At 36.5% G+C, this 49,210-nt stretch carries 52 protein-coding genes and 5 tRNA genes; 32 read left to right on the top strand and 25 right to left on the bottom strand.

Annotation, left to right across the window (positions count from 1 at the left end; translation table 11 throughout):
- Positions 1–188: 188 nt before the first annotated feature.
- Genes ABMA79_RS13065 through lspA form a run of 4 tightly spaced genes read left to right on the top strand, consistent with a single transcriptional unit; the run spans position 189 to position 4,832 of the window.
- On the top strand, positions 189–947 hold the full coding sequence (locus tag ABMA79_RS13065) for a hypothetical protein (RefSeq protein WP_392861482.1): 759 nt from the start codon (positions 189–191) through the stop codon (positions 945–947).
- A complete protein-coding gene (locus tag ABMA79_RS13060; protein ID WP_392861484.1) occupies positions 944–2,821 on the top strand; it encodes an ATP-binding protein in 1,878 nt (625 codons plus the stop codon). The genes ABMA79_RS13065 and ABMA79_RS13060 overlap by 4 nt, the downstream gene beginning before the upstream one ends.
- Positions 2,822–2,832: 11 nt before the next feature.
- Entirely contained in the window at positions 2,833–4,335 is a 1,503-nt protein-coding gene (locus tag ABMA79_RS13055; protein WP_392861486.1) for a sigma-54-dependent transcriptional regulator, read from the top strand.
- Complete coding sequence (gene lspA, locus ABMA79_RS13050) at positions 4,332–4,832, top strand: signal peptidase II (RefSeq protein ID WP_392861487.1); 501 nt, start codon at positions 4,332–4,334, stop codon at positions 4,830–4,832. Before ABMA79_RS13055 ends, lspA begins: the two co-directional genes overlap by 4 nt.
- A gap of 2 nt (positions 4,833–4,834) precedes the next feature.
- On the opposite strand, the gene ABMA79_RS13045 is transcribed toward lspA, so the two are convergent.
- A complete protein-coding gene (locus ABMA79_RS13045; protein WP_021267740.1) occupies positions 4,835–5,275 on the bottom strand; it encodes a 4Fe-4S dicluster domain-containing protein in 441 nt (146 codons plus the stop codon).
- A 171-nt stretch (positions 5,276–5,446) separates the two neighbouring features.
- Here ABMA79_RS13045 and icmF point away from each other — a divergent pair, with 171 nt between their 5' ends.
- Both icmF and ABMA79_RS13035 read left to right on the top strand, forming a co-directional pair.
- A complete protein-coding gene (icmF, locus tag ABMA79_RS13040; RefSeq protein ID WP_393093142.1) occupies positions 5,447–8,596 on the top strand; it encodes a fused isobutyryl-CoA mutase/GTPase IcmF in 3,150 nt (1,049 codons plus the stop codon).
- Positions 8,596–9,150: a cob(I)yrinic acid a,c-diamide adenosyltransferase gene (locus tag ABMA79_RS13035; RefSeq protein WP_393093139.1), complete on the top strand. Its 555-nt coding sequence runs from the start codon at positions 8,596–8,598 to the stop codon at positions 9,148–9,150. The genes icmF and ABMA79_RS13035 overlap by 1 nt, the downstream gene beginning before the upstream one ends.
- Positions 9,151–9,157: 7 nt before the next feature.
- Here ABMA79_RS13035 and ABMA79_RS13030 read toward each other — a convergent pair whose 3' ends face one another.
- Positions 9,158–9,712, bottom strand: a complete 555-nt coding sequence (locus tag ABMA79_RS13030; RefSeq protein WP_393093137.1) for an FHA domain-containing protein — start codon at positions 9,710–9,712, stop codon at positions 9,158–9,160.
- 87 nt (positions 9,713–9,799) lie between these two features.
- Between ABMA79_RS13030 and ABMA79_RS13025 the strand changes: the two genes are divergently transcribed.
- A complete protein-coding gene (locus ABMA79_RS13025) occupies positions 9,800–10,135 on the top strand; it encodes an iron-sulfur cluster assembly accessory protein (protein ID WP_021267694.1) in 336 nt (111 codons plus the stop codon).
- Here the strand turns inward: ABMA79_RS13025 and ABMA79_RS13020 are convergent.
- Positions 10,132–10,581 carry an FHA domain-containing protein gene (locus ABMA79_RS13020; protein WP_393093134.1) on the bottom strand — a complete coding sequence of 150 codons (450 nt, stop codon included), beginning with the start codon at positions 10,579–10,581 and terminating at the stop codon, positions 10,132–10,134. The genes ABMA79_RS13025 and ABMA79_RS13020 overlap by 4 nt on opposite strands.
- Positions 10,582–10,733: 152 nt before the next feature.
- On the opposite strand from ABMA79_RS13020, the gene ABMA79_RS13015 reads away from it, so the two are divergent.
- Entirely contained in the window at positions 10,734–12,257 is a 1,524-nt protein-coding gene (locus ABMA79_RS13015; protein ID WP_393093131.1) for a CDC27 family protein, read from the top strand.
- On the opposite strand, the gene ABMA79_RS13010 is transcribed toward ABMA79_RS13015, so the two are convergent.
- Both ABMA79_RS13010 and ABMA79_RS13005 read right to left on the bottom strand, forming a co-directional pair.
- A complete protein-coding gene (locus ABMA79_RS13010; RefSeq protein ID WP_393093128.1) occupies positions 12,258–13,562 on the bottom strand; it encodes an aKG-HExxH-type peptide beta-hydroxylase in 1,305 nt (434 codons plus the stop codon). It abuts the gene before it with no gap.
- Positions 13,563–13,682: 120 nt separating this feature from the next.
- Positions 13,683–13,757 (bottom strand) — tRNA-Asn (locus tag ABMA79_RS13005).
- 179 nt (positions 13,758–13,936) lie between these two features.
- On the opposite strand from ABMA79_RS13005, the gene ABMA79_RS13000 reads away from it, so the two are divergent.
- The gene (locus ABMA79_RS13000; protein ID WP_393093125.1) at positions 13,937–14,455 is read left to right on the top strand and encodes a hypothetical protein; all 519 of its coding nucleotides are present in this window, start codon (positions 13,937–13,939) and stop codon (positions 14,453–14,455) included.
- Here the strand turns inward: ABMA79_RS13000 and ABMA79_RS12995 are convergent.
- The 3 genes from ABMA79_RS12995 to ABMA79_RS12985 are packed head-to-tail and all read right to left on the bottom strand — an operon-like array spanning position 14,452 to position 18,361.
- Entirely contained in the window at positions 14,452–15,963 is a 1,512-nt protein-coding gene (locus tag ABMA79_RS12995) for an aldehyde dehydrogenase family protein (protein ID WP_392909620.1), read from the bottom strand. The genes ABMA79_RS13000 and ABMA79_RS12995 overlap by 4 nt on opposite strands.
- Before the next feature lie 9 nt (positions 15,964–15,972).
- Positions 15,973–16,974, bottom strand: coding sequence for an arginine N-succinyltransferase (locus ABMA79_RS12990; protein ID WP_392861501.1), 1,002 nt, complete (start codon positions 16,972–16,974; stop codon positions 15,973–15,975).
- A 19-nt stretch (positions 16,975–16,993) separates the two neighbouring features.
- On the bottom strand, positions 16,994–18,361 hold the full coding sequence (locus tag ABMA79_RS12985) for an aminotransferase class III-fold pyridoxal phosphate-dependent enzyme (RefSeq protein WP_392861503.1): 1,368 nt from the start codon (positions 18,359–18,361) through the stop codon (positions 16,994–16,996).
- A gap of 72 nt (positions 18,362–18,433) precedes the next feature.
- Between ABMA79_RS12985 and ABMA79_RS12980 the strand changes: the two genes are divergently transcribed.
- The 5 genes from ABMA79_RS12980 to ABMA79_RS12960 are packed head-to-tail and all read left to right on the top strand — an operon-like array spanning position 18,434 to position 22,247.
- Positions 18,434–19,081 carry a tetratricopeptide repeat protein gene (locus ABMA79_RS12980; RefSeq protein WP_392861504.1) on the top strand — a complete coding sequence of 216 codons (648 nt, stop codon included), beginning with the start codon at positions 18,434–18,436 and terminating at the stop codon, positions 19,079–19,081.
- A 9-nt stretch (positions 19,082–19,090) separates the two neighbouring features.
- Entirely contained in the window at positions 19,091–19,690 is a 600-nt protein-coding gene (locus ABMA79_RS12975) for a cyclic nucleotide-binding domain-containing protein (protein ID WP_392861505.1), read from the top strand.
- Positions 19,683–20,714, top strand: a complete 1,032-nt coding sequence (locus ABMA79_RS12970; RefSeq protein WP_392861507.1) for an AI-2E family transporter — start codon at positions 19,683–19,685, stop codon at positions 20,712–20,714. The genes ABMA79_RS12975 and ABMA79_RS12970 overlap by 8 nt, the downstream gene beginning before the upstream one ends.
- A 51-nt stretch (positions 20,715–20,765) precedes the next feature.
- Positions 20,766–21,503, top strand: a complete 738-nt coding sequence (locus tag ABMA79_RS12965) for an outer membrane protein assembly factor BamD (RefSeq protein ID WP_393093123.1) — start codon at positions 20,766–20,768, stop codon at positions 21,501–21,503.
- 12 nt (positions 21,504–21,515) lie between these two features.
- On the top strand, positions 21,516–22,247 hold the full coding sequence (locus ABMA79_RS12960; RefSeq protein ID WP_103218681.1) for a lipopolysaccharide assembly protein LapB: 732 nt from the start codon (positions 21,516–21,518) through the stop codon (positions 22,245–22,247).
- 77 nt (positions 22,248–22,324) lie between these two features.
- Here ABMA79_RS12960 and fliW read toward each other — a convergent pair whose 3' ends face one another.
- The 12 genes from fliW to flgF form a co-directional block, all read right to left on the bottom strand.
- Entirely contained in the window at positions 22,325–22,879 is a 555-nt protein-coding gene (gene fliW, locus ABMA79_RS12955; RefSeq protein ID WP_392861510.1) for a flagellar assembly protein FliW, read from the bottom strand.
- 77 nt (positions 22,880–22,956) lie between these two features.
- Complete coding sequence (gene csrA, locus ABMA79_RS12950; RefSeq protein ID WP_021267493.1) at positions 22,957–23,190, bottom strand: carbon storage regulator CsrA; 234 nt, start codon at positions 23,188–23,190, stop codon at positions 22,957–22,959.
- 116 nt (positions 23,191–23,306) lie between these two features.
- Positions 23,307–24,344 carry a flagellar hook-associated protein FlgL gene (gene flgL / locus ABMA79_RS12945; protein ID WP_392861512.1) on the bottom strand — a complete coding sequence of 346 codons (1,038 nt, stop codon included), beginning with the start codon at positions 24,342–24,344 and terminating at the stop codon, positions 23,307–23,309.
- A gap of 16 nt (positions 24,345–24,360) precedes the next feature.
- Positions 24,361–25,827 (bottom strand): flagellar hook-associated protein FlgK, encoded by a 1,467-nt coding sequence (gene flgK, locus ABMA79_RS12940; RefSeq protein ID WP_393093120.1) that lies wholly within the window; start codon positions 25,825–25,827, stop codon positions 24,361–24,363.
- Positions 25,828–25,838: 11 nt separating this feature from the next.
- Complete coding sequence (locus tag ABMA79_RS12935) at positions 25,839–26,342, bottom strand: flagellar protein FlgN (protein ID WP_392861515.1); 504 nt, start codon at positions 26,340–26,342, stop codon at positions 25,839–25,841.
- A complete protein-coding gene (gene flgM / locus ABMA79_RS12930) occupies positions 26,342–26,674 on the bottom strand; it encodes a flagellar biosynthesis anti-sigma factor FlgM (protein WP_392861516.1) in 333 nt (110 codons plus the stop codon). Before flgM ends, ABMA79_RS12935 begins: the two co-directional genes overlap by 1 nt.
- Positions 26,667–27,110 carry a hypothetical protein gene (locus tag ABMA79_RS12925; RefSeq protein WP_392861517.1) on the bottom strand — a complete coding sequence of 148 codons (444 nt, stop codon included), beginning with the start codon at positions 27,108–27,110 and terminating at the stop codon, positions 26,667–26,669. Before ABMA79_RS12925 ends, flgM begins: the two co-directional genes overlap by 8 nt.
- Before the next feature lie 129 nt (positions 27,111–27,239).
- The gene (locus ABMA79_RS12920) at positions 27,240–28,244 is read right to left on the bottom strand and encodes a flagellar basal body P-ring protein FlgI (protein WP_392861519.1); all 1,005 of its coding nucleotides are present in this window, start codon (positions 28,242–28,244) and stop codon (positions 27,240–27,242) included.
- Positions 28,245–28,247: 3 nt separating this feature from the next.
- Complete coding sequence (locus tag ABMA79_RS12915) at positions 28,248–29,021, bottom strand: flagellar basal body L-ring protein FlgH (RefSeq protein ID WP_393093117.1); 774 nt, start codon at positions 29,019–29,021, stop codon at positions 28,248–28,250.
- A complete protein-coding gene (flgA, locus tag ABMA79_RS12910) occupies positions 29,018–29,860 on the bottom strand; it encodes a flagellar basal body P-ring formation chaperone FlgA (RefSeq protein ID WP_393093114.1) in 843 nt (280 codons plus the stop codon). Before flgA ends, ABMA79_RS12915 begins: the two co-directional genes overlap by 4 nt.
- A gap of 17 nt (positions 29,861–29,877) precedes the next feature.
- Positions 29,878–30,723: a flagellar basal-body rod protein FlgG gene (gene flgG / locus ABMA79_RS12905; RefSeq protein ID WP_393093112.1), complete on the bottom strand. Its 846-nt coding sequence runs from the start codon at positions 30,721–30,723 to the stop codon at positions 29,878–29,880.
- 6 nt (positions 30,724–30,729) lie between these two features.
- The gene (flgF, locus tag ABMA79_RS12900; protein ID WP_392861526.1) at positions 30,730–31,515 is read right to left on the bottom strand and encodes a flagellar basal-body rod protein FlgF; all 786 of its coding nucleotides are present in this window, start codon (positions 31,513–31,515) and stop codon (positions 30,730–30,732) included.
- Positions 31,516–31,697: 182 nt separating this feature from the next.
- On the opposite strand from flgF, the gene xseB reads away from it, so the two are divergent.
- The 4 genes from xseB to ABMA79_RS12880 all read left to right on the top strand — a co-directional run bounded on the left by xseB (position 31,698) and on the right by ABMA79_RS12880 (position 36,380).
- Positions 31,698–31,907: an exodeoxyribonuclease VII small subunit gene (gene xseB, locus ABMA79_RS12895; protein ID WP_199177562.1), complete on the top strand. Its 210-nt coding sequence runs from the start codon at positions 31,698–31,700 to the stop codon at positions 31,905–31,907.
- Positions 31,908–31,944: 37 nt separating this feature from the next.
- Positions 31,945–32,679, top strand: a complete 735-nt coding sequence (locus ABMA79_RS12890) for a hypothetical protein (RefSeq protein WP_393093109.1) — start codon at positions 31,945–31,947, stop codon at positions 32,677–32,679.
- Positions 32,676–35,417 carry a penicillin-binding protein 1A gene (locus ABMA79_RS12885; RefSeq protein ID WP_392861529.1) on the top strand — a complete coding sequence of 914 codons (2,742 nt, stop codon included), beginning with the start codon at positions 32,676–32,678 and terminating at the stop codon, positions 35,415–35,417. The genes ABMA79_RS12890 and ABMA79_RS12885 overlap by 4 nt, the downstream gene beginning before the upstream one ends.
- 72 nt (positions 35,418–35,489) lie before the next feature.
- Positions 35,490–36,380: an energy transducer TonB gene (locus tag ABMA79_RS12880; protein WP_392861531.1), complete on the top strand. Its 891-nt coding sequence runs from the start codon at positions 35,490–35,492 to the stop codon at positions 36,378–36,380.
- 3 nt (positions 36,381–36,383) lie between these two features.
- Here ABMA79_RS12880 and ABMA79_RS12875 read toward each other — a convergent pair whose 3' ends face one another.
- The 4 genes from ABMA79_RS12875 to ABMA79_RS12860 form a co-directional block, all read right to left on the bottom strand.
- On the bottom strand, positions 36,384–36,677 hold the full coding sequence (locus ABMA79_RS12875; protein WP_021267699.1) for a hypothetical protein: 294 nt from the start codon (positions 36,675–36,677) through the stop codon (positions 36,384–36,386).
- 187 nt (positions 36,678–36,864) lie between these two features.
- Positions 36,865–37,245, bottom strand: a complete 381-nt coding sequence (gene gcvH / locus ABMA79_RS12870) for a glycine cleavage system protein GcvH (RefSeq protein ID WP_392861533.1) — start codon at positions 37,243–37,245, stop codon at positions 36,865–36,867.
- Complete coding sequence (gene gcvT, locus ABMA79_RS12865) at positions 37,245–38,315, bottom strand: glycine cleavage system aminomethyltransferase GcvT (RefSeq protein WP_392861535.1); 1,071 nt, start codon at positions 38,313–38,315, stop codon at positions 37,245–37,247. The genes gcvH and gcvT overlap by 1 nt, the downstream gene beginning before the upstream one ends.
- Before the next feature lie 15 nt (positions 38,316–38,330).
- Entirely contained in the window at positions 38,331–39,194 is an 864-nt protein-coding gene (locus ABMA79_RS12860; RefSeq protein WP_392861537.1) for a bifunctional 5,10-methylenetetrahydrofolate dehydrogenase/5,10-methenyltetrahydrofolate cyclohydrolase, read from the bottom strand.
- Between the two features lie 63 nt (positions 39,195–39,257).
- On the opposite strand from ABMA79_RS12860, the gene ABMA79_RS12855 reads away from it, so the two are divergent.
- The 6 genes from ABMA79_RS12855 to ABMA79_RS12830 are packed head-to-tail and all read left to right on the top strand — an operon-like array spanning position 39,258 to position 43,619.
- Positions 39,258–39,431 (top strand): hypothetical protein, encoded by a 174-nt coding sequence (locus ABMA79_RS12855; RefSeq protein ID WP_021267658.1) that lies wholly within the window; start codon positions 39,258–39,260, stop codon positions 39,429–39,431.
- Positions 39,432–39,459: 28 nt separating this feature from the next.
- The gene (gene ruvC / locus ABMA79_RS12850; protein WP_392861539.1) at positions 39,460–40,005 is read left to right on the top strand and encodes a crossover junction endodeoxyribonuclease RuvC; all 546 of its coding nucleotides are present in this window, start codon (positions 39,460–39,462) and stop codon (positions 40,003–40,005) included.
- A gap of 5 nt (positions 40,006–40,010) precedes the next feature.
- On the top strand, positions 40,011–40,664 hold the full coding sequence (ruvA, locus tag ABMA79_RS12845) for a Holliday junction branch migration protein RuvA (protein WP_392861541.1): 654 nt from the start codon (positions 40,011–40,013) through the stop codon (positions 40,662–40,664).
- Positions 40,665–41,657, top strand: a complete 993-nt coding sequence (gene ruvB, locus ABMA79_RS12840) for a Holliday junction branch migration DNA helicase RuvB (protein WP_392861542.1) — start codon at positions 40,665–40,667, stop codon at positions 41,655–41,657. It abuts the gene before it with no gap.
- The gene (locus tag ABMA79_RS12835; RefSeq protein WP_393093108.1) at positions 41,647–42,396 is read left to right on the top strand and encodes a hypothetical protein; all 750 of its coding nucleotides are present in this window, start codon (positions 41,647–41,649) and stop codon (positions 42,394–42,396) included. Before ruvB ends, ABMA79_RS12835 begins: the two co-directional genes overlap by 11 nt.
- Complete coding sequence (locus tag ABMA79_RS12830) at positions 42,396–43,619, top strand: amidohydrolase family protein (RefSeq protein ID WP_392861546.1); 1,224 nt, start codon at positions 42,396–42,398, stop codon at positions 43,617–43,619. Before ABMA79_RS12835 ends, ABMA79_RS12830 begins: the two co-directional genes overlap by 1 nt.
- Before the next feature lie 3 nt (positions 43,620–43,622).
- Here ABMA79_RS12830 and ABMA79_RS12825 read toward each other — a convergent pair whose 3' ends face one another.
- Entirely contained in the window at positions 43,623–44,045 is a 423-nt protein-coding gene (locus ABMA79_RS12825) for a hotdog fold thioesterase (RefSeq protein WP_392861548.1), read from the bottom strand.
- Between the two features lie 225 nt (positions 44,046–44,270).
- On the opposite strand from ABMA79_RS12825, the gene lpxC reads away from it, so the two are divergent.
- From lpxC to ABMA79_RS12785, 8 genes are all read left to right on the top strand, one after another.
- Complete coding sequence (gene lpxC, locus ABMA79_RS12820) at positions 44,271–45,188, top strand: UDP-3-O-acyl-N-acetylglucosamine deacetylase (RefSeq protein WP_392861549.1); 918 nt, start codon at positions 44,271–44,273, stop codon at positions 45,186–45,188.
- Positions 45,189–45,281: 93 nt separating this feature from the next.
- On the top strand, positions 45,282–47,000 hold the full coding sequence (locus ABMA79_RS12815) for a proline--tRNA ligase (protein WP_393093105.1): 1,719 nt from the start codon (positions 45,282–45,284) through the stop codon (positions 46,998–47,000).
- On the top strand, positions 47,000–47,761 hold the full coding sequence (locus tag ABMA79_RS12810) for a TrmH family RNA methyltransferase (protein WP_392861551.1): 762 nt from the start codon (positions 47,000–47,002) through the stop codon (positions 47,759–47,761). The genes ABMA79_RS12815 and ABMA79_RS12810 overlap by 1 nt, the downstream gene beginning before the upstream one ends.
- A 65-nt stretch (positions 47,762–47,826) precedes the next feature.
- Positions 47,827–47,903: transfer RNA gene (locus ABMA79_RS12805), tRNA-Thr, on the top strand.
- 17 nt (positions 47,904–47,920) lie between these two features.
- A tRNA-Tyr gene (locus ABMA79_RS12800) sits at positions 47,921–48,006 on the top strand.
- A gap of 57 nt (positions 48,007–48,063) precedes the next feature.
- A tRNA-Gly gene (locus ABMA79_RS12795) sits at positions 48,064–48,139 on the top strand.
- An 80-nt stretch (positions 48,140–48,219) separates the two neighbouring features.
- Positions 48,220–48,294, top strand: a tRNA-Thr gene (locus ABMA79_RS12790).
- A 248-nt stretch (positions 48,295–48,542) separates the two neighbouring features.
- A partial coding sequence (locus ABMA79_RS12785) for a GTP-binding protein (protein ID WP_393093102.1) occupies positions 48,543–49,210 on the top strand: 668 nt, incomplete at its 3' end.

The following is a 49,210-nucleotide window of genomic DNA, read 5'->3' as shown; positions in this document are numbered from 1 at the left end:
ATATTTAAAACGTTAATGCCTTGTGTATCACAATTACGGAATCCACAATAGTCGCGCTGCGAAATCTCGCGTCGAGCGCTTCATATATATGCGCTTTTGTCTATCTGTGATTCAGATGACTTATAGCCGGATTTTGGATTTGGGTCTATAATTAGAGAATATCTTGTAAAAAAAATAGGGACAAAAATTTGTTTAGTGTATTAATTTCATATTTATTAAGTCTTTTCATCGTCTTTATTCAGGTATTTTTCCTGGCCGGAGGCTTCATTGTATTTAGCACGAACCTGCATATTTCGAGTTCGGTGACGCTTGCTACATTAATTTATGTAATTTCATTTACTTACATTATTCCTTCTATTGTTTTATCTAGGCTAAACCCAATTCGATTAGACAAGAAAGAACACGTGGCCATTTTTAATAAAATAAATGGACTTCACTTTAGAGGAAATAAGGGAAGGCTGAAATTCTTTGAGAGTAAGAATGCTCCATTTTTCGTTATGGGAAGCCTCCTGGGTTCGGGTTATGTCATCATCAACTCTGCTGTTATAGAGAGCCTGAGCCCCTCTGAGATGGACAAATACCTAGAGGCAGAACTTAGCTTTAACGAAACGATAAATGCAAAAGTGTTAACTCATATTCTAATCGTCCTGCTATTTTGGCGTGGCATTTTTAATTGGGTCTTTAAGCTTGCTAGAGCGGAAGCCGTTTTTCGCTATATGTTTGCAGTTCCTAGGCGATTATTTAACCGACTCTCAAATAGCTTCAAAAGTTACCATTTCAAGAAACATGAGAGTGTGGATATGAGAGGTGTTGCTCAAAAAGTTATCTACTTAGAAAATGCAAAGATTAATGATGTTCATTTTAATGTGGCCTCGACAACAATGTGGTCAATTCTTCGTTCTCCAGATGCAATGGATGAAAGATTTCATCAAAGTGAGTTGCTATGAAGAACTTTTTTAAGTACTTCAGAGATTTAGATTTTACCAAATACTACCCAGCGCTTTTTACAGTCGTCTTCTTATCTGTGCTTTTTCAGTACAAGTTTCAGTCCATTGAAGCGATCTTCTATGACTTAAGACTTAAGTTAGACATGACTCTTGTTCATGATGACAATATCGTTCTCATTAAAATTGATGAAGAAAGTGATGAGTTCTTAGGTGAGAGTTATCCATATACTTATACAACTTATTTAAAGCTATTTAGAAAAGTCTTAAAAGATAAGCCGGCCATTATTAACTTCTTTGGCGATTTGTCTGCTCCTTTAAATGAGAGAGAGGCGGCTTCCTTACAATTACTCCACGATGAAATTAAGGCCTATATGAAACAAGGTGGGCTCTATCGCTATGGAACAGAACTAGACTCTTGGGGCGAGCGTCTTCCGCCACAAGAATTGAGAGATCTCGGTTATTCACCGGCCGTGGTGAATATTGATAGTAAGTTATTTGCCAAAGATGATGTTGTCAGAAGAATGGTTTTAAATATTTCGGGAGAAGAGACTCTCGACTTTTGGACGGCCAACGAATGGCGAATTATTAATAATGAAGAACCATTAGTTCTTAATAAGCTAAAGAGTGCTTATTATATGCCCGAAGCCGATGCGAGCTTTAGCTTATTTCGCTATCCTCTTAGGTCACTTGAACATCTTGAAAAATTACCCGTCCACCGTGTTGTCGTAGGTAATATTCCTAGTGGGTATTTTAATGGCAAGGTTGTTCTTATTGGACCTGCCTATATTTCGAACCTAAGACATTACGCAAAAACACCATTTGATAAAGATCAAAAAAGAACATCAAAATTAGAAATTCATGCCAATATGACAAAGGCATTAATGGAGAATCAGTTAATCTACTCAATACCTCTTTGGGTAACGAAATTGCTTTCAATGCTAATTGGTGTGGTCTTATCAATCGTTATTTCTAGGATTCAACCTGCAAAGGGTCTACTCATTACTTTTGGGATCATTGTAGGAACAGTTCTATTTTCATATTTAATCTTTCTGCTCTTTGGTCTCTGGCTTTATATCACCCACATCTTGTTAACAGTCTTTGTGGTTTATTATATTTGGGTTCCTTTTAGGGCCATCGGTGAGTATCAAAGACGCTATAAAATTCAAGAAGAGACAAAACTTTTAAAAAGAGTTGAAAACCTAAAGCAAAACTTTATCTCTTTAATGAGTCACGACTTAAAAACACCCGTCGCAAAAATAGCTGGAGTTGCAGACAATATGTTGCAACGTAATCGTGGAGGGGAAACCTATATGCACGATGGCTTAAAGACTATTATTGATTCGACAAAGGAACTTAATAATTTCATTACTTCGATCTTAGATTTAACTAAGGTAGAGTCGCGAAATATTTCTCTTAATTTACAAAGTAAAGACGTCAATAAGATCATCGAAGACTGCGTGAATAGTTTAACTTATCTCGCTCGTTCTAAAGAGATGACTATTGAGACTGAGCTAGGTCCGTTATTTCCCATCGAAATCGATGTTAGCTTGGTTAATCGAATTGTTTCCAATATTGTGGAAAACTCGATTAAATATGCTGGTGAAGGAAAGGCAATTAATATTAAGACTTGGGATGATGATACTTGGGTCTATATTGAGATATCTGATAATGGTGTTGGTATGGGCCAAGACGATGTCGATAATATATTTGAGAAGTTTTATCGGGTTAAAAATGATGCGTCCCATATTATTAAGGGAAGCGGTCTAGGTCTTTATCTGGTAAAATACTTCGTAGAACTTCATGGGGGTGAGATTTCTGTAACATCATCACCTGGAGAGGGAACTAGTTTTCTAATTAAATTTTTGAATAAATAAATGGAGTGCATATGCATAAGGTTTTAGTTGTCGATGATGATAAAGTTTTACAAACCTCAGTAAGAGAGGCCCTTGAATTTCATCACTTTGCAGTAGATGTTGCTGACAACGGAAAAGAGGCGTTAAGTGCTGTTTATAAGACTAAGTATGACTTAGTTGTTATGGACGTGAACATGCCTGAAATGGATGGTATTGAAGCATTAACAGAAATCAAAAAACATGACCCTTCTGTTATCGTTATTATTTTAACAGCTTATTCAAATGTTACGGATGCTGTTAAGGTCGTAAAGGAGGGTGCTTATAACTATTTAGAAAAGCCTATTAGTTCTGATAACTTAGTCTCTTTAATCAAGCGTGCCCTTAAGGCCCGCTCATTAGTTGAAACGGTTGGTTTCTCTGCACCAGTTCTTTCACTTGGTGATACAAAGAATAAATTTGTTGGTGAATCAGATGTTATGCAAAAGGTTTTCAATGTTATTGGAAAGCTAGCGCAAGTTAATACACCTGTCTTAATTCGTGGTGAGTCTGGTACTGGTAAAGAGCTAGTTGCTCGTGCAATTCACTATAATGGGCCAAGAAAAGATGAGAAATTTGTAACGATTAACTTAGCGGCCATTCCTGAAAACTTAATTGAGTCTGAATTATTTGGTCACGAAAAAGGTGCTTTTACTGGCGCTAATGAAAGAAAGATCGGTAAGTTTCAATTTGCAGATGGTGGAACACTATTCTTAGATGAAATTGGTGATGTCTCTCCAACAATGCAGGTAAAGCTACTTAGAGTTCTTCAAGAAGGAACATTTACTCCAGTAGGATCGAATAGAGAAATCAAAGCAGATGTTCGTGTTATTGCAGCTTCTCACAAACCATTTGAAAAAATGATTGAAGAAGGAACATTTAGAGAAGATTTATTCTACCGCTTAAATGTACTTCCTGTTTATCTTCCTCCTTTAAGAGAAAGAAATTCTGATATCCCACACCTTGTTGATTACTATGTTAAGTATTTTAACAATGTTCATAACCTAGAAATTAGTGGGCTTGACGATGAGGCGATGAAAATTATGCAAGGTCATGATTGGCCAGGAAATATTCGAGAGCTTAGAAATGTTATCGAACACGCTTTCATTATTGAAAGTGGTGATATTATCAAAGCAACATCTCTTCCGGATAAAATAAGAAAGTCAGTTACGGTCGAAAATGTTGTCGAAGAATCTCAGGCAATTATTGATTATGATGAAATCAAAGACTCTGTACTAACTGATGCCGGTCAAGATGAACAACTTATTGCAAGTGCTCAGGGCTATCAATTTGTTTTTGCAACTAGTGAAGTTGACGGTGAGCTGAGATTAAATTTTTCTCAAGCTAAGGATATCTTTGAAAAAGAATTTATCATTCAGGCCTTAAAGATTAATCATGGTAAAATTAATCAAACAGCATTAAAGGCAAATATTCCAAAGAAGACTCTTCTTAGAAAAATTGAAAAGTACGAAATTAACCCTAAGGAATTTTATAAATGAATCGAATTTGGCAAATGACATTACTGATTGTTGGAATTCTTTTCTTGGATCAATTCTCTAAGGGGGCCATTCAATCTAGTTTTAAATTAGGGGAGACACTTACTGTTATCCCTGGTTTTTTTAACCTAACATATGTGAAAAATCCTGGTGTCGCATTTGGAATGGGAAGTGAATTTCCAGATGTCATCAGAATGATTCTTTTTAAAATCCTGCCTGTAATCGCATGTTTCTGGTTTGTTTATCTAATTTGGGATTCAAGAAGAAAGAGTTATATGCTCTGTCTTGCTTACTCTATGATCTTTGCAGGAGCAGTGGGAAATCTTATTGATCGCATCTCTTTAGATTACGTGGTTGATATGTTCGATTTCTACTATAAAGGATGGCACTTTGCTGCATTCAATGTAGCGGATGCATCAATATCTGTTGCGGCAGGTATTTATATTATTGATTATTTTCTAACTGAAGTTCGTGGAAATAAGAAGAGTGCTCAAGCCTAGGCTTAAGCGCTCTCTTCTTCTGTATTTGATTCTTCGCTTGGTTTTTCTTTTGTGATTCCGAATTCGTTGTGTAACTCATTAAGTGACTCTTCTGAGACATAAAGTTCTGACTTAAGAGTTTCACGTCCCCAAATAGCAAAAGCATCATTGTGCTCATACATTGTAATCGTTTCCCAAGGACAGTCTTGAGAACAGTTTTGACAACCGATACATCTAGCAAGATCGATTTCAACTGTTTGATTAAATTGTGGGTTCGTTGGATTAGGGCCTGGAACTAGTTCAATTGAGTCAACCGGACAACCTTGAATACAGATCTCACAACCTGTACAACCTGACTGGTGAACAACAGCTAGTAGCTTTGGACCTTTCTTACCCTTACGTGCTGGCTTAAAACGTGCCGAGTGGTAAGGATTCTCCACTAAAAATTTAACATCTTCGCTCATTAGCAATTCCTAATACTAAGTTAATTAGCAGTATTTTAGCGTATATCAACGCATCATAAAAGGGATTTTTGCCTGATTAAAATACATTAGGTATAGTCCTTTAGCAATATTGAAAGATAAAAAGCTTGGGTAAATAATTGTTTTTACTTAACGTGATATCAGAGGTTTACAGTGAGAAAATTAAGATTTGTCACAGCGGCCAGTTTATTTGACGGCCATGATGTATCAATAAATATTATGAGAAGACTTCTTCAGTCTAAGGGTGTTGAAGTTATTCACCTAGGACACAATCGTTCTGCCCAAGAGGTAGTCGATGCTGTTTTACATGAAGATGCAAATGCAGTTGCCATGAGTTCTTATCAGGGTGGACACAATGAATACTTTGCTTATGTTCGTGAGCTACTTGATCAGGCCGGAGCGACAAATGTTCGTATCTTCGGTGGTGGAGGTGGTGTAATCACTCCTAAGGAGATTAAGGCACTTCACGATAAAGGCATTACTAGAATTTATTCTCCAGAAGATGGAATGAAATTAGGTCTTGAGGGAATCATTGATGACATGATTGAGAGAGCAACTCATTCAACTCTTGATGGATTCAAATTAGATGCTAAGGCAAAAGATCTTCCAAAGACTCAACTTGCAAAAGTTATTACGGCCATTGAAGATGGTGCTGAAATTGAGATCCCTTCTTCGGAAAAGAATATTCCAGTACTTGGTATCACAGGAACTGGTGGTGCAGGTAAGTCATCTTTAATTGATGAAACTCTTTTAAGATTTCACCGTTTCTATCCTGAAAAGAAAGTTGCACTAATTTCAGTTGATCCAACAAAGAAGAAAACACAAGGTGCGCTTTTAGGTGACCGTATTAGATTAGGTTCTGCAAACTTTGAAAACTTTTATATCAGATCACTTGCAACTCGTGATTCTGGAACAGAGCTTTCTCCACAAATAAAAAAGACAGTTAACTTCTTAAAGGAGCAAGACTTCGATTTAATTATTGTTGAGACTTCTGGTATTGGTCAGGCTTCAGATGAAATTACAAAAATTTCTGATAAGTGTGTTTATGTTATGACTCCTGAATATGGAGCTGCAACACAACTTGAAAAAATTGAAATGCTTGAGCAGGCGGACTTTGTTGTTCTTAATAAATTTGAAAAGCCTCGCTCTGAAGATTCAATGAGAGATATTAGAAAGCAATATAGAAGAAATCATAATCTATTTGCTGGACACCCAGGTTCTCCAACAGATGAAGAACTTCCAATTTTTGGAACAATGGCATCGAAGTTTAATGATGTCGGTGTAAACGCTTTATTCCAAGCTATTGCACAAACTTTTGATTTTGATCAGGCTCCGCTTGAGGGAATTATTGCAAATCGTGCAAGTAACGATAAAACAAGAATTATTCCTGCTGAACGATCACTTTACTTAAGAGAGATTGCAAAAGCTTCGCGTGACTATAATCATGAAACTGAAATGAGAATGGAAAAGCTTCGCGATATCGAGGCACTTGAGATCACAAGTAAGATTGTTCCAAGTAATGAAGTTGATGCAAAACTTGCTCAACTAAAATCAGAACTTGGTGAAGATGTTGAAAAAGAAATCGAACAATTCCAATCAGTCGTTAAACAATACCAAGACGGAACTTTCACATACCACGTACGTGATCGTGAGTTTAAAGTTGCGACAAAATACACTTCTCTTTCTGGCCTAGATGTTCAAAAGGTAGGAACACCAAGATTTTCTTCTAAGGTGGATCAGTACCGTTTTATTAGAACTGTTAATATGCCAGGGTTCTTTCCATTTGGTGCAGGGATTTTCCCATTCAAGCGTACAGATGAAGATCCAAAGAGAATGTTTGCTGGGGAAGGTGGCCCAGCAAGAACTAATAAGCGTTTCCACTACTTATCAAAAGATGACAAAGCAAAACGTTTATCAACTGCCTTTGACTCAGTAACTCTTTATGGAGAGGATCCAGATCTTCGTCCAGATATTTTTGGAAAAATTGGAGAAGCTGGAGTTTCGATCGCAACAGTTGAAGATATGGAGTTACTATTTGATGGTTTCGATCTTTCTGATCCATACACATCAGTTTCGATGACGATCAATGGACCGGCTCCGATTATGTTAGCTTTTTACCTAAATACTGCTTTAAGACAAAAGCTTAAAGGTGATGACTACTACGATACTGAAAAGCGCCTAGCTATTCTTCAACAAATTCGTGGAACAGTTCAGGCCGATATCTTAAAAGAAGATCAAGCTCAAAATACTTGTATCTTCTCTCTTGAGTTTGCACTTAAGATGATGGGAGATGTACAAGAATACTTCTGTCAGCAAAAGATCAAGAACTACTATACAGTATCAATCTCTGGTTATCATATTGCTGAAGCTGGGGCGAACCCGATTACTCAAGTTGCTTTCACACTTGCAAACGGTTTCACATTTGTTGAGTACTATCTTGCCCGTGGATTAAATATTGATGAATTCTCACAGAACTTATCTTTCTTCTTCTCAAACGGACTTGATCCTGAGTACTCAGTAATTGGACGTGTTGCTAGAAAGATTTGGGCAATCACAATGCGCAATAAGTATGGTGCAAATGAGAAGTCTCAAAAGTTTAAGTATCATATTCAAACATCTGGACGTTCTCTACACGCTCAAGAGATTGACTTCAACGATATCAGAACAACACTACAGGCTTACTTAGCACTTTCTGATAATTGTAACTCTCTTCATACAAATGCTTATGATGAAGCGATTACAACACCAACTGAAGAGTCAGTAAGACGTGCTATGGCAATTCAGATGATTATTAATCGTGAGTTCGGTTTAAATAAATCTGATAATCCAATGCAAGGTGCATATGTAATTGAAGAATTAGCTGACCTTGTTGAAGAAGCAATCCTAGCAGAGTTTGAAAGAATTTCTGATAAGGGTGGAGTTCTTGGTGCAATGGAAAGTATGTACCAGAGATCAAAAATCCAAGAAGAGTCTCTCTACTATGAGACACTAAAAGATTCTGGAGAGCTTCCTATCATTGGTGTTAATACTTATATTGCAGATAATATTGATGAACAGCTAAATCAAGAAATTGAACTTTCTCGTTGTAGTGACGAAGAAAAGAAAGGACAAATTTCTCGCTTAAATGATTTCAAAGAAAGAAATGCTAATAAATCAGACGAGGCCTTAGATAAGCTAAGAGCTGTGGCCCTTTCTGGTGGAAATATTTTTGCAGAGCTTATTGAAACAGTTAACTATTGTTCTCTTGGACAGATTACTAATCTTCTTTATGAGATTGGTGGGAAGTACAGAAGGAATATGTAATGAAGAAGTCAAAGATCTACACTCGTACAGGTGATAAAGGTGAAACAAGCCTTGTTGGTGGACAACGTGTCTCAAAGGCCAGCGCTCGTATTAATCTTTATGGAAACTTAGATGAACTTAATAGTTTTGTAGGTCTTTCACTTTGTCATATTGATGTTTCAAGAGTTAAAAATACTTTTAAATCAATTCAAGAAAATCTTTTTGTTCTCGGTTCTAACTTCGCAACTCTTAGAGAGGACCGAGACAATTTCAAATTACCTAAATTAAGCATTGAAGACATCCTTCATCTCGAAGGTGAGATTGATTACTTTGACTCAGTTGTTGATCCCCTCAAATACTTTATCCTTCCTGGTGGAAGTGTTGCGGCCGCTAATGTTCATATTTGTCGAACTAAAACAAGACAAGTTGAAAGGGAAGCTGTGGAGCTAGGGGATGTTGATCCAATTGATTTAGAGTATTTAAATCGACTTTCAGATTATTTCTTTATCGTAGCGCGATTCTTGAATAAGCATGAGAATATTCAGGATATTCCATGGGTTCCGAAGAAGGATTAGATTAAGTTTACTTAAAGAATTTTAAGATTTTCGTCATGACAGTTTTATCTTCTGGTTCAACTTTCTTCTTTTTGGCGACTTTCTTTTTTGTTCTTTGTATTGGTCTTTTTTTACTTACTTCGGCTTTTACTTTTTGTCTTTCTAGTGAAAGATTATTTAAGGCCAAAAAGCCTGTTTGGTCAGCAAGGGCCGTTGAAGTTTGTGTGTTTTCTTGAGCATCTTCATTTGGATCGATTGGTCGAGTTAAAAATTTATACTCAATATCCGTAAGATCATTTAAATCGATACAAATAATACAATTACCAATACGAATAGTTTCATAAATATAAAGACGTTGATCACTTGTGACTTTCTTATTGTTAATATAAGTACCGTTAGTCGAACCTAGGTCCTTAACAACAATTTCCTTATCTTTATAAGTAATTTCGAGATGTTTAGATGAAATTTTTGAGTCATCGATTGAAATATCAACTGACGACTTAGAGCGTCCAAAGCTTAATTTAGGTTTAATAAGAACCTTAGCTTTATTTTCACCGCTCTTAATAATCAATGAGATAGACATTGTTTCTTGCTCCTATATAAAGTATATCATCAATATGATATAATTTAGGTATTGGTCATTATTACCTACGTAATATTAGAGGTTTATATGAACGAGTTATTAAATGTGACGCCAAAAGCAGTTGCGCAAATAAAAAATATTTTCACGAGTGAAGATCGCTCAACTGAGGACTTCGGTCTACGCCTAGGTGTAATTGGTGGTGGTTGTTCAGGTCTTTCTTACAATATCGATTTTGATGCTCCAAAAGATTCAGATAATATTATCGAATTAGAGGGGATTAAGATTCTTGTGGATCCAAAATCATCAATTTACTTAAGTGGTATTACTTTAGACTTTAAAGACGGCCTTAATGGAAAAGGTTTTGTTTTTGAAAACCCAAATGCAAAGAATACTTGTGGTTGTGGTGAAAGCTTTAGTGTTTAGGCCTTACTTTTAACTTTGGTTCTTTTCTTTAATTGTACTTTTCTTTTTTCCTCTTCAAGGGTGAAGCGAAGGGTCTTATGAATATTGGAAATATTCTCTCCCCAAGCATTAGGTTTGTCCTGTCGAGAAAATTTAGAAAGCTCTAAGTTATTTAAAGATTTTTGATCTAGTCTGATACTAAAATTCCCAGCTGTAATTACATCGTATGTATATAAAGTGATTTCTTCCTCGATGCGTCTTCCATTAATATGGGTGCCATTCTTTGAGCCTAGGTCTTTGACTAGAATTTCATCACCATCGAATAATATTTGAAAATGGACTGAAGATACTTTTGAGTCATTTAAGAAAATATCAGCATCTTCTTTGCTTCGGCCAAATGTTAAATTTGGTTTTAAAATTACAATATATGATTCTTGCTTTGATTGTATTTTCAGTTTAACGGCCATCTTATATCCCTTTTTTGAAATTGTATCACTTAATGTAATTAAATTATATTTAACATTATTTACCCCCTATGATTAATGACTTGTGTTGTGGAGCGGTAAAAAATGTTGGCAAGGGTCTAGTAATTAGAAAAGCTGTGAAGTAAATTATTGATATGATGATTGATGATACATATGTAAAAGAACAGGTTTATGAATTCTTCTTTAGTGAAAATACTTTCTCATTAAATGGACATAGTGTTTATAAATTCATCGGTGATGAAACAAGAGACTATTTACAAAGGCAGATTACTGCAGATGTCGCCAAGTTAGAGAATGGTGGGACTCTTGCCTGTCGTTTGGATCGAAATGGTCGGGTGTTTTCTTTTTTCTATCTTGTGAATATTGATCAGGCTTTCTATATTATCGTCGATTCAAAAATTGCAGATGAAACAGTTAATGAGTTAGAGAAGTTCATCATTATGGAAGATATCACGATTAAAGATACTCAATTAATTGCTGCACTATCGTCACGTTCTAGTGAAGGTTTTGTTCCAATTAGTATTTTTGATAATGAAGGTTATATTGGATTTATAAGTGAACAGTTGCCAATAACAGATTTTCATAATCAGCTATTCGTCTTAACTGGATGGCCGCAGCTAGATGTTACAGTTGAGCGCACTAACTTAATTAATGAAACAAGATTAAATGAATTTGCTATCAGTTATAATAAAGGGTGTTTTCTAGGGCAAGAAACAGCTTCTAAAATTGAAAGTCGCAGAGGAGCTGCTCGTTATCCAGTCCTATTAATCTCCAAGAATCAAATAGAAGAGGAAACTATTTTAAAGGATAAGAAGGTAAAGGTCCTTAATTCTGTTAAGACTGATGATTTTTACTTATCTGTGGTAAGAGTCCCTCGAGATTTATTGATTAATGGTTTAGAAATAGAATATGACGGAGGCACAGTTCGTGTACTTACATATCCAATTATTAAAGAAGATAAATTGGAAATAAGTGAGCACTATTTTAATAAAGCCGTTAAGCGATTTCATCAGGGTGAAGTAAATGAGGCCATCATGCTCTTAGATCAAGTGATTTCTTTTAACCCTCATTATGCAGATGCTTATGAGTCAAAAGGTGTCATCCTAGGAAATAATGGTGATCATCAAAAGGCCATTGATGTTATGGATGAGCTCTTAAAAGTAGATGAAAACTCTGTGATGGCGCATACGAATAAGTCTCTCTACCTTATGAAATTGGGTAAAATCGAAGAAGCTGAAGAGGAGAAGTCGCTAGCGACTGTTGCTTCATTTAAGCGCTTTGGAGATGAAGCTAAGTTCAAAAAAGAACAAGAAGAACGAGAGCGTGCCGAAAAAGAAGACCGTGCTCGTCGTTTTGATATGTTTAATAAAGTATTGGCCATTGATGAAAATGATGTTGTTGCCAATTATGGCCTAGCTGATATTCACTTTAGTAATGATAAATTTGATAAGGCCATGGGCCATATTGAAATCGTTCTTAAAGAAAACCCTAAGTACTCAGTTGCTTACCTTCTTAAGTCGAAGATCTTATTTAAGCAAAAAAAGTATGACGATTGCCTAAGCATTATTGAAGAGGGAATGCCGATTGCCACTTCCCAAGGTGAGTTAATGCCCGCAAATGAAATGCAGGCATTAAAATCTAAAATCTCAAAATTATAATTAATAATATTCGTTACGTGCCGCTAGAAGTTCATTTTTCAGTTCTTCTACGGCATTAGAATTTAAATGCTTTTCAAGTGCAAAAATATGCTCTCGATGTGAGTCCACCATGGCCTTGAATTGTAGATATACTTCATATCCTTCAGCAGAAACGATTTCTTCTTTATATGCCTTTTCTAAATCTAGTTCACAGAATTGCAACATATAATACTCTTCGATAGCACGTTCTTGAATCTTTCTAAATTCAGCATCCGTGAAATCGTGTTCCTCTAGTCGAGAAAGTGAAGAGAATAGTTCAAGAGCCCAGTAAAACGTCATATAAGCGTGGTAAATACCTCTTATTGGCCTTAGAGCTCGCCTCCATGGACTGTAGTATATTTTTTCTTCAAGCTCCTCTAAGAGCTCTTCTTGATTCAAGTAGCTATTTAGAACATGGTGACCATTTTCATGAAGCAGATCATCCATTAAGTCCATATCATCTCTATCGTATGTATTAATAGATGAGTACCCTGGAAGAGTTTGCATTGAGTAGCTAACGATCCCTTTTTCATTAATTGGAATGATATTTTGTGTAAATTCCTTAAAAATCATGAAAAGTTCAGGAGTATATTTTTCAAGTCGGCGATAAGCCTTTTCAATCTTTGCTGTCATCTCTTTTGACGTGTTTTCGAGTTCAGAGTAGAAGATAATTTTAAGCTCATCAATATTTGAAACAACGGCCGCTCTCTTTTGTGATTTTTCACTAAGCTTAGCTAAAACTTTGTCTTCTAGATTATTAAAGATAATTCGTTGGCCATTTTGATAAGCAGATAAATTATCATCTCCAAGTTCTGGAACATTCAAATACGTAAGATCGCTAGTGACTTCTTCTTTAATGTGAATATTGAAAAACGCGATAATATTGTCTTCTAAAACAGTAACAAGTTTTTTTGATTCAGCTAAAAGATCTTTTGATTCATTAAGCGAGTTTAAGAACACCTTTGCTAAATTACTGTCATGCCAGAAGTTAAAGATGGCATCTTCTGATTCACTCATCTCAAAGTCTTCACCAACTTCAAATTCACTATGATACGAAATGATCTCGATAAGGGCCTCAATAAGATTGAACCAATAGAAGTTAAGGTTGGAATAAGTATCAAGTTTTTTATAGAAGATAGCTTCTTTATAAAAGCCCTGAAACTTTTGAGAGAGAAGTTCGTTCTCATCTTCATTTGCCTGCGCATCTTCACGATAAAGGGCCAAGCCTTCAAGGTATGATTCTTTAAATGCGTGATTGTTTTGAATGAAGTGATTAAAGTTATTCATAAGATATCCATAAGTAAAAATTCATTACAGATATAACACTATAACAAGATAAGATAAATTCTTATGATGCTTATTAGTTAATATGAATGTTTGGGGGATTTAAAAGCGGATACAAAAGAATGGCTGGGATGGCGAGATTCGAACTCGCGACCAATAGATTAACAGTCTACTGCGCTACCGCTGCGCCACATCCCAGCAATCTTAAGTAGTTAATTTTATAAACTCGTTTTTTCAAATTGTAAATATTTTCTTTTATGGGAAAAATATTTAGTTTTATCTAACTTGTTGAATTTATTGAAGCTCAATTAAAATTACTAAATTTTTTTTTTCAAAAACCGATAAATATACTCAGATACTGAGGTAAAATAACGACTATGATGACTCAAAGTAACCTAATTCGTAATTTATTAAGGGTGTTAACACCAGAGGAAGTCTCTGATTTAACAACTCTTGGTGATGCTTCTGCAAAAGATGCACTTACGGATTTATTACTTGCTCAAAATCGCGGTGATAAGATTTCTTATTCACCACATGGCCTTGCTAAGGTCATACCATTTCCAGATCGTTTTGAAGCTTCACAGACGCCTGTGTTAGACCCTGATGAGGAGATTGTGACTGGGCCTAGGGTCGATCAGTTCATTAATCAATTTGTCACAAAAGTTAAATTTGAATCAGGTAAAGTTCATCCAGGTGCAAAGCCTGTTGAAACAAGTACTTTCATTTTAAATGAAAAAGAGAAATTTAAAGCGGTTTACACTCGTTTAAAGAGTCGTGAAGTTTTAGATTTGTATGCAAAGAATTCGGTTGTTGATCTTGAACAAGAAAGAAAGAACCGAAGAGACCTGTCAAAGAATTCTTCGACAGGCGTCCTCGTTAATAAGAAACATTATTAATCTGCTAATCCTTTAATATTTCCACTTGCACTTGGAGAATCAATCTCAAGTGTTGCAAGTTGATAAACACAGTGATCAACAGTAGCAACAGCTGCTGGACGATAGTTTCCAGAATTCTTAACACCACCAAATGGTAATTTAGAATGTGCTCCAACAGTTGCGCGGTTTAAGTTTACTAAACCAGCATCAATATTATTCACAGCGTGCTTAAAGCGTGCGTGATCTTTTGTGAAGACAGAAGCAGCTAGGCCGTATTCAGTTGAGTTTGCAATATTAATTGCTTCGTCAAAGTCGCTATAGCCAACAAATGTAACGTTAGGGCCAAAGATTTCATTTGCAAGGAAGTGACTCTTTGGAATTAACTTATCGGCATAATGAATCGAAGGAGAAACATAGTAACCTGGAGTTTCTCTTTCTAATTGCTTTCCACGCATAACTTCTTGTAGTCCTTCTCTTTTGGCCATGCCCATGAATAGAAGGTACTGGTCAAGGGAAGCTTGATCAATTAATGGACCCATAAAAGGCTCTACTTTGTGATCAATTGGATGATCCACAATAATTCTCTTCGCTAGATCGTGAAAACGTGAAATGAATTCATCTTTAATAGAGTCATGAATAGCAACTAGACCAGTTGAAGTACAACGCTGACCAGCTGTTAGGTATGAACCTGTTAAAAGTTCTTCAATTGCATAATCAAGATCAGCTGTCTCATCGATGATTGATGTGTTCTTTCCTCCTAGCTCTAACGAAACTAGTTTTGAAAGATCTGTATGCGTTGTTTCTAGAATCTTTTGTCCTACTTCTTTTGATCCAGTAAAGAAGATACCTTTGATTCTCTTATCTTTAATAATTCTTCTTGCTACTTCTCCATCTCCTTGAACAAGGTTAACAACACCCATTGGAAATTTTGCTTCAGCAAGACATTCAAACATTAACTGTGCCGAGTAACATGTCTTTTCACTTGGTTTGAAAATGATTGAGTTACCAGAGATTAAGTTTGCTGTAATTTGTCCATTTGCTAAGTGGCAAGGAAAGTTAAATGGCCCAATGATAAAACTTGGCCCAACTGGTTTATAGTAAATATGAGCATTGGTACCTGGAGCGATACCTTCCATATTCTTCGTTTCAATTCTTGGTAGAGATGCCGCAATCGTTACATCTACTTTTGCAATTAATGCTGCCGCTTCTGTGCGAGCTTCCCAGAGAGGCTTACCTACTTCAAGAGCAATCGCTGTTGCAATTTGATCTTGCTTTGTCTTAAGTACTTCTTGATATCTTCTTAAGGCCTCAATCCTTTCTTCGATTGAAGTATTTCGCCATGTTTGAAAACCCTTGTGGGCAGAATCGATTAGTTCTTCTATATGCGCGTAATTTACATTTAGATTCCAAAGTGTCTTTGTCGTATCACTTGGACACTCGCGAGTAATAGTTCTGTCATTTCTTAGATTTGCTGAATCATCAAATGCGATAAATTCATTATTATAAAATGATCCTTTTAGTTGAAACATATCTTCTCCTTAGATCGCCATTATTATTTTAACTGCACCATCATCTAATCCAAATGATGATGGCTCATCTACAGTTAGTATATCATTGTTTAAATTACCTTTTAGACAAACAATTTCAAATTCTTCATTGTCAGTAACGACTAGATAGAATTTAGGTGAACTTGTTTTACCTTTCTTTATCTGTGCTTGTTGAATTGTTTTAACAGGCTTTATGTCATCGAGTTGACAACGATAATGAGGGCCACCATCAAAAGGGTCAACTTCGTGAGTATATTTGAATCCAATAGACTCAAGCATTCTCTTAACAGGTTCAGTATCGGCACCAACTTTTCCAACGGCATCTCTTGCTTCTATTGGAAGTAGAGTTTCGTAAATTGTTCCTGAAGGAAAGAGGCTAAGAATGAATTCCTTATTCTTACGACTCAGGACATCGGCATCATGATATTCCATATTCAAGAATCGACGGCCGATAGCTTCCCAAAGTGGGGATTTCCCGTCGGCATCAAACGGAGGCATAAGCTCTGAGTGAATTGTTTCTTTAAATCGATCTCTATTAAGTCCCATATAGAGAAAACGTGAAAATGATAAGACTTTCCCAAGCTTAAATGGATTACCTCGATATGTAGGGTCGAGGATAAGGCCACCGATTTCGGTTGGGCCGTCTGTATCATAACCAAGCTTTAGCGTGCCGTGGATGAAGCCAGTATTAATTGATTCTGAAAATTTATTTTCTTGTCCTACCTTTAAATAAAAGTGAGGTTCTTCTTCATCGCCATGTCTAGCGTGAATCATTGAGCAGCCAATGACTCGAGAAGATTCAAGATCTTCCAGAACAAAAATGTAATGATCATTTGAAAGATTATCACTTTTTTGTTTGAAAGATCTTAGAGAGCTTTCTATTTTTGAGCTAATTAGCTCTTTGTCTGGGGGAAGGTTAATAAATGTATAGAGACCTGAAAGGTCATACAAGTCTTCTAAGTCATCTGCTCTTACGGGTCTTATCTTAAACATCTAGTCTTCCTATTTAATTCTATTTAATTTGTTCAAGTACGGTTTTTTCGATAATTGAGATAATGTCATCAATATGTTCATCAGTCATTGCTAGAGGCAATAGGAGACGAACTCTCGTCGGCTCTTTCCCCGCCATAAAGGCAATAATTCCATTATCGAATAGGCTCTTCACAAAACTCGATACAGTTTCAGTTGTAGAATCTCCAACTTCAAATGCAATCATTGTTCCGATTCCTCCAACATAAGTAATCTTATCTTGGCAAGAATTCTTCATAAGATGTGTAAGCCTTGAAATAAACTTATCTTCTAGCTCTTTAATTCTTCCATTTTCACCATAGAAGTTTCCTTCCGTAAGGTATTTAACAAGCTTGCTACCTGTTGATAGTGCAGAAACTGAACCATTGAATGTTCCAGCAATAAGTCCTGGTTTAGGGTTTAGTTCTTCGCTAAATAGAACACCACATACTTGTAGCGCCTTTCCAACTGAAACGATATCGACGTACTTATCGAGACCCATTGTTTGGAATGCAAATAGTTCTCTTGTGCGTCCAAAAGTTTGAACTTCATCAACCCAAATATAGATACCTTTCTTCTTTGCCCACTTAAAGATTTCTTCATAGTACTCTTTTGGACCAAAAATAAAGCCACCTTCTCCTTGAATAATTTCAAGCATAAGTGCGCAATGTTGATTCGGGTACTTTGAAGTTACTTCTTCTAGTGCTGCTAGTGTATTCTTTAACGATTCTTCTGGGTTGTTTTGATCAAAGTGCGGAACGTGATCAACATCAAGAGACTTTGGCATACCTTGGCGGTAGTTTGCATTATGTGTAATGTCTTGAGTTGCTACTGAGCGACCTGCGAAAGCCTTTTGAAAAGCGATTACACGGTAAGCAGGATCTTTCTTTTGCCAAACAAGCTTAAGTGCCAGGTCATTTGCGAAACTTCCTGATCCCGTAAACCAAAAGTGCTTCAGGTTACTTGTTTCAACGGCCTTAAGTAGGTTACTTGTTAATTCAATGGCCTGTGGGTACGGTTGTAGGTTTCCACACATTACCGTATCACCTAGAGCTGCTTCAAGGTGTGACTTAATATATATAGGGTGAGAGTGGCCAAGTAGGTTAGGTCCAATACCACCAATTAGATCGTATTTCACTGATCCATCAATAAGTTCAGTAAAAGGCCCATGACCACGTCCTGAAGAAACGTAATTAAAGTAAATTCCCTTTCCTCTTTCTTGGTTATATTTCTTTAAAGTGTCTTCAACTAAGTGCTTCTTTTCTTCCAGAGGACCACGAACTTCCATGAAATTCTTTTGCTCCTTAAGAATCGAAGAGAATAGTTTATCAAACTGATCATTTATTTCGTTATTTCTTACACCGTATTCCATATCCAACCTCTTTTTATGTGGTAGAATTATCACTCACTTGCAAACGCTACAAGCCAAATAGATAATAAATTTATGTCAGATACTAACACAGGAAATCCACTAAAAGAATTAGAAGACCTTTATAAAAATAAAGATTATGAGGGCTATAAGAATCTCTTGATTAAGAATAAAGATTTGTTCGTCGACGCGCAGTATTTCTACAATTTGGGCACTGCGTATCTCAAGTTAGAGGACATTGGTGCGGCCCGATTAAACTTAGAGAAGTCTTATCAGTTAGGGCAACAAGACAAGCTTGTTACTAATAATATCAATTATATTAAATCGCACTATGACCTTGTGAGTCAGGATGTAAACTTCGTTGCTAAAGCAATGGATATTCCAGCTGTTTACTTTACTAGCTTTTCACTGATTCTTTTAATCATTACATTAATTTTGAATTTGAAGACAAAGCTGCACAAGGCCATTATTTTCACTTTCTTTCTGATCTCTTTGACGCCGCTCATTTTTAGCAATGTCTATTTGAAAGGTAGTTACAAAAATGCCATTGTTATGAAGAATGCTGATATCTTTGAAGGACCTTCATCAATTTTTGAACACAATCAAATTGCTAAAGAAGGCCTAAGAGTTATCACTTCTAAGAAGAACGATAATTGGTTCTTTATCTATTGGCCTAGCGAAGCTAAGGGATGGGTAAAAGCTGAAAATATTGAATTCTATTAAAGGCCAAGTATGACTGAAAAGTATTCAAAAGAAGATCGCATTGACATTAATTTGATAAAATTTTTGTGGTCTATCAATCCTCTCGTTAAAAGTAATAAGGTAACAATTCCGTACTTACTGAGGGATACCGTAATTCTAAGAAGCTTAGGGGAGTTTGAGCTCTTTCAGTTATCAAAATACTTTCATAAAAGAACCTATGAAAAAGGTGAAGTCATTTTCAAAGAAGGTGATTTTGGTATTGGTTTCTATATTATTGTTTCTGGTCGAGTTGAGCTTTCAACGGAGAGAAACGGAAAGAAATTTCATGTAACAAATCTTGATCGCAAGGACTACATGGGAGAAATTGGTCTTTTAGAAGACGGTCACAAGAGATCAGTGACAGCAACTGCTGCTGAACCACTGGAACTTCTTGGGATCTTCAAACCAGATGTACAATTAATGATCTCAGAAAGGCCGGCCCTTTCTTCAAAATTTTTACAGGCCATGAGTGAACTTGTTGTAAAGAAACTTCATATTCTAGCTCGTGAAATTAGAAAGCTTAAGGTTGAAAACTCTCACTTGAAAGATGAAGTTGTTAACTTAAAAGAAGAGATTGCTAAGAATGACTAGTAATGATCGCCTCAGGGCCATTATCTTCGGATTATTTATCGTCTCTTCGATGTTGTTATTTTTCGTTTTTCCACGAGTCGCAACACCGTTACTAATTTGTTATGTACTAACACTTATTCTAAATCCACTTCTCTTATTTTTTGAGAGGTTTGGAATTAACCGTACCGCTTCATCAGCACTAGTTGTAACACTTCTACTCTTTTTAACGATCTATCCTATCGTAAAGGTAACACCTTTAATGGTTAGTGAAGTTAATAACCTCGAAGTCTATATTCCAAAAGTTGAAAGCTTTCTTAAGTCTGTATATGCACAATTGCAGGCTTTCGTAGCAGAACGTACTGGTTACCACTTAAGTAGTGGCTACCTCCTACAATCAATGAATTTTATTAAAGATGAATTTAGTGCATTTGTTCTTTTAGTTCCAAAGTATCTAGGTTCTGCACTTGAGCTATTCTTTATTGTGCCTCTTTTCTTATTCTTTACTTTAAAAGATATGCGAAATTTCAGAGAGCGTGTCACAAGACTTCTTCCAAATAAGTATTTTGAAAAACTTTACCATCTCTCATTTCAATTCAATCGCCAGATTGGTGACTATATTCTAGCGAAGGTAATTGAGGCCAGTATTTTAGGAATCATTATTTTTACGGGACTATTTTTTCTCGATATTAGATTCTCTCTTCTTTTTGGCCTCCTAGCAGCAGTGACAAATATTATTCCTTACCTGGGTCCAGTATTTGGTGCAATTCCTGCATTTATTTTTATTGCGGCAGAATATGGTATGGGAACTCACTTTGGTGGGGCCCTAATTCTCTACTTAGTTGCAAACGTAATTGATATAGCAATCGTCTTTCCACTGCTTGTTTCTAAGATTGTTGACCTTCACCCTGTGCTTGTTGTGGTGAGTGTTATCCTTGGATCACAGCTTCTAGGAATCACTGGAATGATCATTTCAATTCCACTTGCAGCGGCCGCTAAACTTCTTATAAATCAGATGCTTAAGGACGTATACGAAGAGCGTTATTAGCTTTGACGGGCCTTGCTAGAAAGTGCTAGAATTGCCTCTATAGGGGGCAATGTGCACAAACTTTTATCCATCATTTTCATTCTACTAATGACGTCATGCGCAGTTAATCGTCCGCAAGGAAGTACTGAAGCTGAGGTACTATTTAAAGAAGCTGAAAGACTAGTTAAATCTGAACGCTATATTATGGCGCTTGAAAAACTTAATAAAATTAAATCTCAATATCCATATAGTTACTACGCAACATCTGCTGAACTTATGCAGGCCGATATTCTTTATAAGCAAGAAAACTTTGAAGAGGCCGCTGCTGCATACTTACTATTTAAGGACTTTCACCCAAAGCATCCTAAAATGGATTATGTTACTTTCAAAATCGCTGAAGCTTACTACAAGCAAAAGCCTTCGACATTTGATCGTGATCTAACACCTGCCAAGCAGGCCATCAAGTACTTCAATGAACTTAGAAGTCTATATCCTCAGTCTGAATATCTAAAAGATGCCAGAGAGAAAATTGATGAGTGCTATAAGATGATTAAAGATAAGGAGTTATATATTGCTAACTTCTACTTTAGAACAAAGGATTGGCAATCGGCTTCATTTCGTTATGAACAGCTTCTAGCTCAATTTAGTGATGATACTGTTAAAAAGTTAGCAAGTGATCGCCTTGTTCACATTGGTTTAAAAAGTGCTAGACCTGAATTATGTGAATTGGTTTTTAAAAACTATCGCTACTTATACAAAGATAAAGATCTTTCTAACTTAAAGAAAGACGTTAAAAAGTGTATGGAATAGGGGACTTTGACTATGATGAAATCTTTTGAACAAGAAAAATTATCAAAGAAGGCCAAAGTTGCTTTTGAAAATCGTGAGTATAATAAAGCGATCTCAATCTATAATGAGCTTTTAGAGATTGATGCTAAAGATGCTGATGCTCTTTTTAATATTGCTAATATCTTTCATTTAACAGGAGAGATCTCAAAAGCAATTAAGGCATTTAAAAAAGTATTAGAAGTAAGACCAGATCATACGGATGCAGCAGTTAGTCTATCAGTTCTTTATAATGATATTGGTCAATACGAAGAAGCGAGTAAGATTTTTCAAATCGCGTCTCAAAAAGTTAAAGTGAACTCAAAGAGCGCTGAACTTAATGATAATCACATCGATAGAAAATTTGCGATCAAGCACTATGAATTAGCTGATCTATACCTAACATATAATCGTTATGATGAAGCCTTATTTGAATATGGAAAAGTTTTAAAGCTTGATCCGTCTAATCTAGAAGCAAGAGTAAAGATGGCCAAGGTTTATGCAAAGAAAGGTTTTGTGAATAAGTCTTTTGAAGAACTATCTAATTTAAAAAATGAAAGGCCCGATTACCTCCCGGGAAGAATTGCTCTAGGTGTTCTACACTATGGTAAAGGTGATATCTTAAGTGCGACTAGCGAGTGGGAAAAAGTTATCTCTGTTGATCCACTTAATAGTGAAGCTCAGATGTATTTGAATTTTGCAAAGAATGCGACTGAAACAACTCTTTAAAAATATCTAAAATTTGAAAATAAAAAAGCACCATTACTGGTGCTTTTCTTTTATATGATTTCTTTTGGGAAATTGAATTAAGCTTCTGCTGAATGATCAACTGAAGTTTCTGTTGAAGATGATTGCTCAACAACAGTTGGCTCTGTAACAACACTTACATTCGTACGAACTGAATCATCAGAGTGGAAATTCATGATCGACTTTTTAAGTGCATTATACATTTCAAATTTTACTTCTAGCTTATTGTCTTGAAGAACAATTTGACGAGCTTTGTGTGAATCATTGTTAATAATGATTGGTGCCTTTAGGTTTGCAGACATTTGAGTTACATCCGTTGGAATAGTTAGGATTGTATAAACGCTTGCATTAGAAAGATTTTCTAGTTTCAGGCTATTAAGTTCAGCCGGTAGTAGGCTGATTGAATAATCTTCTTTAAAAATTTTTGGCTCAATGATTGGGAATGCTGTTGCACCGTCATCTGTTGATTGTAGCCATAGGATTAGAGTCTGATCACCTGGATCAACAACAAAGAAGTCCTTAAGGTTCTCAAAACCAAGAATACCTTCTTCGAACCTGATGATATCTTTATTGTTAACTTCTAATTCCCCAAATCGTGTTGTGCTTACTTTCACTGTCGTTCCTCCGAATTCAAGTTTAAGAACTTGATAACAGATTTTAACAGCCGTAGGGGCAAAAGAGCAAGCGGAATTTATTTCTTATTGCGCAATGCATCCGTTAAGTCAGATAGACTTTCTGGGCCAGCTTGGGAAGCTTCGTAATTTTGTTCCTGGATAGCTTTGTAGACTTCTTCGCGGTGAATTTTTGTTTCTTTTGGGGCCTTAATACCAAGACGAACTTGTTTGCCTTTAATTTGCACAACGACAATCTTAATATGATCGTCGATCGCTATACTTTCCCCTAGCTTCCTTGTTAAAACCAGCATTTCACATCCTCAATTTTGAACCGTCCTGATTCATCAGGTAATGGTTCATATATTATCCATAACTTTAAAAATCAAGTAAAAAATCAACTAAATAAAAAAAAAGTAGCAGCAGCGTGTTAGCGTAGAAAGTCCAATAGGTTCTTGTTTAAAAGGCCTTCAGAAGTTTTGTACGCAGTTTTCAAGATCTCTTGCTGACGCGTGATGTCTGAGAATAATTCAGTAACATCTGCATCGACGAGCTTGCTCTTTCTTTCCATATTGTCGATATTATTTGCATCAATCGTGTTCACATTTGTCATAACTGAACTTGCGACTGAACCTACACGTGTTCGTAATGTAACGAGACGTGTTACTGCTGTATCAAATTTTTCTAAAAGATTTTGAATTTGATCAGCGTCATTATTTTCTAAAGAGATTGCAAGTGAATCAAGAAGACCAAAAAGGTTAGCTGACTCTTTATACTTGCCGGCATCTTCCCCAATTTGAGTTGATGCGATCTCTCGATTGTTTTCTTCGGACATAATCTCGCGATTTTTACTTTTTTCTCGCGAATCCGCCATTTCAGGAAATTTTTCTAGGGGGTGGTTAACTTGTGAATCTGTTTCAGATTCGGCCATGAATACTTCTTTTCCGTGCAGGTTAACCTGAACAAAGAAGTCTTTTCCAACTTCAAGAGTTATATGGCCATTGTCACCCTGGTACTCACCATTTTCATTAAACGGAGTATCAAGCGTTTTAAAACCTGAGAAAATATAGCGTTGTCCAACACGTTTATTTGCAATTGAAAGGGCCAGATTCTTTAGTTGATGTACTTCGTTTGCAACGTTATTTCTAACATCTTCATTGTAGATATCTGAAGACTGCGCAATGGCAATCTCTTTGGCTTTACCCATAATATCCGTTAGGTTTTCAAGAGCTTTCTCTGTGATATTTAATTGAAGAAGTGCGAAGTCTGCATTTCTTTTAAATTGTGAATTATCTTTTGTTACACTAGAAATTTGTAGTGCTTCAATATTTGCTGCAGGATTATCTGAAGGTTTACGCATACTCTTAAGAGTCGTACCCTTCATTTGCAGATCTTCCATCTTAGACTTATGCTTGTTAAGCGTATGCCTAATTGAAAGAGTCGTTGAATTTTCTGACACTCTAGTCATTTTTCAATAATCCTATTTACTGCTTAATTGATAAGACAGTATCAAACATCTCGTTTGCAGTTTTCATTACTTTAGCAGCAGCTTCATATGCGTGCTGGTACTTAATCATATTTGCCGCTTCTTCATCGATCGAAACACCACTAATTCTTTCTCGAATTGAGTTTGCTTGTGCTAGAAGACCTTCTGATTGTTCAGCGTCTAGCTTGGCCTTACCTGTTTCAAGTCCAACATTACCTACTGTTTTAAGGTAGTCCTCTTCTAGAGTTGCTGTACCACCTGACATTAGCCTTTCATGCTGTAGCTTAGAGATTGCAATAGCAACACGGTTATCCCCGGGACTATTTGGAGATAGTGCAGTTGCAATATTCGAAATATCTGATTTGATTGCATCACTTAGGTCAATATTAAGTGCTGCTCCCTCTACTTGCATTGGGGTAGAGAAGAAGTTATTTCCTGTTGTTGGACCTTTATTATCCATTGCAACAGGATTACCATTAGCATCTGTTTGAATCTCACGGTTAACATATCCTCTTCTGTGGATAGCGTTTACGTAATTCATAAATTCAAATGCTGTTTGGTCTAATTTTTCTTTCAGTTGTTTAATGTCGTTATTTCTAACTTTAATTACAGCACCTAGTGAGCCACCTTGGAATTTTTCTGTAATTTGCTGACCTGAGCGGCTTGCCCAGAAAATCTCCATTGAACCATCTTGGCCATTCGTCGATTCATCTTTTCCAAATACATATGTTCCAAGCTTTTGTGCTTGAGCTGCTGTAACAAGTGTACCAACCCCAGGGGATTGAACGTTATAATTTCCACGCTCATCTTGATATGTGTGAATTTTTATAATTTTTGATAATTCTTTTACTGATAGATCTCGTTGATCTCGAAGATCTCCGGTTTCATCACCGGTTGCTTCAAGCTCGCGAATTTTTCTGTTTAAAGTCGCAATAGATTCGATATGCTGATTGGCATCTTTAACAGAGATCATAATCTTGTCATCAATGCTTTTTGAGATCTCGTCTAGAGTCTCTGCGATTCTTCTAAAGTCTTTTACAATTAATTGTGCTTTATCACGCACAACTGAACGTACTGTTTCGTTCTCTGGTTGATTTGCAAGATCACGAAACGAGTTAAAGAAATTATTGAGAATTTGATTGAGTCCTTCGTTGTCGATTTCATTAAAGATATCTTCAACACGACTCATTTGTTCTGCTCTATTATTGTAGTAGGATTCACTACTTTGACTGTCACGTAATTTTCTTTCTACAAATTTATCGTGAACACGATTGATACTTTTAATTCTTGTACCACTACCAGTTATTAAACCATCTTTGATAAGTGGCATATTTGATTGCTGGTGAACACGCTGACGAGAATACCCTTCTGTATTCGCATTGGAAATATTATGTGACGTCACCTCTAGTGATTTCTTAGAGGCGTTGAGTCCTGTATTCGCAATGTTTAACAGACGTGTAGACAAATAATCTCCAATTAAGGATTTCGCTCAAGCGATCGTTGCTGAGTGATACCTTTGGCGTTATATGTAGATACTGTCTTAGTACCCATTGCACTTTCTCTGATCTCACGAAGAGAGTTTAGCGCTTTGTTAATAAATAGTTGGTTCTTCTTATTCTGTGTTTGAATCTTTTCAATAATATCTACCAAAAGACTATTAAATCTAAATAAGTGTTTTCCTTCTTTTTCTGCTTCAAACTTAGAGAAAAAATCAACAAGGTCATTGATTGAATTAATCTTTAATTCTTTGTAATCCTTTTGGATATTTGCAAGAATTTGGTTTCTTGCTTTTTCATTTACTTCTATTTTTGAAATGATTTCTGACTTTTCAGAAACCTTTTCTTCTAGCTCATCAATTTTACTGTCAAGTAGGAGAGCGTACTCATCACAAGTTAAGTCAAATAACTTATAGTGAAGCTCACACTGTGACTTCCAGATATCTGTGATTTGAAAGTAATATGTTGCTAGTTGTGTTTTCATTATACTCCGAACTCTTCCCCAAGAATTTTATCTGCCATTTTGTCATAATCCATTTTGTATGTTCCACCTTGGATTTGTGCTTTAAGTGCAGCAATCTTTGCAGAGTTATCAACTTCTGGTGCAGCATCAACTGCTTTTTTGATATGTGCAAAATCTTTTACTGCTTCTGGTATTGAAACTCTGGCATCATTTCTTGTTTGACTATCAATATAAGCTTTCTGAGCAATCGTGTTTCTCTTAATTGGAGCTTGCTTCTGGATCTCTTGTGATCTATCGGCCGTAGTTTTAGCATTTGGAAAGAAACTTGATCTCGTATTTGTTACACTACTCATACTTTACTCCAATTTGTTTTGCCTGCTTCATTGCTATTGATTGAGAAGGTTGAGTTGGTCCTTCTTCAATTCGAATTTGGTTCTGTGCATATTTATTTTTATTGTCCAAATAGTTTTGATAATTTTGTTCATTCCTCATATGCTTTGGATAAATCTCATTCAAAATCATCTTCTGTATTTGGCTATCTTCTTTGACAAGTGCTTTAGCACGCTCACTTGTCATAAGACCGTTATAGAAATTACCAGCTGTACTTTGCACGCCACTGTTTAGCGACTTAGTCATTTCTTTAACCATTAACTCGTTAAATTGTGCTTCTAGCCCTTGGGCTGCACCTTTGATCTCTTCAGGAATATATTTGTCAGAATTTGCAGGACGAACAGAATTTTGTGCATTTCTGTTTTGAATTTGTGGTCTATGAATTTTGATTTCATTCATAATACTCATCCTGAGTTTCTGGCCGTTCAATCCTTGAAAAGCCCATTATCATTAATATTTTAACATTTTTTTTAGTTTTTTTATACCTAGCTCTAAAAAATGGTAAAAAATGCTATTTGACATTGAAAGTTAAATTAGCTCAATTTCTCCAACTAAAGCACCGTTTCTCTTAAGTGCTTGAAAAATCGAAATTAAATCTTCCGGTGTCGCACCTAGTGCATTAAGGCTTTTAACCAGATCATTTAGTGTAGTTGTCTTGTCAACTAAGCGAACATTTCCTTCACCACCATCTTTCTTCTTGTCATTCACTTGGATATTAAGTCCACCATGTGAGATCGCTACCGCTTTAACTGTAATGTCTCCACCAGCAACAATAGTACCCGTTCGTTCATTGATGATAATTTTAGCAATGCGATCTGTGTGAACTTTGAAATTTTCGATGATCGCTAAAAGTTGGACGATTTTTCTTTGGTACTGTATTGGTACAATAATATCAACAGTGTTTGAGTCTTTTGCTATGGCATACTTTCCACCTAGCTCTTGATTGATTGTTTTCTCAATTCTGGCAGCTGTTGTGAAGTCAGGACTCTTAAGTGCTAGTCTCAATGATTTTTTCTTATCAAAGTCTAATTGTAATTCTCTTTCAACAATTGCTCCCTGTGGGATAAGTCCTGTTGTCGCAAATTTCTTACCATTTTCTAGGCCACCAATTGAAATTGAACCATTTGCTACGGCATATACATTTCCGTCACCACCTTTAAGTGGAGTGATAAGAAGAGTACCTCCAGCAAGTGATGAAGCATCACCAATCGATGAAACTTTTACATCCATTTTTTGCCCAACTCGGCTAAAAGATGGAAGTTCTGCTGTCACAATTACGGCCGCAACGTTCTTTGAACTAATTTCATTTTGTGGATTAAGTCCAAGCTTTTGAAACATACGTTTAAGTGAAGTATTTGTTACTTCTCCACCACCATCACCAGTTCCATTTAGTCCAACAACTAAACCATAACCAACGATAGGGTTTTTACGAACGCCCTTAACATCAACTAGGTCTTTCAAACGACTCATCTTTGCCTCAATATGAGTTCCAAAAGATAAAAGGATAAGACCGAAAATTAACTTTTTAAACATTAATTACCTCAATACCGTTACAGAGCTTTCTAAAAATTTTGTCGAATCAATTGTATCGTCTTCATTAATATCTTTGCGTGAGATTAATGCTTGTAATTCAACTAGGTGTTTACGATTTTTAAAGAGAACATTTTTTTGTCCTCGGACAAGTAGGTGATCACGACTGATCTCTTCAACAATAACACCCGATATTTTGTCATGAACTTTATTTGATGCACTTGTGTCTTCACCCTCTTCAGCTCCGGCTCCTGCAGGTGTTTGTGCCTGACCTGGTGTAGTCGCTGCTGTTGTACTTTCAGGATTTTGCCCGGCAAGTGTTGGCATCGGTGGGAAGGCCCTTTTGAGCTCCATTGTAATATCATTCTTAAGTCGAGTCTGAACGTTTACTAGAATAATATCGCCGTTTCTCTTCCATTTATTTTTTGTAAATAGGTAGTTCTCATTCCCATTACCGGCCCAAAGGCTGCCTGTGTTTCCATGATCATGGAAATTATTTGCAGTTACTCTTTTTGGTTGTTGTTGCTGTTGTTGACGTTGAGATAATTGATTATTGTTATATCTTCTTTGCACCTGTGGTGCCATGTTTGGAGTATTTGCCGAAGTCTGTCTTCTATCCCCATAAGAGTTACGATATTGATCGAATGTATTATCAACGTTTGCTCTTTTTTGTTCGAGCTCTCTTTGGTTAACACCATCCAGTTCATTATACATTTTGTTAATGTAGTTAGCACAAGATGTCGTTAGTAGTGCTAGTGTTAAAAATAAAATTTTTCTCATAAATCTACCTTCACTTCATTGAGTCCAATTACTTTCGCTGTGAATACCTTGTTAGTTTTTACATTCTTCACTTTTATGAAATCTTGTAACTTGCCTGTCGACATTGGTAGCGCTTGGCCAGTTAGTTTAATTCCATTGCTATTAAGGATTACTTTTACCGGAACACCAAATGTCACTAGATTAATAGGGGAGATGTCTCTTTTATTAATCGTCTCACCTGGCGAGATAACTTTATTTGATTTGTAGAAAGCAATTTCATCTAGATTCTTAAAAACGGCCTTCTCATCTGTTGTATAAATTGTCTTTTCTTCGACATTATTTGTGTTGATCGACTTAAAGCTAAGGCCAATTTCATTCTTGGCAACAACCGCCTTAACTGGCTTTTGAACAACGATATCAAACCACTTCGTCATACCATCTAATGAAATCTTTAGTTTGTTGTGACCAAGCTTATTACAGTCATTACACATCAGCTCGAGTGTTGTTAAATTATCAGTTGTTATTGATTTAATTGGTGTTCTCGATTTGAATGAAATTTTCCAATCATCTTGAATTGTAAATTGTGTTTTGATTGTCTCATCTAAATTGATGATTACTGCATCTTTAGTTAGAAAATTAATATCATTCTCTTTTAAGTCTCGGCTGTGATTTAAATAGAAATTACCACGTGCTGAAATAAGAATTTCATTAAGAATTTCAAGTTGAGAACGATTACAATTTTCAGACTTGTAAGTAACTTCAGAATTCTCGATACGATAGTTTTTTTGCGCCATCGATACTTCACAATTACTTGCAAAAGAAAGGCCTGTAATAAATGTTAAAAGAATTAGTTTAAACACTCTCTCTCTTCTTCCTATTATCTTGTAATATTGTTAACAGTTTGTAGCATTTGATCCGCTACTCCCATTACCTTAGAGTTCATCTCATAGGCCCTTTGCGCCTTAATAAGATCCGTCATTTCATTCATAAGACTTACATTGGCCATTTCAAGAGCTCCTTGTTGCATCGAACCTGTATTATTCGTTCCCGCAATACCTTGAATTGGTTGGCCACTCGCAGTTGTTTGACGATAGAAGTTACCTCCATCGTTATGAAGACCTGGGTTATTAACAAATGTGAATACTGGGATTTGTCCAACGACTTGCGGCTCTACTTGTCCATTAAAGTAGGCTTCAACTGTTCCATCATTACCAATGCTAACCGTTGCAACACCTGGTGGGAATGTTATCCCTGGATAGATTTGGTAGCCTTGCTTTGAAACAAGTTGACCTTGAGCATTTACATTAAATGCACCATCTCTTGTATAAACGATTTGTCCATTTGGTTTAATGATTCCAAAGAAACCGTCACCATTAATCATTAGATCAAATGGGTTATTTGTTACTTTAGGTGCACCTGCTGAAAAGACTTTTCTTACACCACTGATTTTCGACCCTGAACCAACTTGTACACCAACAGTGTAATTTGAGTTTGCATCTGAGCGTGAGCCAGCTTCAGTGATTGTTTCATACATAAGATCTTCTGATTCAGCTCTTTGCTTTTTATATCCGATGGTATTTAAGTTAGCGACGTTATTTGAGATCGTGTTAACGTGCATCTCTTGTGTCGCCATCCCTGTTGCTGCAATATTTAGAGCCTTCATCATTCCAAATGAATAGCGGGCCATGAGTAGGAATGTAATAAATAGAATAATATTTTTCATACTACCTCAAAATTTGATCATTTCATTAACTGACTTAGAGCTAATTTGATCATAAGTTTTAATTGCTTTTTGTATTGATTCAAAATGACGGTGAGCTTTGATTAACTCTGACATTTCTGAAACGGCGTTAACATTAGATTGCTCGATGAAACCTTGGTGAACGGAAGTATTAATCTGTTCTTTAAGGTTGCCTTCATTATTATTGATATACAGTGAGTTGCCCTCTTTTCTTAAGGCGTGCATATCGTTAAATTCAGTAATATTTAGAGCTCCAACTTGGTTGTTATTTGCATAGACTGCACCATCAAGAGCGAAGGTGATATTTCTCGTACCTGGTGGAACTGAAATTGGTTGGTTATCTTCTCTATTAAGAACTGGATATCCCTGTTGTGTTGTAATTACACCATCTTGACGCAGAGAAAGCGTTCCACGTCTTGTGTAGCGCACACCCTTTGGTGTTTCTACTGCCAAGAATCCATTTCCGCGCAGACCAATATCAAGTGGGTTACTCGTTGGAGAGAGTGTTCCTTGAGTAAAATTTGTGAATGATCCATCGACCTTTACCATCGCGTGTTCAGCTCCATAGCTACGATAGAAGTCTTCTGGTGCCCATTCTTTATTTGGTAAATCAATATCTTCAACACCTTTATCTAGTGCTGTTAAATACTCTTTAAATGCGAGTTGATCTTTCTTAAATCCAGGCGTGTTGGCATTTGCAACATTATTGGCAATTGTATCAACTTTCTGTTGTTGTGCGATTGCACCGGATAGCGGTACCCATAATTCTTTCATCTGCCCTCCTGGCAAATTCTTCTTTAACTATACCAACCAGGGTGCCAAATTACCTACATAGGTAAAAATGACCCACGATGTAAGTAGTGATTATCACACCTTTTTATTTAAAGAACATGCAAAGTATGGGAATATTAGTTCATATAGGATTTAATAACGTTAAGAAAATGACACGGTGAGATATGGCCAAGAAAATTGATATTGAACAGAACTTAAAAAGATTAGAAGAACTAGTTCATGGACTTGAATCAGGTGAACTTACTCTTGATGACAGTCTAAAAAACTTCGAAGAAGGTGTGAAGCTATATACTGATAGCAAGGGCTACCTTGAAAAAGTGGAAAAGAAAGTTTTAGAACTTACAGATAAATTAGAAGAAAAAGAAATTGAATAAGTTAAACTTCATTCTTATATTTTTAGTTTTCGTTTTTTTGAGCAACACTTGTCAGACTCAACCAGAAGAAGAGCAAAGAGTGGTGACAATCTCAGTTGATGCTGAAGAGACAAATGTCATACCTTCAGTCGATGAAAAATCGTCATATACTGAGTATGGACCTGGACAAGTTAATGGTGGTACACATCAAAGCTTAAAAAGTGAACGTATTAATACAGTGGGTATTATTATTGGTGCCAGTGAAAATTTTAATACTGATGTAATGGATTATGTTTCATGTCTTATGAAGAATGATGTGAAAATTAATTTTGTTGCGGGTATTGGAAGTTCTTCTGCGATTGCGGCCATGCTTTCACAAACAAAAAAGCCTGAACTTGTTAAGTGGAAATTTTTTAGATTAAAAGAACGAAATGATGCGAATGAAGTAATTGAAAATCTAAAGATCAACGCTAGAGCAATCAAGAAATCTAGCATTGCCTATTATCTTACAAATGTTGCAGCAAATGGAAATATTACCTTCAATACGAAAGGTAATATTATTGATGGTGTAAAAAATAATATTGAAAATAATAAGAAAGTGCTCGCCGCTCAAATTGAAATTACTTCAGAAGACATCTCTCGTCTAATTGCCCAGAGAGTGTTCGTCTTTACATATGATAAAAACTTATCGGTTTCTAAAAGTCAGATAAATGGTAAAATGATTCAAATCAATATGCCTAAGCAGAATTATAGCTTAATGAAGAAGTGTGAAATTATAAAAGAGAATTTATGAAACATTTAAAAAGATTATTAGTATTAACGTCCTTCTTGGTTTTATTTGGAGGATTATTTGTCTTCTCGATACTAGTATATTTTTCTTTTACATTACCTAAAATTAGTAGTCTTGCAGATTACAACCCACCAATTAAATCAAAGATCTTATCTAAGGATGGGGTCGTTCTCTATAATATTGGTAAAGAAAATAGAGAGGTCGTGGAATTTAATGAAATCCCTCCACGTATTGTTGACGCGTTCTTATCAGCAGAGGATTCAAATTTTTATAACCACGATGGTGTTGATTATTTTGGAGTTATGAGAGCTCTTATTGCAAACCTTAAGGCAGGACGTGTTGTACAAGGTGGTTCAACAATTACTCAACAGGTTGCAAAATCTTTACTACTTTCATCGGAGCGTTCAATCACTAGAAAGATTAAAGATTTCCTTCTCGCTCAAAAAATTGAAAAAAGATTTAATAAAGAAGAAATTCTCTTTCTCTATTTAAATCAAGTATATCTTGGTGGTGGATACTACGGTGTTAAGTCGGCATTTCGAGGCTATTTTAATAAAGAATTAAATGAAGCGACTGTGGCAGAGTCTGCACTTATTGCTGGACTTCTTGTTGCTCCAGGAAAGTATTCTCCTTACCGTAATCCACAACATGCTAAAACGAGACAAGCCTATGTTCTTGGCCGTATGTTCGCGAACAAAAAAATAACTAAAGAAGAGTATCAAGAAGCACTTCAAGAAAAAATAAAGTATCAGCTTAGAAGAAATAGTCCTTTCCTTGCGGGCTACTTTACGGACTGGGTTAGAAGACAGGCAATTGATATTGTCGGTGAGGAAAAGTTTCTTACTGAGGGATTTACTGTTCAAACAACTCTAAATTATGACCTTCAAAAAACGGCCGAAGAAAATATTAAAATAGGTGCTGACGAAATTGATAAGCGTCAAGGGTTCCAAGGGCCAATAGGTCACATTGAATTAGAAGAGCTAGACAAATATATCGAAGAGTTTCGAGTTGAGTTATATAAAGATAAGTCAAATTACTTCACTCTTACTGAAAATAATGAAAGAGAGTATGAGCTTCAACTAAAAGAAGATGAGCTTGCTGTATTGAAAGACTTTACTCAAGAGCAACTATCGAAGCTTTATTCTTCGAGGTTTTATCCTGGATATAGTTCTGAAGATCAATTACTTGGTCAGTTAGAAAAAGATAAATTATATAAGGCCGTTGTTCTGCGCTTAGATAGACGCATGAGAAATATCATTATTTCTGTTGGTGGTATTACAGGTGTGATTCCTTATAAGTCTTATCGCTGGGCCCATGAGAGAAAATATACAGATGCGAGAAAGTATTTCGCATACGTGAAAAACCCAAATGATATCTTAAAGAAGGGTGATATTATTCATGTGAAAATTAAGGACTTCAGTTCAAAATTTTCTGAACATGTATATTCTCAATATGCCAATACTTATAAGAAGCTTAAAGACTATAAGACATTAGAAGAACAAATGTATCTTGAATGTTCACTTGAACAAGAGCCAAAAGTTCAAGCAGCACTTTTAAGTCTTAATCCATTTACTGGGGAAGTTATCTCAATGGTTGGTGGTGTTGATTTTGAAAAGAGTGAGTTTAACCGTGCTCTTCAATCAAAACGTCAGCCTGGCTCGGCCTTTAAACCACTCTTATTTGCGGCAGCACTGGAAAATGGTTATCAACCCAATACTATCATTTTAGATACTCCTGAGGCCCTCGGTGGTGCTAATCAAGCGCTAAATTGGAAGCCTCGTAACTATGATGGAAAGTTTAAGGGGCCAATGACATTTAGAGAGTCTCTTGAGTTTAGTAGAAATATTCCAACAATTAAGATAGCTCTTGATTTAGGAATGAATAAAATTTTCAACTACCTCGATCGTATTAATTTTCATGCCGATATGCCAAATGATATGTCGATCTCTCTAGGCTCTTTTGGTGTTACGCTTCTCGAAATGATTCGTGCGTATTCAATTTTTCCAAACGGTGGGAAGAAGGTTCTTCCTAAATCAATCATCTCAATTACAGATCGTAATGGAAAAGAGTATTTCTTTCAGGATGACTTTGCGACACAGTCCAAACTTGAGTTAGAAAAGCTTGCTAAAGAATCTAAAAACTTAAATCAAACTGATAATGTTCGTGAAAAGGAAAGTGATTCTCATAATGAGTTTGAAAAAGAAGCAGTTAATCCATACTTATTAAATTTAGACGAAGAACAAGTTTATGATCCAAGACTGGCCTATATTATGACAAATCTTCTTAAGGGTGTTGTTCATAATGGGACGGGAAGACGTGCTCTTAGTGTAAGTCAATTCTTAGGTGGTAAGACAGGTACAACGAGTAGTTATGTTGATGCTTGGTTCTTAGGCTTTTCACAAAATATTGTTACTGGTGTTTGGACAGGGATGGATGACAACCAGACAATGGGTTGGCCTGAAACAGGAACTAAGGCCTCGATGCCTATTTGGAAATCATATATGCAACGTTCAATTCAGATCTATGGGGAAAGAGATTTCCAGATGCCAGCTGGTATTGTTAACGTTTCAATTAATAAGAAAACTGGCGAGCTAGCAAATGGCTCAGGATCAAAGTTTTTGGAAAGTTTTGTTGAAGGAACTGAACCTGGATCTAATTCTAAGAATAACTTCTTTAAGAAAGAGGAAAATAGTCAAGAAACAGGTGCAATTCTTGAAGATGATGATTTCTTTAACAATTAATCAAAATATGTAGTAAATTTTTCGATATTTTCTCCGAGAAGGCTAAAGAATAGTTAGTTTCTCGGAGACACTTTGGAATTAGTTCACAAAAACCATAAGACTTATATCTACTTAGCAATAGCATTATCGCTAGTAGTACATATTTCTTTGATGCCTTCAAAACTAACATCTTTTTCATTATCTCTGACAAAGTCTCAAGAGGAAGAAAAGCCTGAGCGAATTCGTCTGAGACTCAATAGAGAAAAGCCACGCCAAATTGTTACAGCTGCTAAGACAAATCAAGAAGTAGCAGATGATGCCAAATACTTGAGTGAAACTAATAATAAGGTTGATCGTGAAACGAAGGCCAAAGAAGTTGCCGCTTTCAATATAGGTGGTGTTGGTAATTCTAAAATCGATCAAAAAAAACAAGGCTCAAAAACTAAGAAGAAAGAGCAGCGTAAAGTAACAAAGTCTAAGACTGGACGAATTAGCTTTGAGGACTTTGCTGTAGCACAAAATTCTCCACTCGAAAAAGATCAAAACCTAGTTAAGGGGACAAAAACTGGTAGCAAGAATCATAGAGGTATTGCCAGTTCAAATGATCATCTTGAAGATGTGAAATTAGGTGACTTCACTAAACTTAATACCGTTGAATATAAGTATTATGGTTTCTACTTTAGAATTAAGCAGCAATTAGAGCAGCATTGGGGATCAACTCTACGACAAAAAATGGAGTCCCTATATCGTCAGAATCGTCGTGGACCTGCGGGAGAAAAGTTTCTAACAAATGTACGCGTTGTGCTTGATAATGATGGGAAAATCATTAATGTAATCGTTAATGGTACTTCTGGAGTAAAAGAGTTAGATGACGCTGCAGTTGAGGCCTTTAATAAAGCTGGCCCATTTCCTAACCCACCATCTGGCCTAGTTAAGAATGGTCATGCAAATATCGATTGGGGCTTTGCTGTTACAAAGAACTAAGGCTTAGTGCTTTGTATTTCCTTTAAGCATCTTTTTAATATTGTTAATACCTTCCATCAGAACGTAGTCAGTCCAAACCTGATCTAATTCTTTTATCGTTTCAACGATTTTAATAGCGGCTTGATCGTAAGAGATACGATCAGTTTCTGCTAATTGTTGAATGGCATTTGAAATAGCTGCAATAGCAGACGAGTTACATGCTTGGTTTAATCTATCCTCATAAGTAGTATCGATCTTCTTCTCTTTACCCTTGATGATTGCCGTATTGATTAGCTGAATAGATTCTTGATTATGCATTTAATACCTGTCTCTATTTATTGATGAACATTGGAGAATGCGAGTATGAAGCCTTAGTAGGACTTCGTAAAGGAAAAAGTTGGTCAATTGAAAATATTTTTAGGTGAGAAATTTGTAAGTTACTGAAATAAAAAAATGCCCTCATTTCGAGGGCATATGTAAGAAATTAAAACAGATTTTATTTTGTTTATTCTTGACAAAGGCTTTCGTATTCTTCGTTTGAAAGAAGATCTGAAAGTTCATCTTGATTAGACATTTTCACCTTAATCATCCAAGACTCATACGGCTCAGAGTTAAGATTGTCTGGTGAATCTGGAAGTTCTTCATTGATTTCTGTAATTGTTCCAGAAACTGGAATATAAAGATCACTTGCTGACTTAATCGATTCTACAACTCCAAAAGTGTCATCTTTAGAGAATTCTTGACCTACTTCAGGTAGCTCAACAAATACGATATCTCCTAGAGAGTTTTGTGCGAAATCTGTAATACCTACTGTTAAGATATCACCTTCAATCTTTGCCCACTCATGTTCTTTTGTATATTTAAGATCAGTTGGAATATTAGTCATTATTTGTGCCCTCCGGTAACAAATGGTTTTGTATGATAGTTTGAATCTATTACATTCTTTCGAATTTGTATTCTAAATTTCTTATTTTCAGGAAATAAATCACGCTTTACTAGACCAAGGCAAATCCCTTGAGAGTTAGTCACAGACATCGTTCCACTAGTTACAACTCCAATGACTTGATCTTGGTCATTTAAGATCTCGTAGCCTTCTCTTGGAATACCTTTGTCGATAGAAAGTTTAACAAGTCGATGAGTTGGCGTCGTTTCTTGTAGTGCGTTCTTACCGATGAAATTTTCTTTGTTTAGCTTTACTGTCCACTTAAGGGCCGAATCCAGAGGAGTTAACTCATCATTTAACTCGTGACCGTATAGTGGATAGCAAACTTCCAGTCTTAGAACATCACGTGAAGCAAGTCCACAAGGAGTAACTCCTGCTCCAAGAAGTTCTGACCAAAGTTTTTGAATTGTTTCATGTGAACCAAAAACTTCAAATCCATCTTCACCTGTATAGCCAGTTCTTGCCATGATAACCGGAGCATCATTCCAAGCACTTTCGTATGCTGAGTAATAAGCAGCGCTTGTTACTGAGTCAAAGCCTAGTTTAGACAGAACTTCTTCCGTTTTAGGACCTTGAATAGCAAGTAAAGAATAGTCTTCTGACTGGTTTGTTAGTTCAATATTAAAACCTTCAGTTTTTGATGAAATCCAATCCCAATCTTTATTGATATTTGCAGCATTTACACAAATTAAAACTTTTTGAGCTTCTAATTTGTAAGCAATCAGATCATCAATAACTGTTCCGTTTTCACGACAAAGTGGTGAGTAAACAGCTTTGCCAGTTTCAGCATTTGTAAAATCATTAGTAATAATATAGTCAACGAATGCTACTGCATCTGGCCCCGTTACAAAGAATTCACCCATGTGAGAAACATCGAAAACACCGATGTTACTTCTTACGGCTTCAACTTCAGCTTTTACGCCAGCATATTGAATCGGCATTTCATAACCTGCAAAGTCTGCCATTTTTGCCTTAAGGTCGCGATGCGCCTGTGTAAGTGATGTTTGTTTCATAAATTTCCTTAGGTTTTATTTCTTAGCGGCGCTAATTAAATTCTGAGAGACACTGAAAATAGTCATTGGACCAATTCCTTTAGGAACTGGAGTAATGGCCGCTAATTGATCTTTAATATTTTCAAAATCACAATCACCGCAAAGCTTTCCTTCGCTGCTTCGATTGATACCAACATCAAAGACAACTTGTGATTGATCATTTCTAAAGTACTCTTTAGTAAAGAGTTTAGGTGAGCCAATGGCCGTGATAATAATATCTGCAGACTTAGTTAGCTCTTTTAAATTTTGTGTTTTCGAATGCGCAAGTGTAACTGTTGCATTCAAGTTTGTTAGTAATAATGAAAGTGGTTTACCAACAATAAGACTTCTACCAACGATAACAACATTCTTTCCTGAAAAATCTACTCCGTAGTACTTGGCCATTGTCACAATGCCTTTTGGTGTACAAGGAATCATTGATGTTTCGCCAAGTTGGCCTCGGTAAAGTTTAGCAACATTTTCGTAGTGAAAACCATCGACATCTTTGTGAGGAACAACAAGGTCTGTTGTATCAATTTGTGAAAGTGATTTTGGAAGTGGTAGTTGAATAAGAATTCCATGGACAAGAGGATCTTCGTTAAATTGATTAACAATTTTAAGGAACTCTTCCTCACTAATTGTTTTCTCTAAATTAACAATTTCACAACTAGCACCAATTTTTTCTGCAAATTTCTTCTTACTATTTGTATAAATAACACTTGCTGGATTATCACCAACAAGAATTACTTTCAAACAAGGAACCACACCTTGTTCTTTCAGGGTGATACACTCTTGTTTAAGGAGTTCAACTTGCCTTTCTATGACTGGTTGCGCATATAGTAATTTTGTCTCATTTTGCATTAACACATATTATCTTTATAGCTTGGTATTGGCAATTTCAGAATTAAGTCGTATTCAAGTGATATGTTTTTTTGGTTAGGATTAGCACTACAATTAATCGGTTTCGCATCAGTTGGGCTTTGTCTTTTTGTTGGTTTACAAAAAGGTGACTATGAAATGCTTGAGCTCTATCAATTTATTGGTGGATCAGCAGTTTTTTATATTGGCCACATGATAAAAGGCGTAGATCGCTCGTAAATTCGAATTTTTCGTTTATACTAAATCTATGTATATTCTAGGAATTGACCCCGGATCTCGTACTACTGGTTGGGCCGTTATCGAAGTGGAAGGTCGTAAATTTAAGTATGTCGACTCAGGTGTTCTGAAATTTGATAAGATACCAGAGTTTCTCGATCGTTTAGCTACGATTTCTTCTTCAATTAAAGATATTGTCTCAATGTATAGGCCAGATGAAATATCTGTCGAGGCACTCATCTATGTAAAGAGTATTCCAGCACTATCTAAGCTTGCTCAAGCAAGAGGTGCTCTTATCGCAGGTCTATCTGAAAAGTATCAGGGGAAGATCACAGAGTATTCACCAAACTTAATAAAATCTAGTGTTACAGGACATGGACTTGCTTCAAAAGAAAGTGTTGATCGCGCTCTGAGTATGATCTTTGGTAAGCTAGATTTTAAATCACATGACGAGTCGGATGCCCTTGCTATAGCGCTTTGTCACGCGTTGAATCGTGGACAAAGAGCAAAAATAAAGGGAAAATCGTCTCATACTCGTACAAAAGCACGTACATTAAAAGAAGTATTTTCTAAGTAGGTTTTATGATCGGTCTATTACAAGGCGAAGTTGTTTTCAGTGATGGAAACGAGTTAATTCTATTTACTCCTTCAGGAGTAGGACACCAAATTTATTTTCAACATGTTTTACCTGAGGGCTCAGTTGCGGCGATTTTCATTTCACATATTGTGAAAGAGGCAAGTGAAGAGCTTTTTGGTTTTCGCTCACTTCGTGAGAAGAAAACATTTGAACTATTACTAAGTGTTAAGGGTGTTGGTCCTAAAGGGGCATTTGCTCTTGTAACAAGTATTGGTGTCGATAATATTATCGATGCTATTACTTTCGACAATAAGAAAACACTACAGAAGGCACCTGGTGTTGGTGCCAAGGCCGCTTCTCAGATCATTCTTGATTTAAGTGGAAAAGCACAAAAAATAAAAATGTATTCGAAAGCTTCTGCTACAGCAACTCAGTCTAGTGAGACTTCGGTACAAGCACCACTTAATCTTGAGTTATTCGAAGAAACTATAACAGAGGTGGTAAGTCATGACTCTGCTCTTATGAATGATGCAATCATGGCATGTAAGGAGCTTGGCTTTACAGAAGATAAAGTTATGCCACTTGCTAAGAGAATTTTAGATGAAAATCAAATAACAAGAGCTGAACAACTTGTTCACCTCGTTTTAAAAGAGGTGTAAATGTCTGAAGGTCGCTTTTTTGATCCTACTCTTGATGAAGAAGAAACAAGAAAAGAAGTTATTCTAAGGCCAAAGGATTTTTCTGAATATATTGGCCAGAAAAAAATCGTCCAAAATATTGATGTCATGGTGACATCAGCAGTAAAGCGTAAGCAGTCAATGGACCATGCTCTTTTATCTGGGCCTCCAGGGCTTGGAAAGACATCTCTTGCCATGATTATAGCGAATGCACTGGGAAGTCAGCTACACGTCATTTCTGGACCGGCCATTGAGAAAAAGGGAGACCTTGCTGCTATTTTAACAAACCTAGAGCCTCGTGATGTTCTCTTTATTGATGAAATTCACCGTATGCATATTTCTGTTGAAGAGATTCTCTACTCGGCGATGGAAGATTACCGCTTAGATATTGTCATTGGTGATGGCGCTGCCGCAAGAACAATGCAAATTGAAATTGCGCCCTTTACTCTAATTGGTGCTACAACACGCTCAGGACTTTTATCAAATCCATTACGTGATCGTTTTATGGCCCATTTCCATTTCGACTTTTATAAGGCCGACGAGCTTGCAGTAATTATTTCAAATAATGCAAAGAAACTTGGAATTCAAATCGATGCAGATGCGGAATTGTTAATGGCAAGATGTTCTCGTGGGACACCAAGAATTGCCAATCGTGTCCTTCGCCGTGTTCGCGACTTCGCCATTGTTCGTGATTCTTCTCACGTAAATATAAATGATGTGAAAAAATCACTAGAAATGATGGAAATTGATGAACATGGTCTTGATCGCATGGATAGACGCATTCTTTCTGTTATTCAAGAGTATTATGGTGGGGGACCTGTTGGTATTGAAGCGCTTTGTGCAACTCTTGCTGAAGATCGCTCCACGATTGAAGATGTTTATGAGCCATTTCTTTTAAAAGAAGGTTTTTTAATACGTACGCCAAGAGGTCGCGAGATCTCACAAATTGCAAAAGAGTTGATTGATGAAAAATAAGTTTTTACTTCTGTGTTTATGTCTAATTACGTTTAACATTCAGGCCACTTACGATTTATCAGCAACTGCTGGTTATCGTTCTTATATTCTTGGAGCAGCTGCTCGAGTAGACGCCGGGATAAGCCAAGAAATGTGGCGCTACAATGACCAGATTTATGGATTTATTCGTGAATCGGCTTATTTCAACACAAGTGGAACAATCAATTCAGTCGGTGGACGAATCGATTTTTTCCCAATTTCAATTCTAGGGTTCACTGCAGGAACAGAGCAAGTTTGGCGCTCGTCAAAAGAGCTTTCAACTTTTGATTGTGAAACGCAAATTTGTGATGCAGATGGGACACGCTCATATCTAAGAGTTGAAAATGTCCTGGCCTATAAGAAATTAGTTACGATCAATGACTTTCAAAGAGAGTTTTTCAAGTACAGCGGCTATTCAGGAATTGTCGTTAATGCTCTTCACTCAATGGAAATTTACACAGACGATATTGTTAATGTCATGAGAAATATTATCGCTTATCAATATAGTGATACTTATACATTTGGTGTTTTACATTTTCGTTCGTGGGCAGAAAAAAGTAAGCAAGACACAGCTTTTGTTGGATTCCTAAATCAATTTAAAAGAGATAAGTGGACATACGATACTATTTTAGGAGTTAATCACGATCGTGATGATCATGACCACTTCAGCGTACTTCTACAAGTTAAATACGACTATAAAAAAGGTCTAAGGTTATTTTAATGAAAAATTTATTATTAATTACACTAGCAATGCTATTGTCATCATGCTCTCTTCTATATGGGAAACTTGGTGGTGACTTTGATTACGAACCAAACGAATACGATAAATTACCAAAGCACGTGAAAGACTTTGTTGAAAAGTCTTATGATGGAATTGATCTTAAAAAATTGAGAGATACTCACCTACATATTGTAGGGCTTGGAAATAGCGGAAGTGGTATTTGGGTAAACCCTGAAATGCAAGATTGGTATAATCATTTATCAAAGTATAATCGCTTCAATGTTTATATTACAGCTTCAGGTGTTGATGATGAATCTCAGGCCGATGAGCAATATGTTTCTCGTCTTGTTGATTTAATGACTTACCAGCCACACTTTATTCCTGCTTATGCACTAGCTTTTGATTACCACTATAAATTAGATGGAAGCAAAGATTTAAAGCATTCAGAGTTTCACGTTCCAAATGAATACGTGTGGAAGTTGTCACAAAAACATCCAGTAAACTTTAAGATGGTTGCCTCTGTTCACCCTTATCGTAAAGATGCAATTCAAGAACTAGAGAAGTGGGCAGCACGTGGTGTGAAATTTGTTAAGTGGCTTCCAAATGCAATGGGGATTGATCCTGCAAATGAAAAGGTTATTCCTTTTTACAAAACTCTTAAAAAATATAATATGACACTCATTACTCACGCAGGTGAGGAGAAGGCCGTTGAAGGGGATAAGTTTCAAGAGTTAGGAAACCCACTTCGACTTCGTCATGCACTTGATCTCGGTGTTGATGTTATCATCTCTCACGCGGCATCTCGTGGTAAGTGTGAAGACTTAGATAACGGTGGAGTACAGGCAGAGTGTTCTGATCTTTTCTGGAGACTATTCAAGGAAAAGAAATATGAGAAGAATCTCTTCACAGATCTTTCGGCCCTCATTATTTATGAAAGACTAAGTGAGCCTCTAATTGAGATGATTGAAAATAAACAATTTCACCATCGTGTAATGTATGGATCAGACTATCCACTACCTGCAATCAATTGGATCTATCGCACGACTGATCTAGTGGAGAAGGGATTTATTACAGAAGAAGAAAGAGAGATCTTAAATGAGATCTACTCAATCAACCCACTTCTGTTTCACTTCGTAGCACTTAGAACAGTAAAGCATCCAAAGACTGGTGAGAAGCTCACTAACGAAGCCTTTGAGATGCCAACTCGTCTTTTGAAAAAATAAAAACTACTTTTTAATAACTGCCATCGTCAGGCGAGAGATACAAACTAATTTGTCTTTCTCGTCTGTGATGCGGATATCCCAAATATGGGTCGATTTCCCAAGGTGAACGGCCGTTGCCTTTGCTGTTACAATGCCAGATTGCACTGGGCGAACGTGATTAGCATTAATCTCTAAACCTGCTGCATAGTATTTTGAAGAATCCAAAATAATATTAGAAGCTATAGAGCCTACAGATTCTGCTAGGACACAACTTGCTCCACCGTGAAGGACGCCGTATGGCTGCCTCGTTCTCTCATCGACAGGCATCGTGGCCACTAAGTAATCACTTCCAGCTTCAGTAATTGTAATTGCCAGGTGTTCAACACAGCATCCAGCATTGAATCTATTCACTTCTTTTAAATCAAGATTATTAAATAAATTTTCCATCAGTAAACCTTCTTTAACCCATTCATGTAATTAAATTAACGTTGTTTTAACATCTGCATTTATTTTACGGTTATTGTTAAAAGAGTGGAAGGGTTGGTTAATTTTTGTTACAAAAGCCTCTAGGACAGGAAATTCAGTAATATTTTGCTCATCTATGACGATACTTGCTATATATTGCTGCTCAGTTTAAAATTACACAAAGTACTTAAAATTAGGTGATTTTTAATGTTAAACCAAAGAACTATAGCGAAAAAAGTGATGATTACAGGAATTGGGATCCATTCTGGAAAGAAGGTGACAATGACTCTACATCCTTCTGAAGCAGATTCTGGTATTCAGTTCAAAAGAACTGACATTAAAGATTCACAAATTCTTAAGGCAACTGCAGACACTGTTGGGGCGACTGAGAATAATACTGCTATTGGTTCAGGTCCAGGTGCTGTTCACACTGTTGAACACCTTCTTTCTGTTCTTTATGGATTTGGTATCAATAATTGCTACATCGAGATCGATGGGCCAGAAGTTCCAATTATGGACGGTTCAGGTGCATCTTTCCTATACGTTATTAAAGAGACGGGAATTCAACAACTTCATAAAACTAAGAAGTTCCTAGTGGTTACTAAGCCGGTGGAAGTTAAAGTTGGCGAAAAATGGGCGAGAATCGAACCTTGTGAAAAGCTAGTGATTGATTCAACTATCGTTTTTAAACACCCAATTATCAAAACTCAACGTAAGATATTTGAATTTACGTGTGAGAATTACATCGCAGAAATTGGCCGTGCTCGTACATTTGGTCTTTTAAGAGATGTTGATATGCTAAAGAGAAAAGGTCTAATTAAGGGCGGATCTCTTGATAATGCAATTGTTCTAGATGATTTTAAAGTAATGAACCCAGATGGATTACGTTTTGATGATGAATTCGTAAGACATAAAATTCTTGATACTGTAGGTGATATTAGCCTTCTTGGTTATGAGATCGCTGGAAAAATCACTACTTACATGTCTGGTCACCACGTTCACAACGTTCTTTGTCGCAAGCTTCTTGAGACGCCAGATGCATACGAAATTGTATCAGCGACTTCTCTTGAGAAAGAAGCAGTTCAGGCGTTTGATCTGCCCATGGCCCTTGCGCCGTCATTTTAATCAGTCGATATAAAAATATTTAACATTTATTGTGTGAATAACAGCGTGTACAATGGTATGGATTTTCACGCGTTATAAAAGAGAGAAAATACTATGATTCTATCAAAGGGTTTTTGGCAAACTTATAAGGAAGTGCCAGCAGATGCAACAATTGCATCACACCAGCTAATGATGAGAGCGGGCTTAATTCATAAGTCAGCAGCTGGATTATATAATTATCTACCAATGGGCTACCGTTCAATTCGCAAAGTAGAGCAAATTGTTCGCGAAGAAATGGATAAGGCCGGATGTTACGAAATGCTAATGTCTGTTGTTACTCCAGGTGAGCTTTGGCAAGAAACTGGCCGTTGGGATAAAATGGGTGGTGAGATGCTTAAGTTTAAAGACAAAGCAGATCGCGATCTTTGTATCTCGCCAACAAACGAAGAGGCCATCACTGATGTTTTTAGAAAAACAATAAAGTCATATAAGGATTTACCTCTTTCTCTTTATCAAATTAATACAAAATTTCGCGATGAAATTAGACCACGTTTTGGTTTAATGCGCGGGCGTGAATTCATCATGAAAGATGCTTATACTTTCCATGCTTCAAAAGAATGTTTAGATGAAGTTTACGATAGAATGTATGAAGCTTATGAAAATGTTTTTAATCGTCTAGGGCTTGAATTTTCAGCAGTTGTTGCTGACGGTGGAGCAATGGCCGACGGTGAAGCTAAAACTCATGAATTTCAAGTAATCGCTGATGCTGGTGAAGATGCAATTATCTATTCAAATGAAGCAGGTTATGCGGCCAATATAGAAACAGCTAAGACATTAAGAAAGGTTGAAAGTGCATCTAAAACAGGTGATATGGCCGAAGTTGCAACACCTGGTAAAGCAACAATCAAAGATGTTTGCGACTTCTTAGGAAAGAGTGAATATCACTCAATCAAATCTCTAGTTTATAAAGCAAAGAATGAAGAAGATGAAATTTTTGTTCTAGCACTTCTTTTAGGTGACGATGAACTAAATGAATTGAAACTTGAAAAAGTATATCCAGGACGTGACTTAATTGCAGCGACTGATAATGAATTAAAAACTCTTGGCCTTGAAAAAGGTTTCATTGGTCCTGTTGGAATTAATAATTTAGAAATCGTATTTGATGCACAAGTTGATCTAGACGGGGCTTACGTTGTTGGTGCAAATAAAGTTGATATGCACTTAGAGAACTTTGTCGCAAATGAACAGCTTAAAGATATTAAAACTGCTGATCTTAGACTTGCATGCTCTGGTGACTTTACTCTCGATGGAAAGCATCAAGTAGAGCTTAAAAGAGGTATTGAAGTAGGACATATCTTCCAACTTGGTGACAAGTATACGAAGGGAATGGGTGTAACTATTCTCGATCAAAATGGAAAGGCAGCAACGCCTTTAATGGGTTGTTACGGTATTGGTGTAACTCGTTTAGTTGCAGCAGCAATTGAGCAAAACCATGATGAAAATGGGATCATTTGGCCAGCAGCAATCGCACCATACAACTTATCATTTGTTGCCATCACTAAGTCTGATGAATACAAAGAAAAAGCTAATGAACTTCATAAGAAGCTTGTAGAAGCTGGTTTAGAAGTTGTCTATGATGATAGAAAGGCTGGACCAGGGTTTAAATTTAAAGATGCAGATCTTTTAGGACTACCACTTCAAGTTGTTCTTGGAGAAAGAGATCACAAAGAAGATGGCCTACTTGAGATTAGAGTGAGACGTACTGGTGAAAAAATTAAAATTTCAGAAGACGAGCTTCTCGTAAAAGTTAACGAGCTTTTAAAGGACCTTTAATGGAACAAGATATCATTGTTGGAGTACATTCTATTGTACACGCAATTCGCAATCCTAAACGTCAGATTATCGAATTAGTAGCCTGTGAAGAAGGGATCGATAAGCTTTACAAAATGGGCGGAATTAAAAAACAAGAACTTGATGGAGTGAAGGTTAAACTAGTTTCTTCTCATAAAGTTCAAGAACTAGCTAAAGAGCTTTACGCCCAAGAAGACTTTCAATACACAAGAGTTCCATCAGGTGTTTTCTTGTTAACAAGTCAGAAAGAAGTATCGGAAACAAAACCATTATTTGATGCAATCGATAATGGTGAAGAAGTAAAAATCTTATGTCTTGATGGTGTGACAGATGTCCACAATGCTGGTGCAATCATGCGTACAGCAGCATTTTACAATGTTTCTCATATTGTTTTTGCAGTAAAAAATAATTTTAATATTGGGCCTTCGATGGCCCGTATTGCATCTGGCGCTCTAGAATATATTGAGATTGTTAAATGCAATTCTTTACCTAAGTTTCTATCAGCACTTATTAAGCGTAACGTAACTCCAATAGGGCTTACAGAGCATACTGATGATAATGATTTAGGTGAAATCAATGGGATTAAATGCCTCGTACTTGGGGCAGAGGATAGAGGACTGTCACACGCTACAGTTCGTCTACTAGAAAAGAAAATACGTTTAGAGCCAATGGGAAAAATTGAGTCGCTAAATGTATCTGTTGCTGCGGCAATTGCAATGGAAAAAGTTTTTTCTAAAAAATAAGTTAAAAAAAGCTTGCCAGGTTTTTAATTCTACTTTATAACTTATTTCCATCGCAAGTAATGTTTGCTGGCATAGCTCAGTTGGCTAGAGCAGCGGTTTTGTAAACCGCAGGTCGTAGGTTCGAGTCCTATTGCCAGCTCCATTCTTTACAGCGGTTGTGGCGAGGTTGCCGAGTGGCCAAAGGCAACAGACTGTAAATCTGTCGGGGTATCCCTTCGATGGTTCGAATCCATCTCTCGCCACCATTTTGAAAATAATTCTTTACAGAATGTTTTTAAAAGGTTATAAAATTTAAATCTTATGCGGGCGTAACTCAGTTGGTAGAGTGTCAGCCTTCCAAGCTGAATGTCGCAAGTTCGAACCTTGTCGCCCGCTCCATTAAAAAGATCCTCCTAGAGGATCTTTTTTTTTTGCCAAAAATCAAAACTCATTATTAAATTATATGAATCTTATTTTGCGCTCGCGTGGCTCAGGGGTAGAGTACTTCCTTGGTAAGGAAGAGGTCACGGGTTCAAATCCCGTCGTGAGCTCCATTTTTTTTCCTCGTAATAAACTTTTTTGTGGCCTTTAAGTATAGATTTTACTGGCAATTCAAGTTTTTTATGTTATCAAAATGGCAATATGAAATTTGTGGGTTAGATTTTAACTTGGATGGCATTTTTTTTATGTTGAATCTAAGTCGAATATAGTCGATACTTACAACTCAAATTTAGCTTTTAGTTATAGTAATTATTAAGACAAACATAATGTTATGTTTAACTTTTTTAAGGAGACTTAAGTCATGGCAAAAGAATCTTTTGACAGAAGTAAGCCCCACGTAAACATTGGTACGATCGGGCACGTTGACCACGGTAAGACAACTCTTACAGCGGCAATTTCAATCACATTAGCTAACGCACTTGGTGGTGACGTAAGAAAATTCGACGAAATCGATTCAGCACCAGAAGAGAAAGCTAGAGGTATTACAATCAATACTTCACACATTGAATATGAAACAGAAACTCGCCACTACGCGCACGTAGACTGTCCAGGTCACGCTGACTATGTAAAGAACATGATTACAGGTGCAGCACAAATGGACGGAGCGATCCTAGTTTGTTCAGCGGCTGATGGGCCAATGCCACAAACTCGTGAGCACATCCTTCTTGCACGTCAGGTAGGTGTACCAGCGATCGTAGTATTCTTAAATAAAGTAGACCAAGTAGATGATGAAGAACTACTTGAGCTAGTAGAGATGGAAGTAAGAGAACTTCTTTCTTCTTACGACTTCCCAGGTGACGATATTCCTATCGTAGCTGGTTCGGCACTTGCAGCTCTTGAAATGAGAGACGATGCAATTGGTAAAGATAAAGTTCTAGAGCTTATGGCACAAGTTGATGCTTATATCCCAACTCCAGCTAGAGCAACAGATCTTGATTTCCTAATGCCAGTAGAAGACGTATTCTCAAT

The organism is Halobacteriovorax sp. HFRX-2_2 (genome assembly GCF_043196705.1).
Lineage (GTDB): Bacteria > Bdellovibrionota > Bacteriovoracia > Bacteriovoracales > Bacteriovoracaceae > Halobacteriovorax_A.
Note: the sequence above shows the minus strand (reverse complement) of the source record. Positions and strands in the feature narration are given on the sequence as shown.

What these genes read in the sequence shown, in the direction of transcription:
- ABMA79_RS13060 (WP_392861484.1), top strand. Translation starts at nt 944, where the DNA reads ATGAAGAACTTTTTTAAGTACTTCAGAGATTTAGATTTTACCAAATAC.
- ABMA79_RS13055 (WP_392861486.1), top strand. Translation starts at nt 2,833, where the DNA reads ATGCATAAGGTTTTAGTTGTCGATGATGATAAAGTTTTACAAACCTCA.
- lspA (WP_392861487.1), top strand. Translation starts at nt 4,332, where the DNA reads ATGAATCGAATTTGGCAAATGACATTACTGATTGTTGGAATTCTTTTC.
- ABMA79_RS13045 (WP_021267740.1), bottom strand. Translation starts at nt 5,275, where the DNA reads ATGAGCGAAGATGTTAAATTTTTAGTGGAGAATCCTTACCACTCGGCA.
- ABMA79_RS13035 (WP_393093139.1), top strand. Translation starts at nt 8,596, where the DNA reads ATGAAGAAGTCAAAGATCTACACTCGTACAGGTGATAAAGGTGAAACA.
- ABMA79_RS13030 (WP_393093137.1), bottom strand. Translation starts at nt 9,712, where the DNA reads ATGTCTATCTCATTGATTATTAAGAGCGGTGAAAATAAAGCTAAGGTT.
- ABMA79_RS13025 (WP_021267694.1), top strand. Translation starts at nt 9,800, where the DNA reads ATGAACGAGTTATTAAATGTGACGCCAAAAGCAGTTGCGCAAATAAAA.
- ABMA79_RS13020 (WP_393093134.1), bottom strand. Translation starts at nt 10,581, where the DNA reads ATGGCCGTTAAACTGAAAATACAATCAAAGCAAGAATCATATATTGTA.
- ABMA79_RS13015 (WP_393093131.1), top strand. Translation starts at nt 10,734, where the DNA reads ATGATGATTGATGATACATATGTAAAAGAACAGGTTTATGAATTCTTC.
- ABMA79_RS13010 (WP_393093128.1), bottom strand. Translation starts at nt 13,562, where the DNA reads ATGAATAACTTTAATCACTTCATTCAAAACAATCACGCATTTAAAGAA.
- ABMA79_RS13000 (WP_393093125.1), top strand. Translation starts at nt 13,937, where the DNA reads ATGATGACTCAAAGTAACCTAATTCGTAATTTATTAAGGGTGTTAACA.
- ABMA79_RS12995 (WP_392909620.1), bottom strand. Translation starts at nt 15,963, where the DNA reads ATGTTTCAACTAAAAGGATCATTTTATAATAATGAATTTATCGCATTT.
- ABMA79_RS12990 (WP_392861501.1), bottom strand. Translation starts at nt 16,974, where the DNA reads ATGTTTAAGATAAGACCCGTAAGAGCAGATGACTTAGAAGACTTGTAT.
- ABMA79_RS12985 (WP_392861503.1), bottom strand. Translation starts at nt 18,361, where the DNA reads ATGGAATACGGTGTAAGAAATAACGAAATAAATGATCAGTTTGATAAA.
- ABMA79_RS12980 (WP_392861504.1), top strand. Translation starts at nt 18,434, where the DNA reads ATGTCAGATACTAACACAGGAAATCCACTAAAAGAATTAGAAGACCTT.
- ABMA79_RS12975 (WP_392861505.1), top strand. Translation starts at nt 19,091, where the DNA reads ATGACTGAAAAGTATTCAAAAGAAGATCGCATTGACATTAATTTGATA.
- ABMA79_RS12970 (WP_392861507.1), top strand. Translation starts at nt 19,683, where the DNA reads ATGACTAGTAATGATCGCCTCAGGGCCATTATCTTCGGATTATTTATC.
- ABMA79_RS12960 (WP_103218681.1), top strand. Translation starts at nt 21,516, where the DNA reads ATGATGAAATCTTTTGAACAAGAAAAATTATCAAAGAAGGCCAAAGTT.
- csrA (WP_021267493.1), bottom strand. Translation starts at nt 23,190, where the DNA reads ATGCTGGTTTTAACAAGGAAGCTAGGGGAAAGTATAGCGATCGACGAT.
- flgL (WP_392861512.1), bottom strand. Translation starts at nt 24,344, where the DNA reads ATGACTAGAGTGTCAGAAAATTCAACGACTCTTTCAATTAGGCATACG.
- ABMA79_RS12935 (WP_392861515.1), bottom strand. Translation starts at nt 26,342, where the DNA reads ATGAAAACACAACTAGCAACATATTACTTTCAAATCACAGATATCTGG.
- flgM (WP_392861516.1), bottom strand. Translation starts at nt 26,674, where the DNA reads ATGAGTAGTGTAACAAATACGAGATCAAGTTTCTTTCCAAATGCTAAA.
- ABMA79_RS12925 (WP_392861517.1), bottom strand. Translation starts at nt 27,110, where the DNA reads ATGAATGAAATCAAAATTCATAGACCACAAATTCAAAACAGAAATGCA.
- ABMA79_RS12920 (WP_392861519.1), bottom strand. Translation starts at nt 28,244, where the DNA reads ATGTTTAAAAAGTTAATTTTCGGTCTTATCCTTTTATCTTTTGGAACT.
- ABMA79_RS12915 (WP_393093117.1), bottom strand. Translation starts at nt 29,021, where the DNA reads ATGAGAAAAATTTTATTTTTAACACTAGCACTACTAACGACATCTTGT.
- flgG (WP_393093112.1), bottom strand. Translation starts at nt 30,723, where the DNA reads ATGAAAAATATTATTCTATTTATTACATTCCTACTCATGGCCCGCTAT.
- flgF (WP_392861526.1), bottom strand. Translation starts at nt 31,515, where the DNA reads ATGAAAGAATTATGGGTACCGCTATCCGGTGCAATCGCACAACAACAG.
- xseB (WP_199177562.1), top strand. Translation starts at nt 31,698, where the DNA reads ATGGCCAAGAAAATTGATATTGAACAGAACTTAAAAAGATTAGAAGAA.
- ABMA79_RS12885 (WP_392861529.1), top strand. Translation starts at nt 32,676, where the DNA reads ATGAAACATTTAAAAAGATTATTAGTATTAACGTCCTTCTTGGTTTTA.
- ABMA79_RS12875 (WP_021267699.1), bottom strand. Translation starts at nt 36,677, where the DNA reads ATGCATAATCAAGAATCTATTCAGCTAATCAATACGGCAATCATCAAG.
- gcvH (WP_392861533.1), bottom strand. Translation starts at nt 37,245, where the DNA reads ATGACTAATATTCCAACTGATCTTAAATATACAAAAGAACATGAGTGG.
- gcvT (WP_392861535.1), bottom strand. Translation starts at nt 38,315, where the DNA reads ATGAAACAAACATCACTTACACAGGCGCATCGCGACCTTAAGGCAAAA.
- ABMA79_RS12860 (WP_392861537.1), bottom strand. Translation starts at nt 39,194, where the DNA reads ATGCAAAATGAGACAAAATTACTATATGCGCAACCAGTCATAGAAAGG.
- ABMA79_RS12855 (WP_021267658.1), top strand. Translation starts at nt 39,258, where the DNA reads ATGTTTTTTTGGTTAGGATTAGCACTACAATTAATCGGTTTCGCATCA.
- ruvC (WP_392861539.1), top strand. Translation starts at nt 39,460, where the DNA reads ATGTATATTCTAGGAATTGACCCCGGATCTCGTACTACTGGTTGGGCC.
- ruvA (WP_392861541.1), top strand. Translation starts at nt 40,011, where the DNA reads ATGATCGGTCTATTACAAGGCGAAGTTGTTTTCAGTGATGGAAACGAG.
- ruvB (WP_392861542.1), top strand. Translation starts at nt 40,665, where the DNA reads ATGTCTGAAGGTCGCTTTTTTGATCCTACTCTTGATGAAGAAGAAACA.
- ABMA79_RS12835 (WP_393093108.1), top strand. Translation starts at nt 41,647, where the DNA reads ATGAAAAATAAGTTTTTACTTCTGTGTTTATGTCTAATTACGTTTAAC.
- ABMA79_RS12830 (WP_392861546.1), top strand. Translation starts at nt 42,396, where the DNA reads ATGAAAAATTTATTATTAATTACACTAGCAATGCTATTGTCATCATGC.
- ABMA79_RS12825 (WP_392861548.1), bottom strand. Translation starts at nt 44,045, where the DNA reads ATGGAAAATTTATTTAATAATCTTGATTTAAAAGAAGTGAATAGATTC.
- lpxC (WP_392861549.1), top strand. Translation starts at nt 44,271, where the DNA reads ATGTTAAACCAAAGAACTATAGCGAAAAAAGTGATGATTACAGGAATT.
- ABMA79_RS12815 (WP_393093105.1), top strand. Translation starts at nt 45,282, where the DNA reads ATGATTCTATCAAAGGGTTTTTGGCAAACTTATAAGGAAGTGCCAGCA.
- ABMA79_RS12810 (WP_392861551.1), top strand. Translation starts at nt 47,000, where the DNA reads ATGGAACAAGATATCATTGTTGGAGTACATTCTATTGTACACGCAATT.